At 52.3% G+C, this 56,469-nt stretch carries 59 protein-coding genes (1 of these 59 cut by a window edge); 48 read left to right on the top strand and 11 right to left on the bottom strand.

The window, feature by feature from the left end:
* Positions 1 to 125: 125 nt before the first annotated feature.
* The 22 genes from aroB (at position 126) to AC0YNW_RS14135 (ending at position 19,372) form a co-directional block, all read left to right on the top strand.
* Positions 126 to 1,229, top strand: coding sequence for a 3-dehydroquinate synthase (aroB, locus tag AC0YNW_RS14240; RefSeq protein WP_387473700.1), 1,104 nt, complete (start codon positions 126 to 128; stop codon positions 1,227 to 1,229).
* Positions 1,226 to 1,597, top strand: coding sequence for a chorismate mutase (gene aroH / locus AC0YNW_RS14235; protein ID WP_387473697.1), 372 nt, complete (start codon positions 1,226 to 1,228; stop codon positions 1,595 to 1,597). The genes aroB and aroH overlap by 4 nt, the downstream gene beginning before the upstream one ends.
* Positions 1,598 to 1,920: 323 nt before the next feature.
* On the top strand, positions 1,921 to 3,489 hold the full coding sequence (gene trpE, locus AC0YNW_RS14230; RefSeq protein ID WP_475832542.1) for an anthranilate synthase component I: 1,569 nt from the start codon (positions 1,921 to 1,923) through the stop codon (positions 3,487 to 3,489).
* A 2-nt stretch (positions 3,490 to 3,491) separates the two neighbouring features.
* On the top strand, positions 3,492 to 4,535 hold the full coding sequence (gene trpD, locus AC0YNW_RS14225) for an anthranilate phosphoribosyltransferase (protein WP_387473692.1): 1,044 nt from the start codon (positions 3,492 to 3,494) through the stop codon (positions 4,533 to 4,535).
* Positions 4,525 to 5,322 (top strand): indole-3-glycerol phosphate synthase TrpC, encoded by a 798-nt coding sequence (trpC, locus tag AC0YNW_RS14220; protein ID WP_475832541.1) that lies wholly within the window; start codon positions 4,525 to 4,527, stop codon positions 5,320 to 5,322. Before trpD ends, trpC begins: the two co-directional genes overlap by 11 nt.
* Entirely contained in the window at positions 5,319 to 6,002 is a 684-nt protein-coding gene (locus AC0YNW_RS14215) for a phosphoribosylanthranilate isomerase (RefSeq protein ID WP_475832540.1), read from the top strand. Before trpC ends, AC0YNW_RS14215 begins: the two co-directional genes overlap by 4 nt.
* Positions 5,999 to 7,192, top strand: a complete 1,194-nt coding sequence (gene trpB, locus AC0YNW_RS14210) for a tryptophan synthase subunit beta (RefSeq protein WP_119799561.1) — start codon at positions 5,999 to 6,001, stop codon at positions 7,190 to 7,192. Before AC0YNW_RS14215 ends, trpB begins: the two co-directional genes overlap by 4 nt.
* On the top strand, positions 7,192 to 7,998 hold the full coding sequence (trpA, locus tag AC0YNW_RS14205) for a tryptophan synthase subunit alpha (RefSeq protein WP_475832539.1): 807 nt from the start codon (positions 7,192 to 7,194) through the stop codon (positions 7,996 to 7,998). The genes trpB and trpA overlap by 1 nt, the downstream gene beginning before the upstream one ends.
* Before the next feature lie 144 nt (positions 7,999 to 8,142).
* A complete protein-coding gene (gene hisC / locus AC0YNW_RS14200; protein ID WP_475832538.1) occupies positions 8,143 to 9,234 on the top strand; it encodes a histidinol-phosphate transaminase in 1,092 nt (363 codons plus the stop codon).
* A 10-nt stretch (positions 9,235 to 9,244) separates the two neighbouring features.
* The gene (locus AC0YNW_RS14195; RefSeq protein WP_387473679.1) at positions 9,245 to 10,336 is read left to right on the top strand and encodes a prephenate dehydrogenase; all 1,092 of its coding nucleotides are present in this window, start codon (positions 9,245 to 9,247) and stop codon (positions 10,334 to 10,336) included.
* A 565-nt stretch (positions 10,337 to 10,901) separates the two neighbouring features.
* Complete coding sequence (locus AC0YNW_RS14190) at positions 10,902 to 11,495, top strand: RNA polymerase sigma factor (protein WP_387473677.1); 594 nt, start codon at positions 10,902 to 10,904, stop codon at positions 11,493 to 11,495.
* Positions 11,492 to 12,100 carry an anti-sigma factor family protein gene (locus AC0YNW_RS14185; protein ID WP_387473674.1) on the top strand — a complete coding sequence of 203 codons (609 nt, stop codon included), beginning with the start codon at positions 11,492 to 11,494 and terminating at the stop codon, positions 12,098 to 12,100. Before AC0YNW_RS14190 ends, AC0YNW_RS14185 begins: the two co-directional genes overlap by 4 nt.
* A 42-nt stretch (positions 12,101 to 12,142) precedes the next feature.
* Positions 12,143 to 12,730 (top strand): histidine phosphatase family protein, encoded by a 588-nt coding sequence (locus tag AC0YNW_RS14180; protein ID WP_475832537.1) that lies wholly within the window; start codon positions 12,143 to 12,145, stop codon positions 12,728 to 12,730.
* A 202-nt stretch (positions 12,731 to 12,932) separates the two neighbouring features.
* Positions 12,933 to 14,114 (top strand): hypothetical protein, encoded by a 1,182-nt coding sequence (locus AC0YNW_RS14175; protein ID WP_475832536.1) that lies wholly within the window; start codon positions 12,933 to 12,935, stop codon positions 14,112 to 14,114.
* A gap of 62 nt (positions 14,115 to 14,176) precedes the next feature.
* Positions 14,177 to 14,683 carry a gamma carbonic anhydrase family protein gene (locus AC0YNW_RS14170; RefSeq protein WP_387473667.1) on the top strand — a complete coding sequence of 169 codons (507 nt, stop codon included), beginning with the start codon at positions 14,177 to 14,179 and terminating at the stop codon, positions 14,681 to 14,683.
* Between the two features lie 23 nt (positions 14,684 to 14,706).
* Entirely contained in the window at positions 14,707 to 14,889 is a 183-nt protein-coding gene (locus AC0YNW_RS14165; protein ID WP_120113266.1) for an IDEAL domain-containing protein, read from the top strand.
* Between the two features lie 113 nt (positions 14,890 to 15,002).
* Positions 15,003 to 15,425, top strand: coding sequence for a DUF2487 family protein (locus AC0YNW_RS14160; protein ID WP_475832535.1), 423 nt, complete (start codon positions 15,003 to 15,005; stop codon positions 15,423 to 15,425).
* 240 nt (positions 15,426 to 15,665) lie between these two features.
* Positions 15,666 to 16,196: a Rieske (2Fe-2S) protein gene (locus AC0YNW_RS14155; RefSeq protein WP_387473662.1), complete on the top strand. Its 531-nt coding sequence runs from the start codon at positions 15,666 to 15,668 to the stop codon at positions 16,194 to 16,196.
* 16 nt (positions 16,197 to 16,212) lie between these two features.
* Positions 16,213 to 16,884 carry a menaquinol-cytochrome c reductase cytochrome b subunit gene (gene qcrB / locus AC0YNW_RS14150; protein ID WP_119799573.1) on the top strand — a complete coding sequence of 224 codons (672 nt, stop codon included), beginning with the start codon at positions 16,213 to 16,215 and terminating at the stop codon, positions 16,882 to 16,884.
* A 19-nt stretch (positions 16,885 to 16,903) separates the two neighbouring features.
* Positions 16,904 to 17,767 (top strand): c-type cytochrome, encoded by an 864-nt coding sequence (locus tag AC0YNW_RS14145; RefSeq protein ID WP_475832534.1) that lies wholly within the window; start codon positions 16,904 to 16,906, stop codon positions 17,765 to 17,767.
* 65 nt (positions 17,768 to 17,832) lie between these two features.
* On the top strand, positions 17,833 to 18,462 hold the full coding sequence (locus AC0YNW_RS14140) for a DUF1405 domain-containing protein (protein WP_475832533.1): 630 nt from the start codon (positions 17,833 to 17,835) through the stop codon (positions 18,460 to 18,462).
* Between the two features lie 46 nt (positions 18,463 to 18,508).
* Entirely contained in the window at positions 18,509 to 19,372 is an 864-nt protein-coding gene (locus AC0YNW_RS14135; protein WP_475832532.1) for a sporulation protein YpjB, read from the top strand.
* A gap of 33 nt (positions 19,373 to 19,405) precedes the next feature.
* Here AC0YNW_RS14135 and AC0YNW_RS14130 read toward each other — a convergent pair whose 3' ends face one another.
* The gene (locus AC0YNW_RS14130; RefSeq protein WP_475832531.1) at positions 19,406 to 20,269 is read right to left on the bottom strand and encodes a YitT family protein; all 864 of its coding nucleotides are present in this window, start codon (positions 20,267 to 20,269) and stop codon (positions 19,406 to 19,408) included.
* A 132-nt stretch (positions 20,270 to 20,401) separates the two neighbouring features.
* Here AC0YNW_RS14130 and AC0YNW_RS14125 point away from each other — a divergent pair, with 132 nt between their 5' ends.
* From AC0YNW_RS14125 to AC0YNW_RS14025, 21 genes are all read left to right on the top strand, one after another.
* The gene (locus AC0YNW_RS14125) at positions 20,402 to 20,737 is read left to right on the top strand and encodes a nucleotide pyrophosphohydrolase (RefSeq protein WP_475832530.1); all 336 of its coding nucleotides are present in this window, start codon (positions 20,402 to 20,404) and stop codon (positions 20,735 to 20,737) included.
* Between the two features lie 53 nt (positions 20,738 to 20,790).
* Entirely contained in the window at positions 20,791 to 21,324 is a 534-nt protein-coding gene (locus AC0YNW_RS14120) for a tetratricopeptide repeat protein (RefSeq protein ID WP_475832529.1), read from the top strand.
* 10 nt (positions 21,325 to 21,334) lie between these two features.
* Complete coding sequence (gene dapB, locus AC0YNW_RS14115; RefSeq protein WP_475832528.1) at positions 21,335 to 22,147, top strand: 4-hydroxy-tetrahydrodipicolinate reductase; 813 nt, start codon at positions 21,335 to 21,337, stop codon at positions 22,145 to 22,147.
* 39 nt (positions 22,148 to 22,186) lie between these two features.
* Positions 22,187 to 22,609: a methylglyoxal synthase gene (locus tag AC0YNW_RS14110; RefSeq protein ID WP_475832527.1), complete on the top strand. Its 423-nt coding sequence runs from the start codon at positions 22,187 to 22,189 to the stop codon at positions 22,607 to 22,609.
* Positions 22,609 to 23,301, top strand: coding sequence for a bacillithiol biosynthesis deacetylase BshB1 (bshB1, locus tag AC0YNW_RS14105; RefSeq protein WP_475832526.1), 693 nt, complete (start codon positions 22,609 to 22,611; stop codon positions 23,299 to 23,301). The genes AC0YNW_RS14110 and bshB1 overlap by 1 nt, the downstream gene beginning before the upstream one ends.
* A gap of 64 nt (positions 23,302 to 23,365) precedes the next feature.
* Positions 23,366 to 24,526 (top strand): N-acetyl-alpha-D-glucosaminyl L-malate synthase BshA, encoded by a 1,161-nt coding sequence (gene bshA, locus AC0YNW_RS14100; protein WP_387473636.1) that lies wholly within the window; start codon positions 23,366 to 23,368, stop codon positions 24,524 to 24,526.
* A gap of 51 nt (positions 24,527 to 24,577) precedes the next feature.
* Positions 24,578 to 25,861 (top strand): CCA tRNA nucleotidyltransferase, encoded by a 1,284-nt coding sequence (locus AC0YNW_RS14095; RefSeq protein WP_475832525.1) that lies wholly within the window; start codon positions 24,578 to 24,580, stop codon positions 25,859 to 25,861.
* Position 25,862: 1 nt separating this feature from the next.
* Positions 25,863 to 26,846, top strand: coding sequence for a biotin--[acetyl-CoA-carboxylase] ligase (locus AC0YNW_RS14090; RefSeq protein ID WP_475832524.1), 984 nt, complete (start codon positions 25,863 to 25,865; stop codon positions 26,844 to 26,846).
* A gap of 345 nt (positions 26,847 to 27,191) precedes the next feature.
* Positions 27,192 to 28,103, top strand: coding sequence for a 3-methyl-2-oxobutanoate hydroxymethyltransferase (gene panB / locus AC0YNW_RS14085; protein ID WP_475832523.1), 912 nt, complete (start codon positions 27,192 to 27,194; stop codon positions 28,101 to 28,103).
* Positions 28,100 to 28,978 carry a pantoate--beta-alanine ligase gene (gene panC / locus AC0YNW_RS14080; protein WP_475832522.1) on the top strand — a complete coding sequence of 293 codons (879 nt, stop codon included), beginning with the start codon at positions 28,100 to 28,102 and terminating at the stop codon, positions 28,976 to 28,978. The genes panB and panC overlap by 4 nt, the downstream gene beginning before the upstream one ends.
* Positions 28,979 to 28,980: 2 nt before the next feature.
* Positions 28,981 to 29,364, top strand: a complete 384-nt coding sequence (panD, locus tag AC0YNW_RS14075) for an aspartate 1-decarboxylase (protein WP_475832521.1) — start codon at positions 28,981 to 28,983, stop codon at positions 29,362 to 29,364.
* A gap of 117 nt (positions 29,365 to 29,481) precedes the next feature.
* A complete protein-coding gene (locus AC0YNW_RS14070) occupies positions 29,482 to 30,210 on the top strand; it encodes a tetratricopeptide repeat protein (protein ID WP_475832520.1) in 729 nt (242 codons plus the stop codon).
* Between the two features lie 16 nt (positions 30,211 to 30,226).
* A complete protein-coding gene (dinG, locus tag AC0YNW_RS14065) occupies positions 30,227 to 33,091 on the top strand; it encodes an ATP-dependent DNA helicase DinG (protein WP_475832519.1) in 2,865 nt (954 codons plus the stop codon).
* Between the two features lie 50 nt (positions 33,092 to 33,141).
* Positions 33,142 to 33,798, top strand: a complete 657-nt coding sequence (locus tag AC0YNW_RS14060) for a redox-sensing transcriptional repressor Rex (RefSeq protein ID WP_475832518.1) — start codon at positions 33,142 to 33,144, stop codon at positions 33,796 to 33,798.
* The gene (locus tag AC0YNW_RS14055; RefSeq protein WP_475832517.1) at positions 33,779 to 35,080 is read left to right on the top strand and encodes an amidohydrolase; all 1,302 of its coding nucleotides are present in this window, start codon (positions 33,779 to 33,781) and stop codon (positions 35,078 to 35,080) included. The genes AC0YNW_RS14060 and AC0YNW_RS14055 overlap by 20 nt, the downstream gene beginning before the upstream one ends.
* 32 nt (positions 35,081 to 35,112) lie before the next feature.
* Entirely contained in the window at positions 35,113 to 35,619 is a 507-nt protein-coding gene (locus AC0YNW_RS14050; protein WP_475832516.1) for a hypothetical protein, read from the top strand.
* A gap of 122 nt (positions 35,620 to 35,741) precedes the next feature.
* Entirely contained in the window at positions 35,742 to 36,281 is a 540-nt protein-coding gene (locus AC0YNW_RS14045) for a hypothetical protein (protein WP_387473609.1), read from the top strand.
* Positions 36,274 to 37,767 carry an AAA family ATPase gene (locus AC0YNW_RS14040; RefSeq protein ID WP_475832515.1) on the top strand — a complete coding sequence of 498 codons (1,494 nt, stop codon included), beginning with the start codon at positions 36,274 to 36,276 and terminating at the stop codon, positions 37,765 to 37,767. The genes AC0YNW_RS14045 and AC0YNW_RS14040 overlap by 8 nt, the downstream gene beginning before the upstream one ends.
* A gap of 116 nt (positions 37,768 to 37,883) precedes the next feature.
* Positions 37,884 to 38,753, top strand: coding sequence for a 3-hydroxyacyl-CoA dehydrogenase family protein (locus tag AC0YNW_RS14035; RefSeq protein ID WP_387473604.1), 870 nt, complete (start codon positions 37,884 to 37,886; stop codon positions 38,751 to 38,753).
* Complete coding sequence (locus AC0YNW_RS14030; RefSeq protein WP_387473601.1) at positions 38,753 to 39,979, top strand: acetate kinase; 1,227 nt, start codon at positions 38,753 to 38,755, stop codon at positions 39,977 to 39,979. Before AC0YNW_RS14035 ends, AC0YNW_RS14030 begins: the two co-directional genes overlap by 1 nt.
* A 52-nt stretch (positions 39,980 to 40,031) precedes the next feature.
* A complete protein-coding gene (locus AC0YNW_RS14025) occupies positions 40,032 to 40,715 on the top strand; it encodes a DnaD domain protein (RefSeq protein WP_387473598.1) in 684 nt (227 codons plus the stop codon).
* 113 nt (positions 40,716 to 40,828) lie between these two features.
* Here AC0YNW_RS14025 and AC0YNW_RS14020 read toward each other — a convergent pair whose 3' ends face one another.
* The 9 genes from AC0YNW_RS14020 to AC0YNW_RS13980 all read right to left on the bottom strand — a co-directional run bounded on the left by AC0YNW_RS14020 (position 40,829) and on the right by AC0YNW_RS13980 (position 50,057).
* Positions 40,829 to 41,872 carry a MerR family transcriptional regulator gene (locus AC0YNW_RS14020; RefSeq protein ID WP_475832514.1) on the bottom strand — a complete coding sequence of 348 codons (1,044 nt, stop codon included), beginning with the start codon at positions 41,870 to 41,872 and terminating at the stop codon, positions 40,829 to 40,831.
* A 158-nt stretch (positions 41,873 to 42,030) separates the two neighbouring features.
* Positions 42,031 to 42,681: a methylthioribulose 1-phosphate dehydratase gene (mtnB, locus tag AC0YNW_RS14015; protein ID WP_475832513.1), complete on the bottom strand. Its 651-nt coding sequence runs from the start codon at positions 42,679 to 42,681 to the stop codon at positions 42,031 to 42,033.
* Positions 42,678 to 43,361, bottom strand: a complete 684-nt coding sequence (locus AC0YNW_RS14010; RefSeq protein WP_475832512.1) for a 2-hydroxy-3-keto-5-methylthiopentenyl-1-phosphate phosphatase — start codon at positions 43,359 to 43,361, stop codon at positions 42,678 to 42,680. Before AC0YNW_RS14010 ends, mtnB begins: the two co-directional genes overlap by 4 nt.
* Positions 43,358 to 44,590, bottom strand: coding sequence for a 2,3-diketo-5-methylthiopentyl-1-phosphate enolase (locus AC0YNW_RS14005; protein ID WP_475832511.1), 1,233 nt, complete (start codon positions 44,588 to 44,590; stop codon positions 43,358 to 43,360). The genes AC0YNW_RS14010 and AC0YNW_RS14005 overlap by 4 nt, the downstream gene beginning before the upstream one ends.
* Positions 44,587 to 45,456, bottom strand: a complete 870-nt coding sequence (proC, locus tag AC0YNW_RS14000) for a pyrroline-5-carboxylate reductase (protein ID WP_475832510.1) — start codon at positions 45,454 to 45,456, stop codon at positions 44,587 to 44,589. The genes AC0YNW_RS14005 and proC overlap by 4 nt, the downstream gene beginning before the upstream one ends.
* Positions 45,457 to 45,511: 55 nt before the next feature.
* Positions 45,512 to 46,762, bottom strand: a complete 1,251-nt coding sequence (locus AC0YNW_RS13995) for a glutamate-5-semialdehyde dehydrogenase (protein WP_475832509.1) — start codon at positions 46,760 to 46,762, stop codon at positions 45,512 to 45,514.
* Positions 46,763 to 46,798: 36 nt separating this feature from the next.
* Positions 46,799 to 47,905 (bottom strand): glutamate 5-kinase, encoded by a 1,107-nt coding sequence (gene proB, locus AC0YNW_RS13990; protein WP_475832508.1) that lies wholly within the window; start codon positions 47,903 to 47,905, stop codon positions 46,799 to 46,801.
* A gap of 355 nt (positions 47,906 to 48,260) precedes the next feature.
* Positions 48,261 to 49,457, bottom strand: a complete 1,197-nt coding sequence (locus AC0YNW_RS13985) for an aminotransferase class I/II-fold pyridoxal phosphate-dependent enzyme (protein ID WP_475832507.1) — start codon at positions 49,455 to 49,457, stop codon at positions 48,261 to 48,263.
* A gap of 123 nt (positions 49,458 to 49,580) precedes the next feature.
* Positions 49,581 to 50,057 carry a hypothetical protein gene (locus tag AC0YNW_RS13980; protein WP_475832506.1) on the bottom strand — a complete coding sequence of 159 codons (477 nt, stop codon included), beginning with the start codon at positions 50,055 to 50,057 and terminating at the stop codon, positions 49,581 to 49,583.
* Positions 50,058 to 50,182: 125 nt separating this feature from the next.
* Here AC0YNW_RS13980 and AC0YNW_RS13975 point away from each other — a divergent pair, with 125 nt between their 5' ends.
* Positions 50,183 to 50,986, top strand: a complete 804-nt coding sequence (locus AC0YNW_RS13975; RefSeq protein WP_475832505.1) for a carbon-nitrogen family hydrolase — start codon at positions 50,183 to 50,185, stop codon at positions 50,984 to 50,986.
* A gap of 492 nt (positions 50,987 to 51,478) precedes the next feature.
* Here the strand turns inward: AC0YNW_RS13975 and AC0YNW_RS13970 are convergent, their stop codons facing one another.
* Positions 51,479 to 52,372, bottom strand: coding sequence for a LysR family transcriptional regulator (locus AC0YNW_RS13970; RefSeq protein ID WP_387473574.1), 894 nt, complete (start codon positions 52,370 to 52,372; stop codon positions 51,479 to 51,481).
* 179 nt (positions 52,373 to 52,551) lie between these two features.
* On the opposite strand from AC0YNW_RS13970, the gene leuC reads away from it, so the two are divergent.
* The 4 genes from leuC to AC0YNW_RS13950 all read left to right on the top strand — a co-directional run.
* Positions 52,552 to 53,967 carry a 3-isopropylmalate dehydratase large subunit gene (leuC, locus tag AC0YNW_RS13965; RefSeq protein WP_387473572.1) on the top strand — a complete coding sequence of 472 codons (1,416 nt, stop codon included), beginning with the start codon at positions 52,552 to 52,554 and terminating at the stop codon, positions 53,965 to 53,967.
* A gap of 31 nt (positions 53,968 to 53,998) precedes the next feature.
* Positions 53,999 to 54,598, top strand: a complete 600-nt coding sequence (leuD, locus tag AC0YNW_RS13960; RefSeq protein WP_387473570.1) for a 3-isopropylmalate dehydratase small subunit — start codon at positions 53,999 to 54,001, stop codon at positions 54,596 to 54,598.
* A gap of 154 nt (positions 54,599 to 54,752) precedes the next feature.
* Positions 54,753 to 56,174, top strand: coding sequence for an N-acetylmuramoyl-L-alanine amidase (locus AC0YNW_RS13955; protein ID WP_475832504.1), 1,422 nt, complete (start codon positions 54,753 to 54,755; stop codon positions 56,172 to 56,174).
* Between the two features lie 19 nt (positions 56,175 to 56,193).
* Positions 56,194 to 56,469 carry the start of a GerMN domain-containing protein gene (locus tag AC0YNW_RS13950; RefSeq protein ID WP_475832503.1) on the top strand. Its footprint extends 324 nt past the window's final position, so 276 of the gene's 600 nt are visible here — the first part of the coding sequence; the start codon lies at positions 56,194 to 56,196; its stop codon lies beyond the right edge, outside the window.

Raw genomic sequence — 56,469 nt, 5'->3', positions numbered from 1 at the left:
TGGGAGTGCGGCTTTGCGCTTAAGGAGGGACTTTGGCTTGCGTCTAAGCTAATTGACTGCGTGCTCACCCTCTAGTCCGAACGGGAAAGAACAAATATTTTAAGCAATTGGGGCGATAGCAGACTATGCGTGAACTTATGGTAGACCTTGGTGAACGTTCTTATCCTATCTATATTGGGGAAGGCCTCTTGAACGAGGCGGATACTTATTTTTCCAAGCACGGCATTAGCAAAAAATCTCCGTTGCTTATTATTACCGATACGAATATCGCGCCGCTGCATCTGGCTCTGCTTGAAGAGAGGTTGAACGGGGGCGGATATCAAGCAGCAAGCGCGGTCGTTCCAGCGGGAGAAGGTTCCAAGTCGCTCGCTATGCTGGAACAGCTGATCGCAAGCGCCCTCGATGCCGGTCTTGACCGCAAATCAACGATCGTGGCACTTGGCGGCGGCGTTGTCGGCGATTTGGCCGGCTATGTAGCAGCTTCCTTTATGCGCGGTGTCAAATTCGTGCAAATCCCGACTACGATACTTGCGCATGACAGCAGTGTAGGAGGTAAGGTGGCGGTCAACCATCCAAAGGCCAAAAACATTATCGGCGCATTTCATCAGCCTGAATTTGTATTGTATGATTTGAATCTGCTGCAGTCGTTGCCGGCGCGCGAGGTGCGGTCCGGATTGTCCGAAGTGGTCAAGCACGGACTGATCTGGGATGCCTCCTTCGTCCAGTGGTGCGAGGAGCATGCGGATAAGCTGCTTGCGCTTGATGCAGACAGCCTTGGCTACGCGCTTCACAACGGCTGCAGCGTAAAGGCGTCAGTCGTTTCGCAGGATGAGAGAGAGAATGGGCTGAGGGCTATTCTGAACCTGGGACATACAATCGGACATGCGATTGAAGCGGTTGGGGGCTACAACGGACTTCAGCACGGTGAAGCGATAGCGATCGGTATGGTTGGTTCGGCTAAGCTTGGCGTCCGCTATGGAGCGCCTGAGGACGTGTACACAACGACCAAACGCGTGCTGGCCAAGTGCGAATTGCCAATTGCGCTTCCGCAGCATTACGATGTGGATGCAATCATGGAAGCGATGATGCATGACAAGAAGTTTGCGGAAGGTACAATGGTATTTATCGTACCGACGGCGATCGGTGAAGTCGAGATCAAGTCGGATGTGCCGATCGCCTGGGTAAGAGAGATCGTGGAGGAATTGAAACTGGAGGTTGAACAGCAATGAGTGTACGCGGAATACGCGGTGCGATAACCGTAGATGCGAATGACGGACAACAAATTGCCAGCGCGACGCTGGAGATGATGAAGGATCTCGTAACTCAGAATGAACTAGACCCTGCTGACATTTGCAGTGTCTTGATTACAGTGACGAATGATCTGAACGAGACGTTCCCCGCCCAGTCGATCAGACAGCTCGAAGGATGGGAGCTGGTGCCTCTGATGTGTGCGCTGGAGGTTCCGGTGAAGGGAAGCTTGGAGCGCTGCATCCGCGTTATGGTATTGGCCAATACGGAGAAGACGCAAGCGGATATCCGCCATGTCTATTTGCGCGGCGCCCAGGCGCTTCGTCCGGATTTGTCAAAGTCAAAATAACGGGTTGACGCATCCGCTTCGGATGCTATATAGTTAATGCAATAGATGAGATGAGTCAAGTAGGTTTTTAGCTGAGTTGAGATGAGTAGAGCATTAGTGAGTTGCCGTAGGGCAAACCCCATAAGATCATGGTTGCTGGTCAAGTTGAGCATGGACCCGGTACATAATTTTGTATCCGCTGGCTGTTCTGCTTTACCGCATCGAAGTGATTGCAGGGGACCTATAGGGCACGCTATCATCGATACATTCTAAGCTCCTGCTGCGGCGGGAGCTTTTTTGATTATACGCTTCTCGCCGAAATTCCATTAATGGGGGTCGTAAGGATGACGAATGAATTGAAACGCGTAATAGGGCTTGCTGGAAGCTATAATCTGATACCGATTGTACGTTATGTAATGGCGGATACGGAGACGCCGATCCGGTTGTTCCAGCATTTTGCCGAAGAAGACCATGCTTTCTTGCTGGAGAGCGTGGAGGGCGGCGCCAAATGGGCGAGATATTCTTTCATCGGAACGGACCCATTCATGAAGCTGTACGGCAAGCATGGCGAGCTGGTGCTGGAGCATAAAGGGGAGAAGACGATTCTGCATGAGAAGCCGATCGAGCTGCTCAAGGCGAAGCTGCGGTCCTTCCACAGCCCTTCCTCCAGCGAATTGCCGCCATTCACAGGAGGCGCAATCGGATTTTTCGGATACGATCTGCTTCAGTATTACGAGAATCTGCCGGCGCATCGCATTGACGATTTGCAAATGAACGATATGCAATTCATGTTCTGCGATCAGGTTATCGTATTTGATCATTTCAAGCAGCAGCTGCAAATTATCGGCAATGTTCATATCGAATCCGGTGCGACGGACGGCGAAATCGAGCGGGCCTACAACGAAGCGGTTGCTAAAATCGATGCAACGATTGACCGTTTGAAGCAGCCGGTTCCGAGCAGCGTGTCTCCCACGTCCCCCATTCCGAATGATCCGGAGCTTGGAGATGTGCAGTCGAATTTAACCAAGGATCAATTTATAGCCAATGTCGACAAGGCGAAGGAATACATCAGAGCCGGGGACATCTTCCAGGTTGTGCTATCACAGCGCTTCAGCATTGATACCGACATTGATCCGCTACTAGTCTATCGCGTGCTTCGCACGATGAACCCTTCGCCATACATGTACTATTTGAAAATGGGCGAGGAAGTCATTGTAGGCACGTCGCCGGAAGCTTTGGTTAAAGTGGCGAACGATCGGGTCGAGACAAGACCTATTGCCGGCACAAGACCGAGAGGCGCGACACCGGAGCAGGATAAGGAGCTGGAGCTGGAGCTCCTGGCGGATGAGAAGGAGAGAGCGGAGCATCTTATGCTGGTCGATCTGGGCCGCAACGATATCGGCCGCGTATCGGAATTTGGTTCCGTCCGCTGTGATTCATTCATGGAAATTGAGCGGTACTCCCATGTGATGCATATCGTATCGAACGTATCAGGCAAGCTACGGCAGGACAAAGATTTCTTCGATGCTTTCATATCCTGCCTGCCGGCTGGAACGGTATCCGGCGCTCCGAAGCTGAGAGCGATGCAAATCATTGCGGAGCTGGAGAATGAGGCGCGTGGCGCATATGCCGGGGCGATCGGTTATCTGGGCTTCGGCGGATCGATGGATACCTGTATTACGATCCGGACCATTATCTTCAAGCACGGCAAGGCTTACGTTCAGAGCGGGGCAGGTATTGTGTGGGATTCTGTTCCGGAGAACGAATATATGGAGACGGTCAATAAAGCAAAAGGCATGCTAAAGGCGATCAGAGCGGCGGAAGCGAGCTTCCGGAAGCCGGAAGCCATGCAGGCGAGAAGCATGGCGATCAACACGGATTACGAAGTCCAGACGGGGAAGGGGCGCGGTTAACGATGAGCGGAATGATGACGATGCAAGCGGCGTTAAATAAGGTGATTGGCGGAGAGCATCTGACGAAGGAAGAAGCGGCGGCGGTGATGTCCGTCATAATGAGCGGAGAAGCGTCAGGCTCGCAGATCGGGGCTATCGCAACCGCGCTGCGCATGAAAGGCGAGAGCAAGGATGAAATTACAGGCTTTGCCCAGGTCATGCGTCAGTATGCCAGCCGAGTTCAGACAGAGCAAGAAGGGCTGCTGGATACATGCGGCACAGGCGGCTCCGGCATTCATAAGTTCAACATTTCCACAGCGTCTTCCATTATCGCATCCGCAGCAGGCATCCGCGTCGCCAAGCATGGCAATCGTGCTATGTCCGGCAAGACCGGCAGCGCTGACGTGCTGGAGGCGCTTGGCGTCCAGATTACGCTATCTCCTGAGCAGGCAGCAGCCTGCCTGAACGACATTGGCATCTGCTTTATGTTCGCGCAGCATTACCATCCGTCCTTGAAGCATTCGGCTGGCCCCCGCAAGGAACTCGGCATCCGCACCATATTCAATATGCTTGGCCCGCTGACGAATCCGGCAGGCGCCGATCGCCAGCTGCTTGGCCTGTATGACCGTTCGCGCACCGAGACAATAGCAGAGGTGCTGGGTGAGCTTGGGTTAAAGCGCGCGCTTGTCGTCAGCAGCCATGACGGGCTGGATGAGATCAGCATATCCGCTCCCACCCAAATCTCGGAGCTGAGAGAGGGCATCGTTACGACCTATCATATGGAGCCGGAGGACCTCGGCTTGACCCGGCATTCCATTGTTGATGTTCAAGGCGGAGAAGCGGCAGTCAATGCGGGACTTATTCGCTCCATCTTCCGTGGCGAAGAACGCGGCGCTTACCGGGATATCGTGCTCGCGAATGCGGGCGCATGCATCTATGTCGGCGGACTGACCGCCACGCACCGGGAGGGAGTCGCCTTGGCAGCAGAAGTCATTGATTCCGGGAAGGCGCAAGTCAAGCTGGAAGAGCTTATTCAAACGACAGGAGAGTTGGCACATGTTTCTTGATAAAATCGTTGCTACCAAACAAGCGGAAGTCGAGGCGTTGTCTGCAAGCTTCCACTTGTCCGAATACGAGGGCATCATCGACGAAATGCCGGCTTGCCGCGGCTTTGAATCGGCATTGCAGGAGAGTCGTCGCAAGCGCGTCATGGGCTTGATCGCAGAAGTGAAGAAGGCGTCCCCTTCCAAGGGACTAATCCGCGAGGATTTTGAGCCGGCAGCACTCGCTCGTGCCTATGAGTCCGCAGGCGCAGACTGCATCTCAGTGCTGACAGACCGTGACTACTTCCAAGGTTCGAATGATTATTTAAAGCTGGTCAAGCAATCGGTCGATATTCCTCTGCTTCGCAAAGACTTCATTATCGATTACCGGCAAATCTATGAGGCACGCATTATAGGGGCGGATGCAGTGCTGCTTATTGCAGCCATCTTGACGAAAGTCCAGTTGGAAGAGTTCCATGATTTGGCGAAGTCGCTTGGCATGGACGTGCTGGTCGAGGTTCATGACGCAGCAGAGCTCGAAACCGTGCTCGAGCTGGATAGGGCAACCTTAATCGGCATTAATAATCGCGATCTCAGATCCTTTGTCACCGATCTCGCCACGACAGAGAAGCTGATCGGCATGATCCCTCAGGATGTAACGATTATTAGTGAAAGCGGAATTGCTAGCCGCAAGGATATGGACTATTTGCAATCGGTCGGCTCGCATGGCGTGCTGATAGGCGAACACTTTATGCGTCAGCCGGATGTAAGCGATGCGGTGCGCGCGCTGATGGGCGAGATTCGTTCATGAATGTTCGTATCAAAATATGCGGCTTGCGGGATGAAGCGACCATTAAGGCCATGGACGGATTATCGCTAGACGAGATCGGCTTGGTATTCGCCCCCAGCAAACGCCAAGTGAGCAAAGAGGAAGCTGCTAAGCTAATTGAAGCGATTCATGGGATTCGCAATGACCGCAAAGCCCGTCCTCATGCGGTGGGCGTATTCGTGAATGAAAGCATGGAAGAATTGGCGAATATTCTGGCTGTTGCGCCTCTCGATGTTGTACAATTGCATGGACAAGAGTCACTGTCGTATTGTTCCGAGCTGAGAGAGAGATTTCCGGGGACGGCCGTTTGGCGAGTAGTCTCTATCCGGCGGGAGGCAGATGCGACAGCGGACGGGCAGATGGTTGATCCGAATGAACGATTGGCCCCGTATGCAGGGTTGGTGGACGCCATTCTGATCGATGCGCCGGGAGGCGGCACCGGTAAGCCCTTTAATTGGGATGTCATCGAGGCATACAAACAATCGGCAGCTTCGCTTGGTCTGCCCCTGTATGTGGCCGGCGGATTGCATGAGGGCAATGTCCAGGAGCTGCTGTACAAGCATAGTCCGGACGGGATAGATCTATCGGGCGGTGTTGAGACCGATGGGCGCAAAGATATCGAGAAAATCAGATCATTTGTCAGAAGGGTGAGAGAAGCATGATACAAGTACCTGACGTAAATGGCAGATTCGGCAAGTTCGGCGGCCGATATGTGCCGGAGACGCTAATGAACGCACTCCTCGAACTGGAGGAGGCCTATGCGCATTATTCCAAGGACCCCGACTTTCAAGCGGAAGTACGGGAACTGCTATATAAATATTCAGGCCGCCCGACTTCACTTTATTATGCAAAACGCTTAAGCGAGCATCTCGGCGGAGCGAAGGTATACCTGAAGCGTGAAGACCTCAATCATACCGGAGCGCATAAAATCAACAATACAATCGGCCAAGGCGTGCTTGCCAAGCGTATGGGCAAGACCAAAATTATCGCCGAGACGGGTGCAGGCCAGCATGGCGTTGCTTCGGCGACCATTGCCGCATTGCTGGGACTGGAATGCAAAGTATTCATGGGTGAAGAAGACATGAAGCGCCAGCAGTTGAACGTCTTCCGTATGAATCTGCTCGGCAGCGAGGTTGTTCCCGTCACTTCCGGCACACGCACGCTCAAGGATGCCTGTAACGAGACGCTGCGGTATTGGGTCAGCCATGTCAACGATACGTTCTACATTTTGGGTTCTGTGACAGGTCCGCATCCTTATCCGATGATGGTCCGCGACTTCCAGCGAATTATCGGAGACGAGGCGCGCGAGCAGATCTTGAAGGAAGAAGGCAGATTGCCTGACTATGTAGTCGCTGCTGTCGGCGGAGGAAGCAATGCAATGGGCATTTTCTATCCATTCGTCCAAGATGAAGGCGTACGCTTGCTCGGTGTTGAAGCCGCGGGCAGAGGCGTGGAGACGGAAGAGCATGCGGCTACGATGACGAAGGGACGCCATGGCGTATTCCAGGGCTCGCTCAGCTACGTCCTGCAGGATCAATTCGGACAGGTGCAGCCGGCGCATTCGATCTCAGCGGGGCTGGACTATCCCGGCATCGGGCCTGAGCATGCTTATTTGAAGGATTCCGGACGAGCGGACTATGTGCCGATTACCGATGCCGAGGCATTGGAGGCGCTCCAGCTGTTGTCCCGTACGGAAGGCATTATCCCGGCGCTGGAGTCGGCACATGCCATTGCGCAGACGCTTAAGCTTGCGCCTACGCTTGATAAGGATCAGATCGTCGTCGTCAGCTTGTCCGGGCGCGGAGATAAAGACGTCGAAGCTATCATGGGCTATCTGGGAGGTCAAAGCTAATGAATCTCATTGATCAATCATTCGCCAAGCTGAAGGCGGAAGGGCGCACTGCGCTAATTCCGTTCCTGACGGTAGGCGATCCCGATCTTCCTACCACGCTTGCCATCATCAAGCAGCTAGAACAATCCGGCGCAGATATGATCGAGCTTGGCGTTCCGTATTCCGATCCGCTGGCGGACGGTCCGGTGATCCAGCGCGCCTCAGAGCGGGCGCTTCGCAGCCAGATTACAATTCTGGACTGCATTGACTTAGCTGCGCAAGCTCGCGCGGAAGGCGTGAAGATCCCGCTGATTCTGTTCACTTATTATAACCCTGTTCTCCAATTCGGATTGGAGCCGTTCTTTGAGCTTGTGAAGAGCAAAGGCATTAGCGGACTTATTATCCCGGATTTGCCGATTGAGGAAGACGAGGAAGTACGAGCGCTATCGGAGGCGCATCAAATCCATCTTATCCCATTGGTCGCGCCAACCTCCAATGACAGAGTGGCACGTATCTCCCGCAAGGCTCGCGGCTTCGTATACTGTGTATCCTCATTAGGTGTTACCGGCGTTCGCTCGGACTTCCATACCGGCATCGATGACTTCCTGGCGACCGTAAGAGCCTCGACCGACTTGCCGATCGGAATCGGCTTCGGCATCTCCAGCCGTGAGCAAGTGGAGCGGTTCGAGCGGCAATGCGATGCGGTTATCGTCGGCAGTGCCATCGTGAGAAAGATTGAAGAGGCGCTCCCTCTGCTGGAGAAGGAAGAGACAAGAGCGCAAGGGCTTGCCGAAGTGGGTAAGTTCGTATCCTCGCTTAAAGGATAACCTTGTTTCCAAAAACCCGCCCCTTGAGCCTCATGAATGGCTCAAGGGGCGGGTTTTTCGTTTTTTCGAAAAAGCTTTAAAACAACATACAGATATGAGACAATGGGACAGTAACACTTCAATACATAGAAGAGGTGAAGAGTCATGCAGCCCAAATCCAATGTCGTCCATCTGTCTGCATACAATCCGGGCAAGCCGGTGGAAGACGTAAAAAGAGAACTTGGCTTGGATCGTGTGATCAAGCTGGCATCGAATGAAAATCCGTACGGTTTCTCGAGCGAAGCGAAAAACGCCATGCTCGCAGAGCTTACCAATAGCAGTATTTATCCTGATGGAGCAAGCGTCCTGCTTGCGGACGAGCTGGCAAGCAAGCTGGGGGTTCAGAAGAATCAGCTTATCTTTGGAGCGGGCTCCAGCGAAGTGATCGTGCTGGCAGCCAGAGCGTATCTTGCGCCTGGAGACGAGACGATTATGGCCAATGAGACCTTCTCCCAATACAAGCATAATGCCCAAATTGAGAATGCGCGCATCATTGAAGTGCCGCTGAAGGATGGCAAGCATGATTTGCCTGCGATGCTCGCTGGGATTACGAATCAGACCAAGATCGTCTGGATCTGCAATCCGAACAATCCGACAGGTACGATTGTGACCGATGCTGAGCTAAGAGCGTTCCTGAATAAAGTGCCGTCGCATGTGCTTGTTGTGCTGGACGAAGCTTATCGGGAGTTTGTCGATCAAGAACAATTCAGCGATGGCGTTGAGCTGCTGAAGAGTTATTCGAACTTGCTCGTGCTTAGAACATTCTCGAAAGTCTACGGCCTTGCGGCACACCGTATCGGATACGGAGTCGGCAGACCGGAAGTGATTCAATTCATGAATCAGATTCGCGAGCCGTTCAACACGACGCGTATCGCTCAAGCGGGCGCACTCAGTTCCCTGAAGGATGACGCGTTTGTTGCTGCGTGCAAAGAACACAATCTGGAAGGCATTCGCTATATGACGGAGCAGTTCGACCGACTTGGCCTGTCGTATTTCCCGGCGAACGGCAATTTTATTCTAGTAGATGCGAAGCGCCCTTCAGGGGAAGTATTCGACGCGCTGCTGCGCAAAGGTGTAATCGTGAAGGGACGCTGGGCTAACTACCCGACCTATATTCGCGTATCTATCGGAACGCCTGAGCAGAATGCGGCCTTTATCGAGGCGCTGGAGCAAGTTTTGCAGGAAGTGACGGTGTAAACTTAAATTTATGACGAATGTAGCGATTTTTGGAGTAGGTCTTATTGGGGGTTCGATTGCGCTTTGCCTGAAAGGCAAGCCGGGTATCCGGGTGATCGGATTCTCCAATCGGGAAAGCTCCGTTCAGAAATACCTTCAACGTGGCGTGGTTGATGTCGGCACGACATCGATCCAGGAAGCCGCGGAGCAAGCGGACTTTATCTTTCTATGCGTACCGGTTGGCAACCTGCAGGAGTATATGGAGAAGATCAGCGCCTTCCATTTGAAGAAAGGCTGTATCATCACGGATGTCGGCAGCACGAAGTCTTCGGTGGCGTCTTATGCGAGGTCCATTGATCTGGGACCAGCGACCTTTATCGGCGGTCATCCGATGGCAGGGTCTGAGCGCTCCGGCGTAGAGGCGGCCTCCTATCATTTGCTGGAAAATGCCTTCTATGTATTGACGCCAGAACCATCAACGCCGCCAGAGGCGGTGGAGCGATTGACGGAGCTGCTTTCGCATACGAGAGCGAATATTGTCAAGGTGGATGCTGACTCGCACGATGACATCGTGGGAGCGATCAGTCATTTGCCTCATATGATTGCTGTTGCGCTGGTGAATCAGGTGCGAGGCTATAATGAACGCAATGATCTGTATCAATCCTTGGCTGCCGGAGGCTTTCGGGACATTACGCGCATCGCCTCGGGAGATCCAAGCTTATGGCGGGATATTCTGCTTGATAACCGCCAGGTGCTCCTGCGGCTGATCCGCGACTGGAATGCCGGAATGGAATCATTCGCGCAAATGCTGGAGAAGCTGGACGGACCGGCCATTGAAGAAGCGTTCCGGACGGCTGGTGAATTCCGCAACCGCATGCCGGAGCGACGCAAGGGCATGATTCATTCGGTGTATGATTGTTATGTCGATGTGCCGGATCATCCCGGTATTATCGGCAAGATTGCCAGCGAGCTTGGCAACAACCGGATCAACCTTAGCAATCTGCAAATTATCGAGAGCAGGGAAGATGTGCCGGGCATTCTTCGGTTATCGTTCCGCAATCAGGAGTATTTGGATCAAGCGATTGCACTGCTTGAGAATAATGGCTATTCCGTTCATCAATAGATGGACGTTCCTGTGTTTTCATTTTCAAGATTTGTCACGAAAATGAAAACGCTTGTTGACAAAATGGAAGCGTATACATATAATAAAAGTACAGTATGGTTTCTCTCCACTCCTATCCAATAACTGCAGCGTTCATCATGAACGCAAACCACTCCACGGAGTGGTTTTTTTTTGTTTATTTCAGGCCACTAGCCTGAACATGAAGAACACTGGAGATCTGTGTGCAATAAGGGTGTGAATCACCCCTTGCGGCTTCCGGCTGCAAGGGGTGTTTTGTTTGGGAAGCTCCGAACATAGGTTATATAGGAGTAACAGATTAGAGTAACAGAAGCGAGTTAAGCCATTTTTCACCCTGATTCGTTTTATTAGGAAAATGAAGGTTTAAGAAGTAATGTCGAAACAGGCAGGATTTTGCCTGTCGGAATCGAATTGTTAAACTTACTCAATTGAATCTGCAGTTAAATCTGTATTTATTGAGATAATGACCGCAACTTTTTGTTTTCGGGCCGGTACAATGATACATAGGGTCCGGGAATAATCTGCAGGTGGAGGAGGTTCGCCTGTCATGACTGATTCCCAGTTAATACGAGAGATTAAGGATGGCAATGTCGAGCTGTACTCCGAACTGATGCGGCGTTATCAGCGCAAGATATTAGCCTTCATCTTTCATATGCTGAAAAGCGCGAAACTGGAATTGCTGGCTGAGGATTTATGTTCAGAGACATTTTATAAAGCTTACCGCAGCCTCCACTCCTTCCGGGAGATGGATGCTTCTTTCTCTACGTGGCTGTATACGATTGCGCGCAATACCGTTTTGAGTGAGCTAAGGAAAAGCAAAGCGAATAATGTATCGCTCGATGACGCAGGTTTCGAACCGATCGCATCGCATGAAGCCGCTCCCGAGCAGCAGCTTCTGCGCAATGAAAGAATGGCTATGGTTCGCGAGGCAATTAACAATTTGCCGGAGAAGCAACGGTCCGCGCTTATTCTAAGGGAATATGACCAACTGGATTACCAGGAGATTGCGAATATTCTTGGGCAGTCGGTCAGTTCCGTCAAATCATTGCTGTTCCGGGCAAGAGCCAGCGTGAAGACGCAGCTTGAGCCTTATTATGGAACAATGCCGTCGGCGGAGTCTTTCGAGAGGATGAATTCATGATGAAATGCGAGGACGTGCAGCTTAGGTTTTCCGACTACTGGGATATGTCCGAGGAGGATCAGGAGAGAATAGAACTGGAGGCTCATTTGCTGGATTGCGAGCATTGCTCCGCTCATTACGGCTTCTGGGAAGAGAGCGAGGATCTCGTTCGCATTTGCGCAGAGGAAACCGCCGCGATCGGTCCTTCAGAGCATGTGAACCGTGCCGTGATGGAGCGCATCTACCTGGACGAATCCTGGTACTTGCCGGTTCCAAGCAAAAGCTATCACTTCTCCAAATCATTCCGTCGAAATACGGCTATTCTTATTGCGGGCTGCATGGCAATGTTCGCTTGCGCGTTTTTTGTATTTGTGTTCGATTATAAGGATGCGACTACCGAGGCGCAGTTGCAAAAGATGACGGGACTGATTGAAGCGGCTAACGCTTCGACAGACAACGCATTTATGACTGCGGGTTTTTATGCAGAAGTGCCCGTAGCCAGCATAAGCGACCCGGTCGTACTGAAGGTTGTGCCGACGTTCCCGCAATATTATGTAGCGCTATCGCTGCTTGGGCTGGTTATGGCATTACTGATATTAAATTGGCTGTCCAGAACGCGACATTGATGTTCGGGTCAGGACCGGCAGACATCGAAAGGGGTAATCGGATTGCTTATCGGCTTGGTCCGGCATGGGAAGACAGATTGGAATGCGAAGGGCATCATACAAGGGCAGACGGACATTCCGCTTAATGAGGAAGGCATTGCGCAAGCGAGTGCGCTGGCATCCAGATTGAGCAAGGAACAGCGTATATGGGACGCAGTTATCTCTAGCGACCTGCTGCGGGCAAGAAGAACGGCAGCCATTATTGCCGAACGGCTGGCTATTCCTGTATTGGAGCCGGATATTCGGCTGCGTGAGCGTTATTTTGGCGAGATCGAAGGGACGACGGAGCAAGAACGTCTGGAGCGCTGGGGAGCGGACTGGCGTGAGCAAAGCCTTGGCATGGAATCGGATACAGCGGTGCGTGTCAGAGGCTCGGAAGCGATCTCGGACCTGATGAAGAGAGAGGAAGGCCAGAGCGTTCTGGTCGTCTCGCACGGAAGCTTCATCGCCCAGATGTTAAAGGAGCTATGTGCGGAGCTGGAGGATTCCCGCCTTGGCAACCTGTCCTACTCTATTCTGGAGCGGCAGAACGACGCATGGCAGCCCTTACTTCATAACTGTACCCGGCATTTGGAGGAGATCAACGTCTAGCCGTACAGCTTTAAATCAATAGTTAGAGCAAGCTTTCCGATTGGTTTTCGGAGAGCTTTTTTTGCGTTGGCAGTCTATTTACTTGGAGGCAACCGCAACTGATGGGTATGAAATGCGCGAATTGTCCAATAATGGTAGTAAAACCTTAGCTCTAGAAGCTGCAGCCTGCGAGGGAGCGGTACTCTGCAGAAAGGGGAGAGCCATGAATCTGTCAGACATGCTAAGTTATGCCGATATCGGTCAGCTCAGCAAGATTGCGGGCGTTTACCAGTGCGAGTGCAACGGGAACTCCAAAAACGAGCTGATCCAGTCCATTCTGTCGCAAGTGAATCGGCATGACGTATTCGAGAATCAAATCAGCTCTATGAAGCTGGAAGATTTGCGTTTCCTTAATTCTCTGCTATTCGAGTCCAGGCAGTCCTACAGTCTGGAAGATCTGGTCGCGAGGGTTCAACAGAGCCGCTTCGGTGAGAAGAAGGAACCGGTGGAAGAACCCGCCAAAAAAACGAAAAAAAGCAAGAAAAAAGCTGCTTTGCCGCCGGCGCCGCCTAGTCCAAGGGAAATCATCGTCCAGTTCAAGCATCAGGGCTGGCTCTTTAACGGATTCAGCGGTCCGGGGAGGTATCTGTTCCAGATTCCGAGCGATCTGAAGACCAGATTCCGCGAGACGCTCAGGCGCAGATTCGCCGAGCAGCTCCAATACACGGATGAACCGAATATGTACAGGGATGAACAGGGCTTAATGCAAGAAGACATCAAGCAATTGCTTCATTATGTATACCACAATGAAGTGCAGCTTATCCCGGACGGTTCCATGTACAAGCGGTCTCTTCAGCAAATGCTGGACCGGATGGGCGTGCGGGAGGACTTGCCAAGCAAGGGAGCCTGGCGATTCGGATATGGCCGCCACTTCAATTATTATCCGGACCGGTTCTCCCTACTCTATGATTACTGCTGCAGCGCCAAATATATCAGCGAACAGCCAGATGGATGGCTCATTGTAGAGGATGCGGGCAAGGAACGGCTGGAGAAGCCGGCTGAAGCAGATGAGCAAGAGCTGATCTATCGTTATTGGTTAAAGCTGTACAAGGGCCCTGTGGCCAATCTGCTGTCGCTGGTTCATTGGATTCATGCGCTTGCGCCCGATTGGGTGAGCGTGTCATCGCTCCGGGAAGTGCTCCTTCCTTTCATCAAGACCTATTACTACGACGATGCCAATGCCATCCTGGAAGCCAGGATTCTTAAAATGATGGTGCATCTTGGCCTGCTGCGCATAGGGGAACACCCGGAGCACGGAACGGTTGTGCGCATGACGAAAGCGGGCAATGCGGTCATCGATCGCATGGCTAGAGGGCCGGACGCAGCCGGACTTGCCTTGCATTGACATTCAGGAGCGGCCTTGGTAGAATCTCCCCAATTCAAGGTTGTCAAGGGAGATGAGGATAAATGTTGTTGCCGTATAACCAAATAATGCCCGCTGTACACGATAGCTGCTATATCGCAGAAGGTGCCAAGCTGATCGGCGATGTGTCGATTGGTCCCAAAAGCACTGTTTGGTTCAACGCCGTGCTTCGCGGCGATCTCGCTCCGATCCGAATCGGACATAGCTGCAACATCCAGGACGGTGTTGTAGGCCATGTGAATACCGATCAGCCGCTTGTACTGGCTGACGAAGTGTCGGTCGGCCATAGTGCGATTATTCACGGCTGCACGATAGGCAAAGGTACATTAATCGGAATGGGGGCAATCGTACTTAACGGCGCAGACGTTGGTGAATATGCTTTAATAGGAGCCGGTTCGATTGTGACAGAGAACAAGAAAATACCATCCTATACGCTTTCTATCGGAACGCCCGCCAAAGTCGTAAGAGAGTTGACAGAGGATGATTTGCTGCGCATGAGAAGGACAATGGAGAGCTACGTGACGAAAGGAATCGAATATAGGATCTCGTAAGCGCCGGTGTGGAGGTGTATCCTATGGACAAAATGAAAGAAACGTATGAAGCGATGCTCGGATTGGTCGCTGAGCTTGTACTGGACGAAGCAGTGCTGAAATTTCAGACCGAGAAGCTGAATCATGCAATAGACAAAGCGCTCGCGTCCGGCGACGAGGATACGTTCTACCGACTCGTCAAGCAACTCAATGAGCTAAAGCATTAACGATAAGGAGCTTCCATGTGCGGCCGGCTGTATGCCAGCTCTAGCGCACGGAGGCTTTCTTTTGTAGAATGGAAAAAGCAAGAGCAGAGACAACGGGGAAATGAGGAGAACGGATGAAATTCAGCGATATTACGGAAGAACAATGGGACGAGCTTAAGCCGTACCTGGATACCTGCCTGCTTCCCGTCACGGGGCTTGGCGGCGGGGAGTCGCCCTATGAGACGACAGTCCGGCTTGAGCGGCTGCGGGATATGATGGATCTGGTGGAGATTCCGTTCAAGGGCAGGGTGGTTACGTATCCGGCATGTCATTACATATCAGAAAGTGAAGCGTTCCATTCGATGCTCGGCGAATGGTGCAGCCGGCTGAAGCAAGCGGGGTTTAAATATGTGATCGTCATGACGGCGTTTGCCGCTCCTGGGCTGATGATTGAAGCTGCGGATCTGATCCTGCAGCCGGGACCGGACGGACAACTCCTGACCCCCGGCGAGGTGTCGTCACAAATTAGAGAGCTCTGGAGCCCCATTTCTCCTTAAATATGGATATCCTTCGTATAATTAGATCGAAATATGGGGAAAACAAATGCCAGAGCAGGTCAAATGTGACAAAATGATAACAAATTCTTGAACGGCATTTCCAGAATGACGCAAATATCGGGCCATATTCTTGACGCTCCCAAACACCTAGGCTATTATAAGTTATGTCCTAGTTCGTCATGTGTTTTTGCCGTGCGGCAAGACGCGAGATATGGTTGGCAAAGGGGGTTAGAACAGAAGATGAGTAATCATGAACAACACGAGACGGCGCATCGTCCGGTTCAGCGCAAAGAAATGTCCCGGCGTCAATTTTTGTCATATACGCTTGGCGGCACAACGGCCTTCATGATGGGCGGCGCGGTACTTCCGATGGTTCGGTTTGCGGTTGATCCGCTTCTTGCGAAGAAGGGCGAAGGCAATCTGGTTAAGGTTGTCGAGGAGAGCAAAGTTACCACGGAACCGCAAGAATTCAAGTTCAAGATTCATCAGATTGACGGTTGGTATGAGAGCGAGCCTGAACTCGTAGCTTGGATCTCGAGAGGCGCAGACGGCAAAGTATTTGCCCTGTCTCCGGTCTGCAAGCATTTGGGATGCACGATTTTCTGGAATACGAAAGGTCATAACGAATATGACTGTCCGTGCCATGACGCGAGATATTCCAAGGACGGCAAGAACTTGGCAGTAGCCAACTCGCCGCTCGACGAATATGAAGTCGTCGTTGACAACGGCATTGTCTATTTGGGACCACTCGTTCCGAACACAAGAAGCTAAGGAGGGCGTACTGCAGATGTTTAAAAATGTATACAACTGGATTGACGAACGTCTTGACATTACGCCGCTTTGGAGAGATGTAGCAGACCATGAGGTGCCCGAGCACGTTAACCCGGCGCATCATTTCTCTGCATTTGTCTACTGCTTCGGTGGCTTGACGTTTTTTATCACGGTTATCCAGATTTTGTCGGGGATGTTCTTGACCCTGTACTACGTGCCGGATATTATTAACGCTTACGCGAGCGTTGACTATCTGCAGCATCAGGTCGCATTCGGCCAGATCGTTCGCGGCATGCACCATTTCGGTGCGAGCTTGGTAATCGTAATGATGTTCCTACATACTCTTCGCGTATTTTTCACCGGCTCCTACAAGGCTCCGCGTGAGATGAACTGGGTAGTCGGAATGCTGATTTTCTTCATCATGCTTGGCCTTGGATTTACAGGTTACCTGCTTCCATGGGACAACAAAGCTTACTACGCAACTAAAGTAGGTGTAGAAATCGCGGCTTCCGTTCCTGTTATCGGATCCTACATTGCTGACTTCCTGTATGGCGGCGACATCGTAGGGGCGCAGACGCTGACTCGCTTCTTCGCGATTCACGTATTCTTCCTGCCAGGCGCTTTGATCGCCATGCTGGCGGCGCACTTCCTGATGATTCGGAAACAAGGCATTTCGGGACCACTTTAAGCGAAGGGAGGGCTTACACATGGCTCACGGTCATAAATCGAACGAGAAGGTCGTCTATGTGGGCGACTCGCGCGTCAAGAAAGCGGGCGGCTTCCAGACACCGCCAGACTACACGTCATTTCCGGGTAAATCGGAAGCCTTCATCCCTAACTTCCTTCTTAAGGAATGGATGGTTGGTTGCGTCGTACTGGTCGGTTTCCTGGTATGGGTTATCGCTGAGCCTGCACCGCTGGGCTATCCGGCTGACCCGACGAATGCATCGTTTATTCCGATGCCAGACTGGTACTTCTTGTTCCTGTATCAATTTTTGAAATATCCATATGTATCGCAGGAGTTCATCCTGCTGGGCACGCTCGGCATTCCTGGTATTCTGTTCGGCGGATTGCTGCTTGCTCCATTCCTGGATACCGGCAAGGAGCGCCGCTTCTACCGCCGTCCAATCGCTTCGTCGCTTATGCTTCTGACGCTGGCGGCTTGCGTATACTTGACGGTTGTATCTTGGGATCACTACCAGCACATGCTGGAGAAGAATGGACAAACTCCTGAGCATCACGTTCGCGAGGAAGAAGCGAGACTGGCTCATGAGAGAGGCTTGCCTCGTCCTAATCCGCTGAAGAAAGCGCCTGTTGCAGCTATCATTGAGCCTGAAGATCCGGCAATGTCGATCGTTCAATCTCAATGTATGGGCTGTCATGCGAATGACTTAGCCGGTGCCAACGGACCAGCATTGCTTGGCGTAGGTAATCGCCTGTCGAAGGAAGAGATCGTGGAGACGATTACACACGGCCGTAATGGCGGCGCGATGCCTCCATACGAAGGTACACTTTCTTCAGATGAGATTGATCAGCTGGCTGTATGGCTGACCAAGCAAACCCAAGAGTAGTTGAACCCTTAAAGGAAACCTGATCGAATTATTCGGTCAGGTTTTTTTTGGAAAGGAACAATAGCATGAATCTGAGTCTGTTCTGGAGCCGAAGCTTCCTGCTGAACCGCAATGTGCTTTGGCTTTTGTTTATCGTTAATCTGGTCGGTACGATATACGGTTATATCTGGTATGAAAACCAGCTCATTTGGACCATCGAGAACAAACCGGCATGGATGCTTCCTTTTGTGCCGGATTCGCCAACTTCAAGCTTGTTTTTCACCCTGTCGCTTCTATTTTTGATGTTCCCTCCACAGCGATCATCCAAACTCGGCGACATCGTGCGTGTTGTGATCGAGGCACTTGCTGTCGTTTGTTCGGTCAAATACGGCATATGGGCAGTTGCCATGATTGTCGGCGGAGCCGCACAAGGCGATGTGCTGAATTGGCAGCATTACATGCTGATCGCATCGCATCTGGGGATGGCCGCAGAGGCGCTATTGTATTTCAGATTCATGAAAGCTAGGACCGGTGCGCTTGTCGCAGGCCTGGGATGGCTGCTGCTGAATGATACCATCGATTATACGTATGGCATTAATCCATGGCTTCCGGCAGAGCTGGAGGACGATCTGGATGCCGTACGAACCTTCACGTACGCGCTGTCGCTTGCAAGCTTCCTAGCCGCATGGCTTGTCTTGCGTTTTCGAAAAAAATGAATAAAGACGGACATCCCCTCATAGATTGGTCTATGGGGGGATGTCCATGAAATCGCGTATTATCATTCCGTTCATCGTCTGTCTATGTATGGCGATGGGTACGGCTGGAGTGGTATGGGGCGGCGCGAGTCCAGTAGGAAGCTACGCATTCCTGTTCTCGTCAGGTCCGTACCATCAGCTTGAACGAATGGACGAGACAGCGACAGCTTTATATACGGCGGCTTATACGAATAATCGGCAAGCCGCATTCGCTGAGTTGCAAAGGTTGAATAAGCTGCTGGACAATAAGATGCTTCGCAGCTACGGCAGTGCTGACGGATGGTCGGCAATGGAGCATGATGCAGCTGCTGTCGAGCGGGCGCTCTCCAGTGGCGTGAAGCATTCGCTGTGGCTTGAGCATACCGTACGGCTGCGTATGGGCGCTGATGCGCTAATGAATGGCAAGGCAGCTCTGTGGCATCAATACAAAGCGCTGCTTACGCATGATGTGAACACGTTGAAGCAAGCATGGAAGAGACAAGCGGGGGACCCTGTAGCTGCTGCGCGCGCTACTCTGCAAGGATTAAGCGAGCATGCGGCCAGAATCGAGACGGCGGCGATGTTCGCAGGTGATCCCATCCGTATGAGAGAATTGATGGAACGTATTGCTTATGCGGGGAGATTGCTCGAAGGCAAGCAATCTACGGTGTCGAAGACGGAGGTCGATCAATCGCTCGATGCGATTCGGCTGGTGATCAACCGTATATTTTTAGAGGACAAGCAGGCGGCAGCCGTACCGGCCATAGCGCCGCCAGGCATCGGACAGCCGCTGAAGTGGGCGCTGCTGCTGGGTACGATTATATCAGGCGTGTTGACCTGGACAGGCTGGCGCAAATATAAGGCAAGGCCTTACGGCGTGAAGAAGCTGTAGTCGTAACGGAGACAAGCGAAGCGGGAAAGTCCGCTATTCTTCTTTGAAGCCTTCGCCCAGCACGTCGTGTACGTCATTGATTACAATGAAGGCTTGGGGATCGATATTGCGAATGATGGTTTTGAGGCGGCGGTTCTCCGCTCTTCCCACAACGCAATAGACGATCTCTTTTTCTTGTCCGGAGAAGGCTCCCTTTGCCGGCATCAAGGTGACGCCGCGCTCCAGCTCATGGGTAATCGTCGTCGCCATCTGCTCTCCGTGCTCGGTAATGATAGAGAAAGCCTTTGCGGCATAAGCCCCTTCCTGGAGAAAATCGATCATCTTCGAGGCGATAAAAACAACAACAAGCGTATAGAGCACCTTCTCCAGGGAGATGTAGAGAATGGAGATGCCAATGATGACGGCATCAAACGCCAGTATGACCTGACCCATGCTGAAGCTGCGCCAGCGAGTCAATATCCGCGCAATGATATCGATGCCTCCGGTCGTGCCGCCGAAACGAAAGACGATGCCTAGTCCGGTCCCAAGCGTTACCCCTGCGTATAACGCGGCAAGCATATAATCATTTGTACTATGGAATGGTACAAGCCATCCGGCCTGAATGAAATATTCAATAAGCGCGAGAAACAAGGAAAGCGACACCGTGCCAACGATGGTATAGAGCATTTGGAATTTGCCCAGAGCCTTCCAGCCCAGGAGGAATAGCGGAATATTGAGCAGCAGCGTCGTGACCGACAGTTTCCATCCGGCGGCATAATTCAGCAATACGGCAATGCCGGTTAATCCGCCTTCCATGAGCTGGTTCGGAATAACGAAAACATGCAGCCCAAAAGCATAAATGGCCGTTCCGACCAGTATGGGCAAGATCAGGCGCAGCTGATTCCATATTCTTTTCACGAAGACGCCTTCTTTCTATAGATTGCTTTATCTCTAGTATGGCGAATTGACCCGTGCGAAAAACATTGATTTTGAGCGGACCTATACGGTAACATAGTAACGTGCAGCTATACAGGAAAGGAAGCCGGAAAGATGTCTGAGAAGTCATTGTCTGAAGTACAGCGTGAGGTGGATGAGTACATCTCGCAATTCAAGGAAGGCTATTTCAGCCCGCTTGCCCTTATGGCAAGAATGACCGAAGAGGTCGGCGAGCTGGCACGTGAGATTAATCATTATTACGGAGAGAAGCCGAAGAAGGCGGATGAGGCGGAAAATACCGTCGAGATGGAACTTGGTGACATTTTGTTTCTATTATCCTGCTTCGCCAATTCGCTAGGCATCGATCTGACCGAGGCTCACGATAAGGTCATGCATAAGTTCAATACGCGTGACGCAAATCGCTGGACGAAGAAAAGCGACGAACTGTAAGCAAGCTCCATACATATGCTGTACCATCACCCCTGTACAAGGAGGATGGGCAGATGGATGGGGAGACCTGCATCAGGAAGGCGTATGAATATATTTTTCACAGCGATTTTGAAGAGGCGATCTATTGGTTTGAGCAAGCGATAGCTGCCGAACCGGATAACGCCGGATATTATCATAAATGCGCCGTATCCTGCGCGCGCAGCGGCAAGTGGCCGAAAGCGAAAATCTATGCAGATGTGGCCGAGAAGCTGGAGCCGGATAATGAGGAGTACCGGTATCATTCGCAAGTGATACAATCCCGTCTTCTGCTGGCGGAAGCGAATGTGCTGATAGACCGAGAGAATCCGGATATGAAGGAAGCCGCTGAGCTGCTCCGGCATGCGGTTATGCTGGACCCTTTGAGCTTTGATGCGTATTACACGCTTGCGATGGTATGCATGACAGACGGAGGATTAGATGAAGCCATAGAGTGCGCGAGGGAAGCTTTGAGACTCGATCCGAACCACTCGGCGGCTCGAAGATTATTCGCGGACATTAGCCGCAAACGGAGAATGGAACGCATCCGTTCCACGATGAGAAGACGATAAAGAAAAGGTGATGGGGATGACGATAGAACGGATTAGAGTTGCGGTTACTGGCGCTGGGGGAAGAATGGGCAGAGAGGTCGTTAAGATGGTACTGGAGGATGAGACGCTGCAGCTGGTAGCTGCCGTAGGTCCGTCCTCCGGGCCGGTCGATGCAGGCTTATACGCGGGCCATTCCAATACAGGCGTGATCGTAAGCGCAACATTGGACGAAGCGCTGAGCGGGGCGAAGGCTGACGTGCTTGTTGACTTTACAGTCCCGCAAGCCGCTTACGGCAACACGAAGAAGGCAATCGAGTATGGAGTCCGTCCTGTTATCGGGACAACAGGCTTTACGCCAGAGCAGATTGAAGAGCTGGACGAGCTGTGCAAAGGAAAAGGAATTGGCGGCTTAATCGCGCCTAACTTCTCGATCGGTGCTATTCTGATGATGAAATTTGCAGCAGAGGCTTCCAAATATTTGCCGAATGTGGAAATCATCGAATATCATGGCGACCAGAAGCTGGATGCGCCTTCGGGCACTTCCATCAAGACGGCCGAGCTGATCTCACAAGTGCGCCAGGAGCTGCGTCAAGGCAATCCGAAGGAAGAAGAAACAATTGAAGGAGCGCGCGGCGGGTATTATAATGGGTTCCGTATACATAGCGTCAGACTTCCGGGCGTGTTTGCGCAGCAGGAGGTTATCTTTGGAGGCTATGGCCAAACGCTTAAAATTCGTCATGATTCCTATGACCGTGCCGGCTATATGCCGGGTGTCAATGTAGCCGTGAAGAAGGTTATGACATACAGCGGTTTGATCTATGGTTTCGAGCATATTATGGACTAGCCGACAAGGCGCAAATTGACATCGGGAGAGGGGATTCACATGCTGAACATTGCATTTATCGCGCATGACCGCAAGAAGGACGAGATGGTGAATTTCGTCATCGCCTATGAACATGTGTTCACGCCCCACACGCTTTATTCCACCGGCACGACTGGTACTCGCATTATGGAACAGACTGATCTGTCCATTCATCGCTTCATGTCCGGCCCGCTGGGCGGAGACCAGCAGATCGGCGCGATGGTAGCCGAGAATGAGATGGATCTGATTATCTTCCTGCGCGATCCGCTGATGGCACAGCCGCATGAGCCGGATATTATCGCGCTGCTTCGTCTGTGCGATGTACAGGGTATTCCGGTCGCGACGAACATTGCGACAGCGGAAGTGCTGGTCAAAGCTGTTGAGCGCGGCGATTTTGCATGGCGCGAGCTGGTGCACAAATATAAGCCGGGAGCGGCCGAGTAATGGACAAGCTGGATATCCTCGTATTCGGAGCTCACGCGGATGACGCAGAGATCGGAATGGGCGGAACGATCGCCAAACATACGGCGGCGGGACAGCGGGTCGGCATTTGCGATTTGACCGAAGCAGAGATGTCCTCTAACGGCACCGTGGAGCTGAGGCGGCAAGAAGCCGCAACAGCCTCTGCGGTGCTTGGTTTATCTGCACGGACGAATTTGGGACTGCCCGACCGCGGCTTGCAGGGGGGCCGGGAACAAATCGATGCGATCGTTGCCGAAATTAGACGTTGGCAGCCACGTATCGTATTTGCGCCATATTGGGTTGACCGTCATCCGGATCATATCGCTTGCAGCAAGCTGATTGAAGAAGCTGTGTTCAATGCCAAGCTGCGCAATTATATGCCGCATCTGCCGCCTGTTCAGGTGGAGCAGCTTATTTATTATTATATTAATGATGTCGAGGCCGTATCGCTAATTGTGGATGTCACGTCTACTTACGATGTGAAGCGGGAAGCGCTGCGGGCATACCGCTCCCAATTTGACCGTTCGCATAGCGCAGATTCGGTAGCCACGCCGCTTACGAACGCTTATGTAGAGCGGGTCGAAGCGAGAGATTTCTTGCTTGGTCAAAGCAAGGGCTGGCAATATGCCGAAGGCTTCGCTATCAAGCGCCCGTTCGGCATTTCATTATTTTGACAAAACGTACAACCTATAGGGAATAGATATAGATATACCACATGAGTGGGGAGGTGCATCACGAATGGCTAAGAAGCTGAAAATCGGCATTACATGTTATCCGACACTTGGGGGATCGGGCGTCGTTGCTACGGAATTAGGGAAGCTGCTTGCCGAGCGTGGGCACGAAATTCATTTTATTACACATAGCATACCGTTTCGTTTAGGCAAATTTAATAAAAATATATTTTTCCACGAGGTTGAAGTTAACGATTATTATGTATTCCGTTATCCTCCTTACGATCTGTCGCTTGCCAGCAAGATGGCTCAAGTAGCCAAGATGCAGCAGCTTGATCTGCTGCATGTACATTATGCAGTGCCTCATGCTGTATGTGCTTATCTCGCCAAGCAGATGGTCGGCAACGGTCTTAAGACCGTTACGACGCTGCATGGCACCGATATAACCGTTCTGGCTCAGGATGAGTCATTAAAGGATCTGATCCGGCTTGCGATCCATCAGAGCGATGCCGTAACGGCGGTATCCAACGATCTGATCCAAGAGACGAGAAATCTGCTCGATATCCTGACGCCTATCGATCTGACCTACAACTTTGTCGATAAGCGCGTATATTATCCGCGTGAAGCCGCTTCCCTGCGCGCCGACTTTGCCGCGCCGGACGAGAAGATATTGATGCATATTTCAAACTTCCGCCCAGTGAAACGCGTGAGCGATGTGGTGGAGATTTTCGAGCGGGTGTCGAAGAGGGTAAGGGCGAAGCTTCTCCTGGTAGGCGAAGGACCGGAATTGACGAAGATTCAATGCAAAATTAAAAATATGGGGCTTGAGGACCGCGTTCATTTCCTTGGCAAGCAAGAAGACGTTGCCCAAGTCATCTCGATGGCGGACGTGTTATTGCTGCCCTCCGAGAAAGAAAGTTTTGGACTGGTATCGCTTGAAGCCATGGCATGCGGCGTGCCGACAATCGGCTCCAATGCCGGAGGCATTCCGGAGCTGGTTACGCATGGCGAAACGGGTTTCTTGTCGGATGTAGGCAACGTAGAGGAGATGGCGGAAGGCGCCATCAAGCTGCTTACGGACGATGCGCTTCATGCGAAGTTCAAGGAAGCTTGCTTGAAGCGTGCCAGACATGACTTCTGCAATGATTCGATTACAGAGCAATACGAATCCATCTACTACCGCGTGCTTGGCATTGATGCCGAGCTGCCGGTATCGGTCTGCGAGTAACGCTTGTTCCCGTGAAGAGGCAACGGCAGTCGTACGTAAGGAGGGGCGGTTTTGAAGCTAGAGCTTACGTCCGAGATGAGGGCAGCAATGCCATTGATTGAGCAACTGGAGGCGGAAGGCCACGAGGCTGTATTCGTCGGCGGAGCTGTGCGAGATGCCGTGCTGGGCCTTTCCGTTCATGATATCGATATTGCCACTTCGGCATTGCCGGAGCAGGTTATGGCTTTATTTCCGAAGTGCATCCCGACGGGATTGCAGCACGGAACGGTTACCGTTGTGCAGGAAGGCGAGACGTATGAGGTGACGACCTACCGGACAGAATCGGAATACGAGCAGTTCCGCAAACCTTCCTCCGTTGCGTATGTGCTGCAGCTGGACGAAGATCTGCTGCGCCGGGATTTCACGATGAACGCGATGGCAATCAGGCAAAGCGGGAGCGTATACGATCCCTATGACGGGTTGAGCGACCTGCGCGAGTTCCGGCTCCGGTGCGTCGGGAAAGCGGATGAGCGTCTCCAAGAGGATGCCTTGCGCATGCTGAGAGCGATTCGCTTTCTCGGTACGTATGGACTTCGGCCGGTTCCGTCCCTTTGGCGGGCATTGAAGGCATACAAGCCGTTGCTTCGCCATATAGCGATGGAGCGCGTGCAAGCAGAGCTGGATAAGATGTTGTCCGGCGATGTCCCTGAGAGAGCACTGGCTTGGCTTGGCGCCAGCGGGCTGTGGGCAGACTTCAAGGAAGCGGTACCGCCTGATTTGTTAGCGCGTATTCAAGAATCAGCGGAAGACGGCAGGGATGGAATGGCTTCACTAAGCTCGCTTGAACATTTGGACGAGCGTTGGGCAGCTATTTTATTGTCATTGCAAGCTGACGAGAAGGATGCGCAAGAGCTATTAGCCAGCCTTAGGCTTCCCAATAAGAGAACGAGTCTGATTATGACGGTATTACTGTTGCATTCAGAGCTGGCTGTGCGCGTGAATACGGGCGATGAGCCAGGCATTCGCGCTGCATGGCTGGCCAGCGTTATTCGCTTCGGCGAGGAAGCAGCCATGCATTGGCTGCATGTCGTACGTGTTTTGAAGCCGCAAGCGGGACAAGTATCGGAGGAAAGCGCGAATCGCTTATCCGTGATGCTCGAAGAGATGCCTGTCAAGTCGCTGAAGCAGTTGGCTGTGAGCGGGAATGACTTGCAGCAAGCTTTGTCACGCAAAGCCGGTCCGTGGATGAGCATCATGCTGAAGCGGCTGCTGATTGCGGCAGCTTCTGGAGAGGTCGCGAACGAGAGGGACAAGCTCCTTGCGGCGTCACTATTATGGAATGAAGAGGGTACATAGAATGAGCCATGATCATTTGCTGGATTTGCTGAAGCGTCATCCGGATCAATACGTATCCGGGGCGATGATGAGCCAGGAGCTTAAGGTGAGCCGTACGGCGGTCTGGAAACAGATTCGCAAGCTTGAAGCAGCGGGATACGAGATTGAAGCATCGACCAAGCTGGGTTACCGGCTGGTCTATTCTCCCGATAAGCTTAGCAGCGAAATGCTGACGGGGCCGGGAACTGCGGCGAGATTCGGACAGACTGTCCATTACTATGAACAGGTGAAATCTACTCAGGATTCGGCACGGGAGCTGGCGGAGTCAGGAGCGCCGGAAGGCACACTTGTGCTCGCGGAGGAGCAGACTGGCGGACGCGGAAGAATGGGCCGCGGCTGGGTATCTCCTCAAGGCAAAGGAATATGGATGAGCATGGTCATGCGTCCCCATGTTCCGATTCATTGCGCCCCGCAGCTCACGCTGCTGACAGCAGTTGCGCTATGCAGAAGCTTGAGGCGTCTGACACAATTGCCCATTGGCATCAAGTGGCCTAACGATTTGTTGATACATAGGAAAAAAATAAGCGGCATTCTGCTGGAATCTGCAGCGGAGGATGAGCGTCTCAAATATATTATCGCAGGCATCGGGATTAGCGTTAATTTGTCGGAGGGGGATTATCCGGAGGAATTGCTGGCGAAAGCAACATCGCTTCGCATTGAGGCTGGACAGCCATTCAACCGCCGTCAAATTGTCACGGAATTTTTGCAGGAGTGGGAGACGCTTTACGACCTGTTCTTGCAGGAAGGCTTCTCAGCGATTGCGGCACTGTGGGAGTCATTGTCGGTATCCATCGGCCAGAAGGTCCGTCTCGTTACGCCGCAAGGCGAGCTTGAAGGCACCCCGGTCGGGCTGGATGAGAGCGGAGCGATCCGCGTAGAGCGAGCCGACGGCTCGCTGGTTACGATCTTCTCGGCAGAGATGGGCGAGCCGCTTAGCCGGTCGTAGGACATGTGCAAGGCGGTTCATTTACGCCGTTTACGAACGGTATTTTTTTGTGGTACACTACATGTATCAGGCGGTATTCCAAGGAAGCTGCACTGGTAAGCCTCGCAGATTGAACCGTGTCAATGATTGGTGTTGCACACTCTGCTCTGAGCCGTAGGGACCGAGACAGAAGGAAGCACAACAAGCAACCGTTTCCTTTTTATGTCCGGAACCTTTTAAGCAATCGGCTAAAAGGTTTTTTTGTGTTTAAAATAGCACATAAGTGCGTGTTCAGATGCTGATGCTATCGCTTGGTTCAGCGGACATTCAGTCTCTCTGTTCGACAACGAAAAGGAGATGAAAGCGATGAGGAAACGACTGACGATCCACAGCCTGCTGAAGATGAAGCAGGAGCGCAATGCGATTTCCGTGCTGACGGCTTATGATTATCCGTCGGCGAAGCTTGCAGAAGAAGCGGGAATTGATGTCATACTGGTAGGGGATTCGCTCGGCAATGTCGTATTGGGCTACGAGACGACGATACCAGTGACAGTTGACGATATCGTGTATCATACAAGATCGGTGGCTAGAGCCGCCGGGAACACCTTCATTGTAGCGGATATGCCGTTCCTGTCCTATGGAGCCAGCCGGGAAGCCACGCTGCTTAACGCTGCGAAGATCATGCAGCAAGGCGGCGCGCAGGCGCTGAAGCTTGAAGGAGGCGCGGAAATCGCCTCTGATGTGGAAGCGCTGGTACAAGCCGGTATTCCTGTTATGGGCCACTTGGGGCTGACGCCACAGTCCGTGCATCAGCTTGGGGGCTACAAGGTGCAAGGGAAGACCGAGAAGGACGCTCAGAAGCTGATGGAGGATGCGCTCGCCTTGGAGAAGGCAGGAGCATTCAGCATCGTTCTGGAGCTTGTGACAGAGCCGGTAGCGGAAGCGATCAGTAAGGCGCTGACGATTCCGACGATCGGCATAGGCGCAGGCAGAGCTTGCGACGGACAGGTTCTGGTCTACCATGATATATTGCAATATTCTTCCCCCTATTTTGAAAAGAAATTTGTGAAGACATACGCCGACATTGGCTCGACGATCCGGGGAGCGATTGAATCCTTTGTCGATGAAGTGAAGACAAATCAGTTCCCTGCCGAGGAGCATGTGTTCCAGCCGGGATCTGCAGCCCCTGCAGCCTTGTACGGCGGGGGAACAGCCAAAGCTGAAGAGCCGCGCAACACAGCGAAAGAGAGCCAGCGAAAGGAAGTACCGCTCGCATGATTGTAGCCCGCACCATTACCGACCTGAAAGAGCACTTATACGCATTATCCGAGGGCGGGAGAAGATCGATCGGCTTTGTTCCGACAATGGGTTATCTGCATGAAGGGCATGCAAGCCTGATGCGGGAAGCGAAGGCGAAGAACGATATTGCGGTATTGAGCGTCTTTGTCAATCCGACGCAATTTGGACCGAATGAGGATCTTGACCGCTACCCTCGCGACGAAGAACGCGACTTGAAGCTCGCGGACGAATGCGGAATTGATGTTGTTTTTTTACCTACAGTACAACAAATGTATCCGAAGCCTTCCAAGACCAGCATCATCGTCATCGGATTGACTGACCGGCTCTGCGGCGCTTCGAGACCCGGACATTTTGACGGGGTAGGGCTGATCGTTAGCAAGCTGTTACATCTGATTAAGCCGGACAGGGTTTATTTCGGGATGAAGGATGCTCAGCAGGTTGCCGTCATCCAGCAAATGGTGGATGATCTGAACTTTGATACAGTTATTGTGCCTTGTCCAACCGTACGTGAGCCTGACGGACTTGCACTCAGCTCGCGCAACGTCTATCTGTCCGCCGAACACCGGGCGCAGGCTGTTATCCTGTCTCAATCCTTGGAGCAAGCGAGGGGATGGATACAGGAGGAGAGCATGACAGCAGGCTCGCTTCTGTCGCGTGTGAAGGAGCGAATCGGATCTGCTCCGGACGCGGTCATCGATTATGTGGAGCTGCTTCGGTATCCTTCGCTTGAGCCGCTAGACGAGCAAGAACTAACGCATAAGCTGGAATCGCCGGCATTGCTGGCTATGGCGGTCAAATTCGGAACGACACGCTTGATTGATAACAGCCTGTACCATCCGAGTGGAGGGGTTTAACGATGTTTAGAACGATGATGAAATCCAAGCTGCACCGTGCGACCGTGACGGAAGCGAATTTGAACTACGTTGGCAGCATTACCATTGACGAGGATTTGATGGATGCAGCGGATTTATTTGAGAATGAGAAGGTTCAAATTGTCAACAACAACAATGGCGCGAGGTTCGAGACGTACGTCATAACAGGCGCAAGAGGTTCCGGTGTTATTTGCTTGAACGGCGCTGCGGCGAGACTGGTGCAGCCAGGCGACAAAGTGATTATTATCTCGTATGGCATGATGACGAGCGAAGAAGCCAAGGCACACAAGCCGGTTATTACCATTTTGGATGACCAGAATAAGCCGCTTAAGGTGCTCACTGAGGAATTGCATGCCACGATTATCTAATTGCAGGATTACGCAACCTACCTGACTTATGTAACGGCTGGTACGCCGTATGAAAAGCAGGCTGTAAACAAAAAATGACCGTATCACTCCTTATTCTAAGCGAAGGCGGGATGCGGCATGTTTCAGCATATGTTCACGTCGATGAACGAAATGCTTGACGGTATTACCAAGCAGTACCCACAAGCAAGCGAACAGGAGCGAATGGCGTACCTTAAGCAAATCGCCGAATTGAAAAAAATGAGCGACAGCTTTATCGAGCAATGGCTGGATTTCGAAGAGAAGGTGTCCGACTTCCAGGAAGGCATCGCGGCTGCTCAGCCTGTTATGGTCACTACGTCTGTGATGGATGATGATCCTGTTGCAGCAGAAGGGCAAGCTTCGTCCTATTCGCCAGTGGAAACAACCACTTGCAATATGGCGGATCTTGCCATACCTGAAGAAGCGGAGCTGCTCATTAACAAAGGTCAAGGCTATTATAAATTATTTATGTTTTCTCACGCTGCCAGTTTATTTCAACATGCGATTGCCGTTGCGCCCGAATGCAATTTGGCCAGGCTATTCCTGGGTATGAGCCAGATGCATATGCAAAATTGGCAGGAGGCCCAGCGGCAATTTCAATTATTAATTGTGCTGTCGGACTTTCCGAAGTGGCTGGCTTTAGGCTATAATGCCCTTGGATGCATTCATGCGGTTCACATGAACATCGCCCAGGCGGAGAAGCTGTTCCGCAAGGCATATGAGGTGTATCCGAGCTTCACGGACTCATTAAACAATCTTAAGTCCTGCCAAGAAACGCCGGGACAATTATCGTTATATTTCGGTAGCACGGAGCTGTGCTGTATGTGAGAGGATCGGGGAATCAATGAATTATGCTGTACTGGATTTGGAAACGACCGGACATAGCGCGGAAGATGATATTTTGCAGGTTGGACTTGTTATCGTTTCCGATGAGCTGGACATTGTCAAAACCTATAGCTCGTTTGTTAAGCCGAGAATTCCCATTCCAGCTTTTATTACGGGGTTAACTGGCATTACGGAGGAAATGGTCAAAGATGCTCCAGAGCTGAATGAGGTGCTGCTTGAGCTTATTCCGTTATTGGACGACGCGGTGCTGGTTGCGCATAATGTCGGTTTTGACGCCGGTTTTTTGAATAATGCGCTGGATCGCTGCGGGTATATGCCCTTCACCGGGCGCAGACTGGATACGATCGAGCTGCTTCGCATCTTCTATCCAAGTATTACAACGTATCAGCTCGGCGCGGTCGCCGAGCAGTTCGGCATTGATAATCATCAGCATCATCAAGCCGACAGCGATGCGATGGCAACTGCCCTTATCTTTATGGAGACGGTCGAAAAATTGCGTTCCATGCCGCTGCTTACTGTGCAGCGGCTGTCTGCGTTAATCGACGAAAGCAAGGATCTTCATTGGTTCTTGAAGTGGAATGAAAAGCGGATAGAGCAGGATAGCGTATTCGATATGGGCGATTATGATTTCTATCGTCAGTTCGCGCTTAAAGCCAAGGAATGGAGCGAGGAGAAGCCGCCAAGGGAAGACGAGCCCTCGGGCGAAGGGGTATTGGATGGCCTATCGTTCGAGGATTATTTGTCCGAGGTCAAATCGCGGTTCCAGAACAAATTCGAGCGGTATGAAGAGCGGGAGTCTCAAGTTATCATGTTCCGCGAAGTGTATGAAGCGCTTTCGCAAGATAAGCATTTGCTGATTGAAGCAGGAACAGGTACAGGCAAATCGCTTGGATACTTGATTCCAGCGTTGTACTACAGTTTGCAAAGCAAGAGCAAAATCGTAGTCAGTACCCATACAATCAATTTGCAGGAGCAGCTGCGCCAGCGGGATTTGCCGTTGCTTGGCGAGGTTCTTCCGTTTCCGTTCAAAGCTTCCATATTCAAGGGCAGGGGCAATTATTTGTGCTTGCGGAAATTTGAAGGGAAACTGAACGCTCAAGATATGGTCGCACCCATAGAGGACCCCATAACGGCTGCCCAAATGGTCGTTTGGCTCGGGGAGACCGAGACCGGCGATCAGGAGGAGTTGAATTTCGGCAGCAGGGGCGCCGATTTCTGGTCAACAGTGGCGAGCGATGCCGACTCCTGCCTCAACAGGGCTTGCCCGTGGTTCAAGCGCTGCTATTATCACCGCGCGAAGCATGAATCGAGCCTGGCTGACGTATGCATTACGAACCATTCCATGCTGTTCACAGATGTGCAAGCCGATCATCGTCTTCTTCCTACCTACAACCATCTAATTATTGATGAGGCTCATCATGTTGAGGAAGTCGCCGGCAAGCATTTGGGCATGAATGTGCATTATTTCACGCTTGTTCAAGCTATCGTGCGGCTATACCGGGACAACCGTTCCGGCTTGCTGCCGACGTTGCGTCTGCGGCTTCAGCAAGAGGGTGACGATCATGTCACTGCCTGGACGGAGACCATTGATACGATTATTCCCGTTTTTCAAGAAATCAAGGAGCATTGGGACAAGCTGTTCGAGATGTTCTATGCCTTTGCCTCCACAGCATCGGACAGCGTGAGCGACAACGGCGCATTGGTGAAGCGGCTTAGCTCCGGCCAGCTCCCGGCTGGCTGGGAGGAGGTGCTGGCTGTCGAGAATAACGTACACGTCGAGCTGACTAGAGTGATCAAGACGGCTGAGAAGATGATGAACGATATTAAGGACAGAGCAGACGATTTATCCATACAAGCGTCTTTGACGGATCTGAATGGCGCGTTGCGGGATCTTGCAGGGGTGAAGGATGAACTTCGTCTCATCACAAAGCTGGAGGATGCGCAGTATGTCTACTGGCTGGAGGCGAGCACCGCATACCGTCATCGTTCGTTGCAGCTCTACGCAGCGCCGGTTGATGTCAGCAGTCAATTGCAGAAGTACTTCTTCGATGCAAAAGACAGCATCGTCATGACTTCCGCCACCTTGACGGTACAAAAAAGCTTCCAATACGCTGAAGAGCAGCTTGGCCTTGAGGGCTATGAGAAGCAAGGCAAGCTGAAAACGGTACTGCTCCCTTCTCCGTTCAATTACCGGGAGCAGGCGCTTGTGGTCATTCCGCGTGATTTTCCTGTGCTTAAGGGCGCTTCTGTTGACGACGCCTATCTCGACAAGCTGATTGGCTCGCTCGCCGATACCGCAGTGGAGACCAAAGGCAGGATGCTTGTTTTGTTCACATCCTACAAGATGCTGAAGCAAGTGTATGATCCGCTGAAGCTGAAGCTGGATGAAGCAGGTATCCAACTGCTGGGCCAAGGCATCGACAGCAGCAACCGGACGAAGCTGACCCGCAGGTTCCTGCAGCAGCCCGAATCAGTTTTGCTTGGCACCAGCAGCTTCTGGGAAGGGGTAGACATTCCCGGGGAAGGACTTGTGTGCCTGGCCATTGTCCGCCTGCCGTTCCAGCCGCCCAACCATCCGCTGGTGGAGGCCAAGTCCGAGCTGCTTCAGCGGCAGAAGCAGAATCCGTTCATGAAGCTGTCCATTCCGCAGGCGGTAATCCGCTTCAAGCAAGGCTTCGGGCGGTTAGTCCGCACAGCTCATGACAAAGGTATTGTCATCATTTATGATACGAGAGTCATTGACACCTACTATGGCAAGCACTTCCTGTATTCATTGCCGGGCCCCAAGATCGAGACGATGCATACGAACCAGATGGTTCCCCGCATGCAGCAATGGCTGGCCCATTCGGCAACAGGAGATTAAAAAACAGACGCTTAGCTTTTACAACCCCCGTTAAGAAGGAGTTGGTTCCCATGAAGTCCGCAAAAATATCGGAGGCGGTCGTTAGACGCCTTCCGATTTATCTGCAAGTGCTCAATGAGCTGCATCTCCGGGAGATCCAAACGGTCTCCTCGCAGGAGCTGGGGGTCAAGCTTGACTTGAACCCGGCTCAAATTCGGAAGGATCTGGCTTATTTTGGAGAATTCGGACGCAAAGGCATCGGGTATGACGTCATGTATCTCATTGAGAAGATCAGACAGATCTTGAAGCTGAATCAAACGATTAAAGTCGCATTGGTCGGAGCGGGCAATCTGGGGCATGCCTTATGCAATTACAACAAGTATTCCAAGGATAATATGCAGATTACAGCCGTATTTGATGTGCATCCCGAAAAGATCGGCTCCAATATTAACAATTTGGTCGTAGAACCGATGATCGAGCTGGAGCGGGTCGTTGCCGAACAAAAGATACGAATTGGCATTATTACCGTGCCCGCGCATGAAGCGCAGAATGTCGCCAATCAATTTATTGCCGCAGGTGTAGAGGGAATCTTGAACTTTGCTCCTGCCATTCTTCGGGTGCCGGATGATGTGCGTATTCATAATGCCGATTTCACAAGGGAATTGTTAAGTCTGGCTTATTATTTGAATCATGAAGGAGACGTAAGCGATGACACAGCTTTGGATTAAAGATGGCCTATTCGTTACGATGGATGATGCTGCAAAAACAGTAAAGGGACATATGGTTGTGACAGACGGTGTAATTACATACGTTGGCGCTGAACCGCCAGTCGGCCTGTTGCCCGATGCAGAGAAGCTTGACGGCAGCAAGCTGGCGTTCATGCCGGGTCTGGTCAATACACACGGCCACGCGGCTATGACGCTGCTGCGGGGCTATTCCGACGATCAGAAGCTGCAGGTATGGCTGGAGCAGAAGATGTGGCCGATGGAAGCCAAATATGTGGATGCCGACACAAGAGCCGGAAGCGCGCTCGCGATTATAGAGATGCTGCGTACGGGCACAACTGCGTTTGTCGATATGTACGATCGTATGGATCAGGTTGCGACTATGACTGAGCAAGCAGGCATTCGCGGCATATTGACACGCGGTGTTATCGGTCTGTGCTCTGAAGAAGAACAGAAGGCCAAGCTGAATGATGCGATTGCCTTCGCCAAGACATGGCACGGCAAAGCAGACGGCAGAATCTCGACGATGCTGTCGCCGCATGCGCCATACACTTGTCCTCCCGCCTATATTGAGAAATTCGTGGAGGCTGCACATGAGCTGGACTTGCCGCTTCATACCCACATGTCAGAGACGATTGCGGAAGTGGAGCAGAATGTCCGCGATTACGGCGCACGTCCAGTCGAGCATCTGGATCGACTCGGATTTTTCTCGCGTCCGTCGCTCGTAGCGCATGCTGTCCATCTGACCGATGAAGAGATTGCTTTGCTGGCAGAGCGCGGCGTATCCGTCTCGCATAATCCTGTCAGCAACCTGAAGCTGGCTTCCGGCGTTGCACGGCTTCCGGAGCTGATGAGAGCCGGTGTGAAGGTGTCGCTCGGTACGGATAGCGTCGCGAGCAACAACAACCTGGATTTGTTTGAAGAAATTCGTTTCTCCGCTTTGCTTCACAAGGGAGTATCCGGCGATCCGACAGCAATCCCGGCCTGGGAGGCTCTTAAGCTTGGCACTACGTACGGAGCGAATGCCATCTGGCAGGGAGATTCCATCGGTCAGCTGAAAGCCGGCTACAAAGCTGATTTTATTGCAATCGATTTGGATCAGCCGCATTTCTACCCTCTTACGGATATCGTATCGCATCTTGTTTATGCCGGATCGGGCCGAGACGTCAAGCATGTATGGGTGGATGGGCGTCAGGTGGTACAGAACGGCGTCTGCACATTAATGGATGAAGAGAAGATCAAATATGAGGCAGCCGCAAGCTTCGAGCGGTTACTGAACGGCTAATGAGAGCGGTCGAAAAGAAAAGGCCGCCATTTATGACGCCAAAGCGCTGGCTGTTCGCTATCATCGCTTGCCTGATTGCGTTAGGGGTTTGGTTCGGCTTTTATTTCCGTGATGTGCAAATGCCGAAGTGGTCGGAGGAAAGCAGCATGCGAGAAGCCGTGTTCGCGACAGGCGAAATGGCGAATATCGAAAAGCTGTACAAGCATGTCTGGGAAGCGACGACATGGGTTGCTTATGGAACGACGGAAGCAGAATCAGAGCTATTCGTTTTCCTGAATGAAGAAGGAGCTTTGCAGCATCGTGTGATGGCAGATCAAGTTTTGCCGGAAGACCAATTTCGAACAAAATGGCTAAACGACCATGCCGGCGCTTCCATCATTCGTGTGACACCGGGATTATTCCGGGAGCACCCCGTGTGGGAAGTGTATTATAAGGAGCCGGAAGGCAGCAAGGAACGTTTCAAATATCAATTTTACAGCTTCGATCAGCAAGCGACACTGATTGAAACCTATACATTGCCGACAAAAACGGGACCGTAATGGTCCCGTTTCCTGTTTTTACAGAACGCATTATGTATATAATTGTGATATACTAACGTATAGCAAATGTGATAGATCATTTACGACATTTTATATATACTCAGTACTGGAGGGATATAGTTATGAGAAAGCCTCGAATGATGCCGATCGCCATAACCGTCGTGATATCCGCTGCAGCACTTTTTGGCGGCTGGATGTTGTACAAGCAGGTCGCGGTAGCTTCACCATTAACAGATGCCGTTGCCAATGTACCGGGTATCGCCAATGCGGATAAACCGGTCATTGAGCAGGATAAAGTAAGCGTATCAGTCGAGCTGTCCGATGAGGCAAGCTTGAAGGATGTCTACACATCCGTAACGGAGCAAGGCAAAGCATTGGCAGGGAAACGCAAGCTGGATATTGTCATTCAGAACGAAGAAGACGCATCGCTTAATGCGATCTGGCAGGAAGCGATGTTCGATATAGCACAGGCGATGGAGACAAAAACCTATTCCGATATTCCAAAAACGATGGAACGTGTCGCATCTGGACATGACGGTGTTGAGACGGTAACGGATATGGACGGAACCAATGTATATGTAACGATCAAAAACGCAGGAGGCGCCAAATATATCGTCTTGCCAAGAACGCCAAACCAAATGGGGGTGTGGCCTAATGCGTAAGTATGGATTGGAGCTGGCGATTGGATTTGTTCCTGTTCTCATCGTATTTTTGCTTTTTATGGGGGTTAACGTATTGCCGTTTTTGTTTTTGGCGGCGGTCGGTGGAGCCCTGTTTTTTATGGCAAGGGGCCGTGGCAAGCTCACGGCGCTTTCGAATGGCAAGTCTAGAAGTGAAGTAAAGTCGCCTTCCTTTACCTTTGAGCAGATTGGCGGACAAGAACGCGCAAAAGGCGAGTTGATTGAAGCACTCGATTTTCTGGTGAAGAAGGAACAGATTGCCAAGCTGGGCATTCGTCCCTTGAAAGGTATTCTTATGTCCGGTCCTCCGGGTACAGGCAAGACGCTGCTGGCCAAAGCAGCGGCCCAATATACGGATTCGATCTACCTGGCGGCTTCGGGCAGCGAGTTTGTCGAGATGTATGTTGGCGTAGGGGCGGGACGCATCCGCGACCTGTTCAAGGAAGCACGCACGAAAGCGAAAAAGGAAGGCAAAAGCAGCGCTGTTATTTTTATCGATGAGATCGAGGTCATTGGCGGCAAGCGTGATGGCGGACAGCAGCGCGAGTATGACCAGACGTTGAACCAGCTATTGACGGAGATGGATGGTATTCACGCGAACGAATCACCGCGTATCCTGATGATAGCGGCGACGAACCGCAAGGAGATGCTGGACAGCGCCTTGCTGCGTCCGGGCCGCTTCGACCGTCATATTGGCGTAGAGCTGCCGGACAAGAAGGGCAGGCTTCATATTCTGAACATTCATGCAGCGAATAAGCCGCTGGAAGAGAATGTGAACATGGATAGCATTGCGGAGCAGACATACAGCTTCTCCGGCGCGCAGCTGGAAGCGGTGATGAATGAAGCCGCAATCTATGCGATGCGCGAAGACCACGCTACTGTCGAAGAGCGCCATCTTACGATGGCGATCGACAAGGTCATGCTGGGCGAGAAGACTGACCGCGAGACATCGAAGGAAGAGCGCGAGCGCGTAGCGCTTCATGAGCTTGGGCATGCCATTATGGCGGAGCTTGTCCGTCCGGGAAGTGTGTCCCAGGTTGCGCTGTCCCCGCGCGGCGGCGCTCTCGGTTATGTGCGCCATCAGCCGCAGAAGGAGCAATATCTGTACACGACCCCATTCCTGCATGGACAAATTATGATCACGCTAGGCGGAGCGGCTGCGGAAGAAATGTTTTATGGCGAGCGCAGCACAGGCTCGCGCGGTGACTTTGATCAGGCGGTAAGTATTGTCAAGACGCTTGTAGAGTCCGGACTGACGCCGCTTGGCATCATTGACGCCTCCATGATGACGCCCGACAAGTGGGCCGATGTAACCAAAAGCACCCTGGACGAGCTGATGGCGAAAACCAAAAAACTGCTGGAGGAACGCCGTCAAGTGTTCACGGATTCCCTGGAGACGCTGTTGCGGGAAGAGACGCTCGATGGCGAGGCGTTCCGCGCATTATTGTCGAGTTCGACAGCCGCATAAGTTCACAAAATTGTCTACAATATTACAAATTTAAGACGGACTCCCTGTCCGTCTTCTTTTTTAGTCGAATTACGTTATAATAAGGGGGAAACTATCAAGAGGGAGAAATTGCATCAATGATTAAAAAGGTTGGAGTAATCGGCTTAGGCACGATGGGTCAGGGCATCGCGGAGATGTTGGCCGCGAAAGGACTCGACGTTATCGTCATCGAGCGCACCAAAGAACGCCTCGCCTATGGATTACACATGATTGAGATCAGCTTGGATAAGCAAATCGAGAAATGGGCTCTGACAGGAGCGGAGAAGAAGCTTGTCCTATCCAGGATTCAATCGGCATTGTCCTTTGAGGAGCTTGCGGGCTGCGAGCTTGTCATCGAGACGATATCGGAGGATTTGGATGCCAAAAAAGAAGTATTCCAGAAGCTCGACGCCATCTGCGAAGAGAAAGCAATTCTGGCAAGCAACACGTCTACACTCAGCTTGACAGAGCTGGCCAGCGTGACGAAAGTGCCGAACCGCGTGATCGGCCTTCATTTTATATACCCTGTTTTAAAAATCGATCTGGTGGAGATCGTTCTGGGTCTGAAGACATCGGATGACACGTATAACCGCACGAAGCATTTTGTCGAAGAAGTCCTTCAGAAGAAAGGCATCATGGTATTCGAGTCGCCAGGCTTCGTGACATCCCGTCTGATCTGCCTGTTCATCAATGAGGCTCTGCATGTGCTGGAGGAAGGCGTGGCGTCTGCAGAGGACATCGACAATGCCATGCGTGTCGGCTATTCGTTCCAGCATGGACCATTCGAGATGGCGGACCGTTTCGGTCTGGATTCCGTTTTGGCTGCGCTTGAACGCATGTTCCGCGAGTATGGGGAGTTGAAATACCGCCCATCCATCGTGCTTAAGAAGATGGTACGCGCCGGACATCTTGGAGCCAAGACTGGCGTCGGCTTCTTCAACTACGATATGGATGGAGATCGGATCTAATGAAGGTATTGGTTATTAACGCTGGCAGTTCTTCGCTGAAGTACCAGCTTTACGAAATGTTGAATGAAACGGTGCTTGCGAGCGGTCGCGTAGAGCGCATCGGCATGGATTCGTCTATCGTCACCCATGAGCCAACGGGGAAGCCGGAAGTACGGGACGTTAGTGAGATTCTGGACCATGTGACAGCGGTCAAACGAGTCATCGATATGATTACGCACAAGGAACATGGCGTCATCAGCGCAATGTCCGAGATTGACGCGGTCGGCCACCGGATTGTGCATGGAGGAGAGGTGTTCAAGGGCTCCGTGCTTGTTACACAGGAAGTGAAGCTGGAGATTCGCCGCTTGTTCGATCTTGCTCCGCTTCATAACCCTGCACACATGATGGGCATTACGGCAGTAGAGGCGGTTATGCCGGAAGTGCCGCAGGTTGTCGTATTCGATACGGCCTTCCACCAGACCATGCCGCAAACGTCTTATCTGTACCCGATTCCTACCGTTCTGTACCGCAGACATAAGATTCGCAGATATGGCTTCCACGGCACATCGCATGCCTATGTAAGCGACAAGGCGGCCCGTTTCTTGAACAAACCGCTTGAATCGCTGAAAATGGTATCCTGCCATATCGGCAACGGTGCAAGCTGTACGGCAATACTGGACGGAAAGTCGTTCGATACGAGTATGGGCATGACGCCGCTTGAAGGCTTGATGATGGGAACGCGCAGCGGCGACATCGACCCTGCGATCGTGCCGTTTGTCATGAATAAGGAAGAGCTGACGCTGAACGAAGCGAACTCCATGCTGAACAAGCATAGCGGTATGCTTGCTATATCGGGCATCAGCAGCGATATGCGCGAAGTGACGGAAGCGATGCATGAGGGCGACAAAAACGCGAAGCTGGCCTTTGATATGTATACGTACAGGCTTCGCAAGTATATCGGCGCTTACGCGGCGGCGATGAACGGCATTGACGTGCTTGTCTTCACGGCGGGAGTAGGGGAGAATGCCCCGGATGTTCGGGAGGCGGTGTGCGAAGGCATAACGTTCCTTGGCATTGAGCTCGACAAGGAGAAAAACCGCGTTCGCAGCAAGGAAGCGAGAGAAATCTCGACACCAAACTCGCGAGTGAAGGTGCTTGTCGTGCCAACAAACGAGGAGCTGCTTATCGCACGCGATACGAACGCGATAGTGAAAGGGCTAAATAACAGCAATCATACGGTACAATAAGATTAAGATAGTATGATTATCATCAACGACTACTAGAGAGGAGAGGCTGGGCTTGAACGACGAACTATGGAAAGCCTACACGCACGGCATTGCTGCTGCAATTGGCGAAGGGGGAGTCCATATCCCTAGCCTCCTCCTTCAAAGTTACAGCCGAATTGGGTTGTCCGATTCTGAAGCCATGCTGCTGATGCAGATTATGCTGTATGGACAAGCAGAGCGGAATGATTTCCCCACACCGGAAGAGCTGGCGGATCGAATGGGCGTTCATGTCCGGGAGATCGGCGCTTTGCTTGGCCGCTTGATGAAGGATGGTTTTTTATCTATTGACGATTATATCGACGATGTTACGGGCCTCCGCAGCGAGCGCTACAACTGGAGCGGATGGCTGATGAAGGCGTCCGAATGGCGGGCAACGTCGAAGCGCCAATCAAAGAAGACGGACAAGCAGCCGATCGTGCTGGAGAAGAGCGCGCCCGCATCCAATCTATTTTCGGTGTTTGAGCAGGAATTCGGCAGATTGTTGTCTCCCATGGAATGCGAGACGATCGTCAGCTGGCTGGACCAGGACCGCTATTCCGAAGAAATTGTTTTGTTTGCCCTGAAGGAAGCTGTATTTGCAGGCAAGCTTAGCCTAAGATACATAGACCGTATTCTGATTGAATGGAGCCGCAATCGGGTTACGAATGCGGATGAGGCGAGAGCCCATGCGGGCAAGTTCCACGGCGGCAGAGCCTGATTACGTAAAGCAGCCTCGCATTAAATCTTTAATCTCAATAAACCATGCCTGTCGGCATGGTTTATTTTTGTATAAGGGGAGAAAGCTCCGTTTTTAAATACGAGATGAAGCCGTTATGGCTTTACCGCATACAGAATGGTGATCTCTTCATCGAGTTCTTCTGTTACGACGGAATAGAATCGCTGCTCCAGCCACTGAACAAGCTCTGGCAGCCGTGACGGCAGCAGTCCGGCAAGATGTACGGTTTCCGTATCATAACTATGGGCCTGCTGACTGGTGGAGGCTTGCTCGTCACCCATTTCATGCGTCATCAAGCCTGTAATGACCATTCTGCCCCCTGGCTTCAAGGTTCGATCCATCTCTCCTAACGCAAGCAGCTGACCGGAGGCGACCAAATGCTGAAGGGCGAAGCTGCAGGTAACAAAGTCGAAGGTTTGCGTTAGCGGGAGCGACAGCAAGTTGCCTTGTCTCGTATCTACTTGCGGCAGCCGTTCTCTTAGCAGGCTGATCATCTCGCGGGATTGCTCGACGACCGTCATATGCGCTCCAGCCGTGCATAGCAGCGAGGTCAGATTGCCGCTGCCTGCGCCGGTTTCCAGACCGGATTCATGCGGGGCCGGATCGATCCATTCCAGCGTCCTGCGAATAGCTTGTTCATATTGCTGCGGCTGAAGGATGCCCGACAGCGCAATAAGGGGAGCCTCATAGCCGTATTGCTGAGCGAGACGGTCATAATTCCACTCATCGCTCCAGGATGTTCGCAGCATTCGGTTATGGCGGATACGCGCGGCTGCCCGTTCTGCATCTTCCAATACGGGCATGCCTTCACGCTGCCAGCCGGATATCGTCTCATCGAACGCACGCAGCGCATCAAGCGCGGCGGTCAGCTCTTCATGAAGCCGGGCTCTGGCTTGATCCACCTTCCGAATAAGCGGGTCCGACTCCCCGATTAACGGAATCGTCTCGGCAATCTGGGCCACAGACAGGCCCAGCTCCCGCAAGGAAATAATCCAGCGCAGCCGTGTAATATCCTCTTTCGAATAGCTGCGGTAGCCGTTTTCATAGGTCTTTTGGGGCGTGACCAGCCCTTTTTCCTCATAAAATCGAAGCGTTCTTGGTGTAACGCCTACGATGCGCGCTGCTTCATGAACCATCATTGCGGGATGTGCCTCCTATACCCGAACCTAATAACTCCTATTATGAAGGTTGACGTAACGTTAAAGTCAAGCGATGTTTTTTGAGAGCAAGTCAGCAAAAAAAGCCGCTTGCAGATTGACCTGCGGGCGGCTTTCTGTATGGTGAACACATATACCCGTTATACGCCGCGCTTCAGCAGCTCCAGACGATAGACGTATTCAAAAATGAACTCGAATGCTTCCAGATGGCGCTTGGCTTCGAAGGCATTGGCTCCCCAGGCATAAATGCCGTGCTTCCGAAGCAGGATGCCCGGAATTTCGCGATCGATCCGCTCTGTAATCTCCGGAACGATGGAGGGGATATGGGCGAAGTTCGAGACAATCGGAATATCGATATGCTTTTCTTCCTCCCATAGATTAAAGCCCTTAATCAGCTCCACACCGTCTACCGGCACGGACTTCCGGTCCCAGAAGTGTTCGGAGATGACGTTATTGAACACGGAGTGGATATGGAAGATGGCTCCTGCTCCAGTCAGACGATAGATCTCGCAATGAATTAGCGTCTCGGCAGAAGGCTTAAGCGATGTCGCTTCGCAGGCTTTGCCATTCTGGTCGACGAAGAGGTAGTCCTCCGGCGTGTGGACCGTCTTGTCCTTGCCGCTCGCGGTGATGGCGAATTGGAACTGCTCCGGCGCATAATCGCCTACACGGACAGACAGATTGCCGCTTGTGCCAGGGAACCAGCCTCTGGATGCGAACAGTTCCTTCACCTCGCGCAGCTCGCCTAGAGCGCGCTGCTTGTCCTCCGTACGGATCTGATTAAAACTCATAATGATGACTTCCTTTCTTCGTTCATGGCAGCGATGATGTCATGAAAGGTATCGAATTCGGTATGTGCCAATCCGAGCTCCTTGCACTTCGTTGTCAGATGGGAGCGGGAGTAGACGGTATCCGCAAGCTTAGCTCCCTCGAAGTCGGTTACGCTGTCACCGATAATGATCCGCTCATAGTCATCAGTCGGAAATTGGCGCATAATAGTCGTTTTGCACATACCGCATTTATTGGTGCAATGCCCGTCGCAAGGATGCGGCCACAGAATCTCGATGCCCTCGCCCGAGAAATCGCTGCCATTGCAATAGATATGATCCAGCGGAATATCGAATTGCGACAGCACAGGATAAACGAAAAAGTCGATCCCGCCGCTCGTCACATAAAAATCAATGTTCTGCTCCTTGCAATAGGCGATGAATTCAGCAAAGTCATCTCTTATACGCACATTGTTAATGCCGAAGGAGACGACTTCTTCCTTCATGGAAGCAGGCAGGAGGCGGAATAGTGCGCCTACGCCTTCCTTGATCGACAGCTCTGTCGAGATGGTACGTTCGGCAATGCTTTCCCAGCCTTCAGGATTGAAATGCTTAATAATTGCAATGATGTTGTCGTTAATGGTGATGGTGCCGTCGAAATCGCAAAATACGATGCGTTTCTTGGATGTCTCAGATTTCGTCATGCTTCTTTAATCCCCCATGCTTGTATTGCGGCTTGAAGTGCTTCATTGCCGCTTGCCTCAGCAGCTTCGCGCAGCGAAATACCGCTTGTTGCGGCCATGATTGCCTGGCGGAACGCTTGCCCGCCTGCAGCGGTACCCATTGGATGTCCGTGGATGCCTCCACCGGCGTTCACGACAACATCGGTGCCGAAGTCCTTCAGGATGAGCGGCACTAGTCCCGGATGAATGCCCGCGGAAGGGACAGGGAAGCTGGTCTTAAGCCCGTGGAGCGGGCTAAGCAGGGCGTCCTTGACGGCCAGATTCTCTTCCTTCGGCATCACTACGGAGCCGTAAGGAGACGGGAAGAGCACAAGATCCGCTCCGGCGAGCCGCATCAGCTTGCCGAGCAGCAGGGAAGCCCCGATGCCGTAATGCGGCGAAGGATAGAACGCTCCAGCGAGAGCGGGATGCGCTGCTATCGGAACATTAATTTTGGGATCTTTGCTAAGCTCATGCAAGACGTCGTAGCCGTAGGACAAGACGTTGAACAGCAGCGCATTCGCGCCAGCCGCAACAGCCTTGCGGGCATTCGCTGCCAGCTGAGAGGTAGGTCCGGTCAGATTGACCGCGTAAAGCAGCTTCTGTCCCGTCTCATCCTGAGCCTTGCGGGCGGCTTCCATACATGCCTCAACCCGTTTATCCAGAGGCGTTAGCGGGTTCTCGAACAGGATTTCATCATCCTTGATCAAGTCTACACCGCCAAGCGCCTGCTTGTAGAACTGCTCCTGAAGATTGGCCAGATCATGTCCGACGACAGATTTGAAAATGCTCATTAGAAGCGGGCGGTCATGGACGCCCAGCAAATCGCGTACGCCGCCGAGGCCGAAGCGCGGCCCAGGGAAAGCCGAGGCAAAATCTTGGGATACATCCAGATCGATCAGCTTAATACGGCCATCCATCGACAGCTTGCCGAATACGGTAACGAGCAGGGCAGGGATATCGCGGCTGAAGTTAATGTCGGGATATGCGATGCGAATATCCGCATAGCGCTCGCCGGCCGCACCATTCACTGGCTCATGTACGTCAACGGACAGCACCTTGCCCAGATGCTTCTCCATCTCCGCCTTTTTGGCTTCTGGCAGCTCCGTCCAGCTGCCTACGGTCAATCCTACGGCAATGGATAATGCTTTTTTATCAAAATCGGCTTTATCGTCATAGGAACGATAAGTCGCAATACATACTTGACTCATTCCGCAATACTCCTTCCAATTACAGCTCCGATCTCGGCAGCGCGCTCGGAGGAGCGCTTCATGCCTTTCACAATCGCTTCCGGCAGTCCGGCTTCTGTCATCGTCTCAATCGCGGCTTGCGTCGTGCCGTTCGGAGATGTGACTTTGCGCCGCAAGTCCTCCGGACTTTCTCCGGTTTGCTTCACCATCTGAGCCGCGCCGAGCACGGTCTGAACGACCAGATCCTTCGCCATATCCGGCTCAAGGCCAAGCTCTTTTGCCGCCTTCAGCATCGCTTCCATCACAAAGTAGACATAAGCGGGACCGCTGCCGGACACGCCTGTGACAGAGTCTTGGAGCGACTCTTCGACGACTGCGTTAATGCCGATCGATTGGAACATCGCTTCGCTAATCAGACGCTGCTGAGGAGTCACCTTCGATGAATAGCTGATGCCGGTTGCGCCAAGTCCGATAGTGCTCGATGTATTCGGCATCGTGCGTACAATCGGCTGATCTGCGCCGAGCAGCTTCTCCATGGAAGCAATGGAGAGACCTGCAATGACAGACACAACCAGTTGCTTGGAGTGAAGAAGGGGAGCGATAGCCGAGATCGCTTCCGCCGCATCCTTCGGCTTCATAGCTAGAAATATAATATCCGCTTCCTGCAAATACGTATCGTTGGACGAGCCTTGCAGGACAGTTTGAACGCCGTAGCGCTCATGAAGCTCCGCTAGCCGCTCCTCATTGCTGCGGTTCAGCATCGAGATTTTGGCTGGATCGACGAGCTTCTCGTGAATCAAGCCGCGGGCAATCGCTTCTGCCATAGAACCCGCGCCATAGAAGCAGATCCGCATCGTTGCGATGCCGGTCTCCGTAAGTATAGTCATGGTTGGTCTCCTCCTCTTTAAATTTTTGTTAGAAAACTAGCTTTCCTAACGGGGTTTAACCTCTAATTTGGCCGTTACCCGTAATTCGATATTTCGTTGAAGTCAGGGCTGGAAGCCCCATTGGACCGCGCGCATGCAGCTTCTGCGTGCTGATTCCGATCTCTGCGCCGAAGCCGAACTCGAAACCATCGGTAAAGCGGGTGGATACATTATGGTAGACAGCCGCCGCATCTACTTCCTGGAGGAAACGGTCGGCATGCTCGCCAGTCTCCGTCACGATGCATTCGGAATGCTTCGTTCCGTGGCGGCGGATATGGCCGAGCGCATCATCAAGCCCGTCTACTACTTTAACATTTATAATATAATCGTTGTACTCCGTGCTGAAATCTTCATCGGTTGCCATCCGGATATCACCCAGTATAGCCTTGGAGCGGTCACAGCCTCTCAGCTCTACATTTCCTTTGAGCATCGGCTCGACTAGGGCTGTCAAATGCGCCTCTGCGATATCTTGATGCACAAGCAGCGTCTCGATGGAGTTGCACACGGAAGGGCGTTGTACTTTTGCATTAAAAGCAATGTCAGCAGCCATGGCAATATTGGCCGTATCGTCTACAAACACATGGCAGATGCCTGCGCCCGTTTCAATAACCGGTACCGTGGCGTTCTCCACTACATTGCGGATGAGTGCGGCGCCGCCGCGTGGGATGACGACGTCGAGCAAGCCATTCAGCTTCAGCATTTCGTTGACGGAAGCGCGGTTGCTGTCTTCAATTAATTGAATCGCATCAACCGGCAGGGCGGTCGATTTCATCGCATCCTTCAATATCTCAATGATTTTACGATTGGAGGACAGGGCAGCGGAGCCTCCGCGCAATACGACGCAGTTGCCGGTTTTGAGGCACAAGCCTGCGGCATCTACCGTTACGTTCGGACGCGCTTCGTAGATCATGCCGATAACGCCAAGCGGAACGCGGCGTTTCTCCACCTTCATGCCGTTCGGGCGCTGGAACGATTCCAGCAGCTCGCCGACCGGATCCGGCAGATCCACGATCTGACGCAGCCCTTCGGATATTCCTGCGATGCGCTCGCTGTTCAAGGCCAGACGGTCGAGCAGGGAGGTGCTCGTGCCGTTGTCCCGGCCGCGCTGCAAATCCTCGGCATTCGCTGCGATAATTTCCACTTCTCTTGCGATCAAGGCGTCCGCCATCGCGGACAATGCGGCGTTTTTCTGCTCAGTCGTCAGCTTGTTCATCGCTGCTGCCGCTTCTTGCGCCAGTGTTGCTTTTGTTCTCACTTCACTTATCATTCCAGTTCCCCTCCTGGTTCATTTATCGTTCGGTATTTATATAAGCGTGATCCATTCATCCCGGTGGATGACTTCAATGCGGGTAACGTCGACCCTGCGGGAGACCTCTTCCGAGCCAAGCCCGGCGGCAGCCTGCAGCTGCCATGCGGCGTAATTGACGACGCCTCGGCCCAGCACTTCGTTCTGGCGATTCACGACCTCAACCACATCCCCGGGATGGAAGTCACCGTCGCTAGCCGTTACGCCAGCGGGGAGGAGGCTCTTGCCTCCAATGAGAAGAGCGGCTACCGCGCCGTCATCGACTGTTATTCGTCCCTGAGGCATGGAGTGGAATCCAAGCCATTGCTTCTTCATCGGCAGACTATGAAGCTTCGTATCGAAATACGTGCCTCTGCCGGTGCCTTCCACAGCCCTGGTCAGATCGCCTTCCAATTGAACCTTCCCGATAAAGGCGCCTACACCGCCGCGCATGGCAACCCTTGCCGCTTCAATCTTGGAGCGCATGCCGCCCGTTCCGACGGAAGAGCCGGCGCCGCCTGCGAGCTTCAATATATCCTCCGATATTTGCTCCACGCGTTCTATCTTGGTTGCTTGCGGGTTTTTGCGCGGGTCCTCGGTGTAGAGGCCGTCCATATCGGTAATAATGACAAGCTTGGCGGCTTTGGTCATCGCTGCGACAAGCGCGGACAAATTGTCGTTATCGCCGAATTTGAGCACCAGCTCATCGGTTGCCACGGTATCATTTTCATTAATAATAGGAATAATGCCTTGCTTCAGCAACTCTTCAATCGTCATTAGCGCATTCTGAATGCGGCGGCGATTGGAGAAGTCTGCCCGTGTCAGCAAAATTTGCGCTGCGACGATGCCGTAACGGGAGAGGGCCTCCTGATAGGCTTGCATCAGCAGAGCCTGCCCGACTGCAGCGGCCGCTTGTTTCTCGTGTACAATTTTTGGTCTGGACGTGTAACCGATTTGGCGGAAACCCGCAGCAACCGCGCCCGAGGTTACCAGCATGACTGCATCTCCCTGGCGATAACGCGAGGCGAGCTCTGACGCGAAGAAGGCTATGCTTTCCCGGTTCAATCCGCCTTCCTCTGATGTAAGCGAGCTGCTGCCGATTTTCACGACGATTCTCTCCGACATGTTCATCCCATCCTATACTGTTTTGTGACAGCAAAAAAGACTTTCGTCCTCTAAAGGACGAAAGTCTTCACTTCCGCGGTACCACCTTCGTTGACGATGCTGCTGCCGCAAGGCATAACCATCGTCCATCTTGAAGCCTCGTAACAGGAGGCGCTGTCCGGCTTATCGCCGGCCGTTCGGAGGTAGGTTTCGGCAGTGGGCCTAAGGTAAATTCTTGCAGCCGGTGGAATTTACTCTCTGGGCAAGGCCTTGGTCTGCTTACTGGTCCCGTCATCACGTTTCTGGTTTCAACTAAATTAAGGATAACATGATCTTATGCCTCTGTAAAGAAAGGCATCCCACCATAATCGCATCGTTACGGGGTGAAAAGTCCAAGCTTCCCAATCCGCTCGACAGCTTCGACCAGGCGCTCTTCGCTGGACAATAAGCCCAGGCGCACATAGCCTTCGCCATGCGATCCGAACCCGACGCCCGGAGCAACGACGACATCGGCTTCCAGCAGCAGCTTATCCGCGAACGTCTCTGATGTATAGCCTATCGGCACTGGCAGCCAGCAGAAGAAAGAGCCTCCTGGCTTTGCCGCTTTCCAGCCGATGCGATCCAGCGCTTCGAACAAGGCGTTTCTTCTGCTCTCGTACATGGCCGTCAGCGACGTCACGCAATCCTGAGGACCTGTAAGCGCAAGTGCAGCCGCTTCCTGGATACCGCCGAACAGACTGCAGTAGTAATGGTCCTGAATCAGATTGATCATGGATACGACATCGGTGTTGCCAAGCGCGAAGCCTACGCGCCAGCCGGCCATGTTGTAAGTCTTCGACAGCGTATAGAATTCTACGCCGACTTCCTTCGCGCCAGGCGTCTGCAAGAAGCTGATCGGCTTGCCGCCGTCAAAGCCGATTGCTCCGTACGCGAAGTCGCTCGCAACGACCACATCATGGGCTTCCGCATACTTCACTACATCAGCGTAAAATTCCGGCGTGGCAACAGCGCCCGTCGGATTGTTGGGATAGTTCATGAACATGAGCCGAGCGCGCTCGGCTTTGTCTGGTGCAATCGCGCTGAGATCGGGCAAGTACCCGTTCTCCTCAAGCAGGGGCATAAAGGACATTTCCGCTCCTGCCAGCGCAACGCCCGACCAATAGTCGGGGTAACCGGGATCGGGAACGAGACAGACATCTCCCGGATTGAGCAGGCATTGGCTAATTTCCACAAGCCCTGTTTTGCCTCCGAACAAAATGGCCACTTCCGTATCGGGATCAAGCTCTACGCCGTAATCCTCCTTGTAGCGCTTCGCGACCGCTTGCTTGAGGAAAGGAAATCCGCTGAACGGCGGGTATTTATGATACAGCGGATTGGTTGCGGCTTCTTGCAGCTTGGCTACAATATGCGGGGGAGTGGGCTGATCGGGATTGCCTTGCCCCAAATTAATGACATCTTTGCCCTTGGCGATCTGCGCATTCGCCTTGCCTACCAGCTTGGCGAAAAACTGCGTCGGCAGACCCTCCATGCGAGCAGCGGGCCGAATCCGCCGTTTTTCTACTCCTGCTTCCATTTCATCACACTCCGAAATTGCTTGCTAAAGCGATTTGTCAGTCGTTGCCGAGAAGACATTAGCAATAATGTAGCATGAATGAACGGAGAATTGAAGCAGGGAGCGCAGCCGACGCCATATTTTTTATGATGCTGGCAGGCCTACTTTTTTGATAAACGGCCCGATGTCTTCTTTGAATAGAAAGAGATAAGGCTTGCGACGCTCGTCGAAGACAAGCAGCATAGGCGCTTCATCCTTGCAGTAAAACAGAAATAGATCGCTTGTGCTGATTTTGATATCGCCGGATGCGACAGTTGCAGGTTTGGCAAGAGGCACGCGATAGACATAGCTGCAATTTTGGCCTGCCGTCATTTGCGGTGCGAGTCCTGTAATCGATTCGGTCCAGGAAAGAGCCATCTTTTGAAACTTCTTATCGTTAGGCAGGGTGCTGACGACACGGCCAGCGGCAACGTCGAACACTTGGATCGGACGGAGCTCGGCTTCGGGGCTGGTTGCGATACGGGAGCTTGCAGCCGCGGAAGCAGCGGGAGCGGCAAAGGTGAGCAGAATGATGGCGGCGAGCGCCATGAGCAGCAATCGTGGATAACGAACAAGCAACATATTAGAAAAACTCCTTTGTGATGTAGTTTCTTGAATTAAGCTTCTTCGTTACGATGCCCATCTTGACAGAGAACCATGAGAAGGTATCATTAGTGAAAAAGAACATGACTGGGAGGCTTCACCTTATGACGAAGAAATTGCGGCTTGCTTTGCTGCAAATGAATATAGAAGCGGGATTTCCTGACCAAAACCTGGCTAAGCTCAAGAGCTTGCTGGAGGAAGCGGTACGTGCGGAAGTGAAGCCGGATGTTGTGATGTTTCCGGAGATGTGGAATACGGGTTATGCCTTGACGGAGATCGAACAGTTGGCGGATACGAACGGGGAGGCGACGATCGCGTTCCTGTCCGCGTTCAGCAAGCAGCATGGGATCTATATCGTTGGCGGCTCTATTGCAGAAGCCAAGGCGGACGGCGTCTATAATACGATGTATGCTTTTGACAGAGAGGGCAACCAAATTGGCGATTATTCCAAAATCCATTTGTTCCGCCTGATGGAGGAAGAGAAGTACTTGCAAGCCGGGGAGAAGCCGGGGCGTCTTGTCATTGAAGGGGAACAGGCAGGCATGATGATCTGCTATGACATCCGGTTCCCGGAGCTGGCGCGCACGCTGGCGCTGGACGGAGCCAAGCTGTTGTTCGTACCAGCCGAGTGGCCGAATCCGCGTCTGCACCATTGGCGCACGCTGCTGACAGCGAGAGCGATTGAGAATCAAATGTACGTGATTGCGTGCAACCGGATGGGGACTAGCGGGGAGACGACCTTCTTCGGCCACTCGCTTGTCATCGACCCATGGGGAGAGATTATAGCAGAAGCTGGCGAGGATGAGACGATTCTGTGGGCGGACATCGATCTGGATCTTGTGAGCGAAGTGCGCAGCCGCATTCCGGTCTTTGAAGACCGGCGGCCTCAGCTTTACTTTAAAGGTTAGATTGCGGGGGAGGGCCTGCAAGCCGAGAAACTCGGCTTAGAAGCGCACTCTCATACGTTATACATGTACAACTTAAAAATCGCATTCCATACAAGCTGATCTGCAGCTCAACGGAATGCGATTTTTTGATGGACAAATTTCGGTATTGTTCAGTTCATGGGTAGGGGGAGAACTGCTCGACAAGTCCTATATAATAAGTGTTAATTGAGTGTTGAGTTAATTTAGGTGTTTTGAGAATAGGCCTGGTCAAGCTCATGCGATCATCAAGTTCAGCAAAGTTCCAGTCTCATCAAGATGATGTGTTTATTAATGTATAATGGGCGCTTATCCAAGCATTTTCTGTCCTTTTTACTTCGAAGATACTGATCCGCTCACACATATACTAACTAACCTTAATCGAAAATGCGCCGCGCACCACTCAAATGAACTGACTTAAGCTAAACACCGTCACACTCATAAGAATCGTAACACACCCTACTGCAACGACCATCGCTACCCTTGATACACGCTAATCGTTTCGTTCAAAGTGGAGATAAACGCTTGGGCGGCTTTGGACAAGTAGCGGCCTTTGCGGCTGGCGACGACAAGCGTGCGGGTAGGGCGGGATTGCAGCTTCAAGTATACCGGGGCAAAGTCTCCGCCCGTTCTGGTCAGCATGCGCGGAACAAAGGCAATGCCCATGCCGCCAGCCACTAGCGACTGTACCGTTTCGATATTGCTGCTTTCGAATACGATTTGGGGAGTGAATCCGACCGCCTCGCACAGCTCGACTGTAATTTGGCGGAATCCTTGACCGCGCTTCAGCCCGATGAATGGCTCCGCGCTCAGCTCGCTGATCTCGATCGGCTCTTGCCGGGATGCAAGCCTATGCTGCGGGGGAACGGCGAGCCATATCTCTTCCTCCAGATAGGGCTCATAGGATAATGAGCTGTCAATGAGAGGCAAGGACAGTAAGCTCAGGTCGGTGCCGCCGCTGGCGGTCAACTGCTCCAGCTTGGCTGTTGTTTCTTCAACCAGCACAACCTCAATCTGAGGATATTGCGCGCCGAAGGCAGGAAGTACAAGCGGCAGGACGTGTGAACCTGTAATGGGAAGAGTGCCAACCACAAGGCGCCCTCTGCGCATTTGCGCCATATCGTCCATTTCCTGCTTCAACTGCTCGACCGTATCCAGAATCGTCTGCGACTTCTCCACGAATACCTTGCCTGCCTGAGTGAGCTCAACTGAGTTGGTGGTTCGCCGGAACAATAATACCCCGAGCTCCTGCTCCAGCTTGGACAACTGCTGGCTTAGCGAAGGCTGGGCAATATGCAGCTTGTCCGCGGCTCGGGAAAAGTTTTTTTCATTGGCGATCTGGATGACGTAATTTAATTGACGCAGTTCCATCCGGCTAAACCTCCCTTTAAATTCGATCTATACAAATAAGATAACGCGAGTTATAGTTAATAACTATAGTCCTTATAGATATTATATCTTAGATCAATGAAGAAAGACATGGTATGATGGCAGTAATTAATAAAGCAGATTATTGCAGCAAGCAATAATGAATTCATGGGGTGAGCATAATGGCGAAAAAGACAATGTTTGAGAAAATTTGGGACAATCACGTCATTCATCAAGAAGAAGGCAAACCAAGCGTTATTTACATCGATTTGCAGCTTGTTCATGAAGTAACGTCTCCGCAAGCGTTCGAAGGCTTGCGCCTGTCGGGCCGCAAGGTTCGTCGTCCGGACCTGACGTTTGCAACAATGGACCACAACGTACCGACGAAGGATCGCTTCAACATCTCCGATCCGATCTCCAAGCAGCAAGTGGATACGCTGACTCAAAACTGTAAGGATTTCGGCGTTAAGCTGTTCGACCTGGACAGTGTGGACCAAGGCGTCGTTCACGTTATGGGACCTGAGCTTGGCCTGACACATCCGGGCAAAACAATCGTTTGCGGTGACAGCCATACTTCCACGCACGGTGCGTTCGGCGCGCTGGCATTCGGTATCGGCACATCTGAGGTTGAGCATGTAATGGCGACTCAATGTCTGCAGCAATCCAAAGCCAAAACGATGGAAGTTCGCTTCATCGGCAACCGCAAACCGGGCGTAACGGCAAAGGACATGATCCTCGGCGTTATCGCGAAGTACGGCACAGACTTCGCAACTGGCTATGTTATTGAATATACAGGCGAGTCGATTCGTTCCCTGACGATGGAAGAGCGTATGACGGTCTGCAATATGTCCATCGAAGGCGGCGCTCGCGCCGGCTTGATCGCACCAGACGAGACAACGTTCAACTACCTTCGCGGCCGCGAGTATGCACCTGCTAACTTCGATGAAGCGGTAGCGGCATGGTCGCAGCTTACAACGGACGAAGGCGCAGCTTACGATACAGTAGTAGATTTCGATGTAGATTCCCTGATTCCGCAAGTAACCTGGGGAACTAGCCCGGGCATGGGTACGGACATCACGTCCAAAGTACCTTTTCCGGCTGATCTTCCGACGGAGAACGAGCGCAAAGCAGCTGAGAAAGCATTGGAATACATGGATCTGAAGCCAGGTACGCCAATGTCCGAAATCGAAATAGATTATGTATTTATCGGCTCCTGCACGAACGGCCGTATCGAGGATCTTCGCGCTGCTGCCGAGATCGCTAGAGGCTACAAAGTCAGCGACCGCGTAACGGCGATCGTCGTTCCAGGCTCCGGCCGCGTTAAGATTCAAGCGGAGAAGGAAGGACTGGATAAAGTCTTCACAGAAGCAGGCTTTGAATGGCGTGATGCCGGATGCTCCATGTGTCTTGCGATGAACCCGGACGTTCTGAAGCCAGGCGAGCGCTGCGCATCGACTTCCAACCGTAACTTCGAGGGCCGTCAAGGCCGCGGCGGCAGAACGCATCTCGTATCGCCTGCAATGGCAGTAGCTGCAGCGGTCAATGGCCGTTTCACTGACGTTCGCGATTGGGAAATCAAGACGGAAGTGCTGAACTAAGCGCATAACGCAGGAGAGGGGATTATCATCCATGGAACCATTTAAACAATTAACAGGCATCGTTGCTCCGGTTGACCGGGTCAATGTAGATACAGACGCAATTATTCCAAAACAATTTTTGAAACGCATCGAGCGCAGCGGCTTCGGCCAGTTTCTGTTCTTCGAATGGCGTTTCCACGAGAGCGGCGAAGTGAACGCCGATTTCGAACCGAACAAGCCGCGCTACCAAGGCGCTTCCGTTCTGATCTCCAGAGCGAACTTCGGCTGCGGCTCATCCCGTGAGCATGCGCCATGGGCGATTCTGGACTATGGCTTCAAGGTAGTTATCGCACCTTCTTACGCGGATATCTTCTATAATAACTGCTTCAAAAACGGCATTCTTCCGATCAAGCTGAGCGAAGAGCAAGTAGAGGATTTGTTCCAGCGCACAGCGAAGCATGAAGGCTACAAGCTGAATGTCGATCTGGAGAACAAGAAGCTGACTGACGAATACGGTCTCGACCTTTCTTTCGAGCTTGACGAGCACCGCCGCCAGTTCCTGCTGCAAGGTCTGGACGATATCGGTCTGACGCTTCAGCACGAAGACAAAATCTCAGCATACGAGCAAAAGCACGCTGCTCGCTTAGGCTAATAGACATCAGCAAAGAGGACATACCGACTGATAAGGAGGTTGTCCTCTTTTTTCCTCTATACGCAACTTTTTCTGACACTGTGCGTCTATACAGTTGTCCTTGTATGTCGAATGATCACATTCGATGAAGGAAATTCAGTCATCGAGGTGGGAAATGAAAAAGTCTGTATCCATTATGTTGTTGATGTCGTTGTTGTTCACGATGTTCGCGTCCGTCGGACATGCTGCCAGCGTGCCTCCGAAGTTGTTCCTGGAGGGCAAGCAGTTAGTGTCTGATGTGGATCCGAAGATCGAGAATGGTTCGACGCTCGTTCCGCTGGCCATTTTGTCCGAGGGGCTTGGCTATGAAGTGGAATGGGAACCCGTCATGAAGAAAGTGACCATCAAGAACGACAGCACTGTCATCGAGCTGATTATCGGCGAAGCAATGGTGAAGGTAAACGACGTCATAATGGACATAGCCGCCAAGCCGCAGCTGATGAATCAAAGGACGATGGTACCGGTGAGAGCAGTAGGCGAACTGCTTGGACTGGAATTTGAGTGGAAGGGCCCCGAGCGGGAAGTGCATATGTTCCGCATTCAGCCGGAGCAGCCTGCTGAGCCTGAACCGGCAGAGCCAGAGCAGCCGTTGCCGACAGGGTACATAACAGGCGTTTCGATGGACGAGCAGTCCGTCATTACGCTCATCCACACGGATGTCCAGAAGCCAGGCAAACCCCTTGTGCTAGACAACCCTAAGCGTCTTGCTTTTGATTTCAAAAACACGACGTTTGAGCCTTACTTCAATGGGGAGACAAGAGTGGAAGTGGCTGATAACCCATTGCTCACGGGTTACAAGTACGCTCAATTCCAGTTGAACCCGCTTACAGCGAGATTGGTCATCAACATTGGCGATGATACGGGATACGTGGTGACGGAGTCGGAGAACGCGATTCATATTGCGCTGATGCCAACTGCAGATATTCCGAAGGAGCCAGAAACGCCAGTTGAACCAGAAACGCCGGTGACAACGCCGCCGGATGGCAACAATGGCGCGCAATTCACCGTTGTGCTCGATGCGGGTCACGGCGCTAAGGACCCGGGCGCTTACAGCAAGTCCATGACTCGCTGGGAGAAGGAATTCAACCTGAGTGCTGCGCTGAAGCTGAAGGCCGAACTGGAGAAGGACAAGCGTATCAATGTGTTGATGACTCGTTCAGACGATACGTTTATTGAACTGGCTGACCGCATCAAGTTTGCACAGGATCATAAGGCCGATCTGTTTATCTCCATTCATGCCAACAGCTATGACAAAACAAGCGTAAACGGCTCGGAGACTTACTATTATCGCGAAAACAGCAAGGCGTTAGCGGATTTTCTACATCCATATGTACTTGCCGGAACCGGGTTGAATAACCGCGGTGTGAAGAAAGCGGCATTCAAGGTCATCAAGGAGACGACGATGCCAGCCGTTCTGATCGAAGCCGGATATCTATCCAATGATGGCGATGCGAAAGCCCTATTTACAGATTCCGTTCAGAACAAGTTCGGAGCAGAAGTAGCTAAGGGAATTAAAGCATATTTGAAATTGAAATAGAGAGCGGAGGTTCTGGCTGATGCATAAAACCGGACAAGCCTTTCGAGTGTTGATCGCTTCATTTGTTGTTATAGCCGCGCTTTCGGGTTGCGGTGCTCAAGAGAAGACTAACGTGGACACGCAAGGCGGCGTCGGGGCATCCCCTACAGCTAATGAATCGAACGGCGGGCAGGATAACGAACCGGAGGAAAGCGCGAATGAGCCGTCTCCGGTTCCTTCCAGCGCACCTGCGGATCAAATGGAAATTACCATCTACGCGACAGACGCCGAGCTGGAGAAAACGTTGGAGAGAAAA

It is taken from the genome of Paenibacillus sp. J31R120, assembly GCF_056269225.1.
The sequence above is the reverse complement of the archived record's forward strand: the minus strand, read 5'-3'. Positions and strand labels throughout refer to the sequence as shown.

Bases quoted from the DNA above. Each gene is read 5' to 3' on its own strand.
- aroB (WP_387473700.1), top strand. From the start codon at position 126: ATGCGTGAACTTATGGTAGACCTTGGTGAACGTTCTTATCCTATCTAT.
- aroH (WP_387473697.1), top strand. From the start codon at position 1,226: ATGAGTGTACGCGGAATACGCGGTGCGATAACCGTAGATGCGAATGAC.
- trpE (WP_475832542.1), top strand. From the start codon at position 1,921: ATGACGAATGAATTGAAACGCGTAATAGGGCTTGCTGGAAGCTATAAT.
- trpD (WP_387473692.1), top strand. From the start codon at position 3,492: ATGAGCGGAATGATGACGATGCAAGCGGCGTTAAATAAGGTGATTGGC.
- trpC (WP_475832541.1), top strand. From the start codon at position 4,525: ATGTTTCTTGATAAAATCGTTGCTACCAAACAAGCGGAAGTCGAGGCG.
- AC0YNW_RS14215 (WP_475832540.1), top strand. From the start codon at position 5,319: ATGAATGTTCGTATCAAAATATGCGGCTTGCGGGATGAAGCGACCATT.
- trpB (WP_119799561.1), top strand. From the start codon at position 5,999: ATGATACAAGTACCTGACGTAAATGGCAGATTCGGCAAGTTCGGCGGC.
- trpA (WP_475832539.1), top strand. From the start codon at position 7,192: ATGAATCTCATTGATCAATCATTCGCCAAGCTGAAGGCGGAAGGGCGC.
- hisC (WP_475832538.1), top strand. From the start codon at position 8,143: ATGCAGCCCAAATCCAATGTCGTCCATCTGTCTGCATACAATCCGGGC.
- AC0YNW_RS14195 (WP_387473679.1), top strand. From the start codon at position 9,245: ATGACGAATGTAGCGATTTTTGGAGTAGGTCTTATTGGGGGTTCGATT.
- AC0YNW_RS14190 (WP_387473677.1), top strand. From the start codon at position 10,902: ATGACTGATTCCCAGTTAATACGAGAGATTAAGGATGGCAATGTCGAG.
- AC0YNW_RS14185 (WP_387473674.1), top strand. From the start codon at position 11,492: ATGATGAAATGCGAGGACGTGCAGCTTAGGTTTTCCGACTACTGGGAT.
- AC0YNW_RS14175 (WP_475832536.1), top strand. From the start codon at position 12,933: ATGAATCTGTCAGACATGCTAAGTTATGCCGATATCGGTCAGCTCAGC.
- AC0YNW_RS14170 (WP_387473667.1), top strand. From the start codon at position 14,177: ATGTTGTTGCCGTATAACCAAATAATGCCCGCTGTACACGATAGCTGC.
- AC0YNW_RS14165 (WP_120113266.1), top strand. From the start codon at position 14,707: ATGGACAAAATGAAAGAAACGTATGAAGCGATGCTCGGATTGGTCGCT.
- AC0YNW_RS14160 (WP_475832535.1), top strand. From the start codon at position 15,003: ATGAAATTCAGCGATATTACGGAAGAACAATGGGACGAGCTTAAGCCG.
- AC0YNW_RS14155 (WP_387473662.1), top strand. From the start codon at position 15,666: ATGAGTAATCATGAACAACACGAGACGGCGCATCGTCCGGTTCAGCGC.
- qcrB (WP_119799573.1), top strand. From the start codon at position 16,213: ATGTTTAAAAATGTATACAACTGGATTGACGAACGTCTTGACATTACG.
- AC0YNW_RS14145 (WP_475832534.1), top strand. From the start codon at position 16,904: ATGGCTCACGGTCATAAATCGAACGAGAAGGTCGTCTATGTGGGCGAC.
- AC0YNW_RS14140 (WP_475832533.1), top strand. From the start codon at position 17,833: ATGAATCTGAGTCTGTTCTGGAGCCGAAGCTTCCTGCTGAACCGCAAT.
- AC0YNW_RS14135 (WP_475832532.1), top strand. From the start codon at position 18,509: ATGAAATCGCGTATTATCATTCCGTTCATCGTCTGTCTATGTATGGCG.
- AC0YNW_RS14125 (WP_475832530.1), top strand. From the start codon at position 20,402: ATGTCTGAGAAGTCATTGTCTGAAGTACAGCGTGAGGTGGATGAGTAC.
- AC0YNW_RS14120 (WP_475832529.1), top strand. From the start codon at position 20,791: ATGGATGGGGAGACCTGCATCAGGAAGGCGTATGAATATATTTTTCAC.
- dapB (WP_475832528.1), top strand. From the start codon at position 21,335: ATGGGGATGACGATAGAACGGATTAGAGTTGCGGTTACTGGCGCTGGG.
- AC0YNW_RS14110 (WP_475832527.1), top strand. From the start codon at position 22,187: ATGCTGAACATTGCATTTATCGCGCATGACCGCAAGAAGGACGAGATG.
- bshB1 (WP_475832526.1), top strand. From the start codon at position 22,609: ATGGACAAGCTGGATATCCTCGTATTCGGAGCTCACGCGGATGACGCA.
- bshA (WP_387473636.1), top strand. From the start codon at position 23,366: ATGGCTAAGAAGCTGAAAATCGGCATTACATGTTATCCGACACTTGGG.
- AC0YNW_RS14090 (WP_475832524.1), top strand. From the start codon at position 25,863: ATGAGCCATGATCATTTGCTGGATTTGCTGAAGCGTCATCCGGATCAA.
- panB (WP_475832523.1), top strand. From the start codon at position 27,192: ATGAGGAAACGACTGACGATCCACAGCCTGCTGAAGATGAAGCAGGAG.
- panC (WP_475832522.1), top strand. From the start codon at position 28,100: ATGATTGTAGCCCGCACCATTACCGACCTGAAAGAGCACTTATACGCA.
- panD (WP_475832521.1), top strand. From the start codon at position 28,981: ATGTTTAGAACGATGATGAAATCCAAGCTGCACCGTGCGACCGTGACG.
- AC0YNW_RS14070 (WP_475832520.1), top strand. From the start codon at position 29,482: ATGTTTCAGCATATGTTCACGTCGATGAACGAAATGCTTGACGGTATT.
- dinG (WP_475832519.1), top strand. From the start codon at position 30,227: ATGAATTATGCTGTACTGGATTTGGAAACGACCGGACATAGCGCGGAA.
- AC0YNW_RS14060 (WP_475832518.1), top strand. From the start codon at position 33,142: ATGAAGTCCGCAAAAATATCGGAGGCGGTCGTTAGACGCCTTCCGATT.
- AC0YNW_RS14055 (WP_475832517.1), top strand. From the start codon at position 33,779: ATGACACAGCTTTGGATTAAAGATGGCCTATTCGTTACGATGGATGAT.
- AC0YNW_RS14050 (WP_475832516.1), top strand. From the start codon at position 35,113: ATGACGCCAAAGCGCTGGCTGTTCGCTATCATCGCTTGCCTGATTGCG.
- AC0YNW_RS14045 (WP_387473609.1), top strand. From the start codon at position 35,742: ATGAGAAAGCCTCGAATGATGCCGATCGCCATAACCGTCGTGATATCC.
- AC0YNW_RS14040 (WP_475832515.1), top strand. From the start codon at position 36,274: ATGCGTAAGTATGGATTGGAGCTGGCGATTGGATTTGTTCCTGTTCTC.
- AC0YNW_RS14035 (WP_387473604.1), top strand. From the start codon at position 37,884: ATGATTAAAAAGGTTGGAGTAATCGGCTTAGGCACGATGGGTCAGGGC.
- AC0YNW_RS14030 (WP_387473601.1), top strand. From the start codon at position 38,753: ATGAAGGTATTGGTTATTAACGCTGGCAGTTCTTCGCTGAAGTACCAG.
- AC0YNW_RS14020 (WP_475832514.1), bottom strand. From the start codon at position 41,872: ATGATGGTTCATGAAGCAGCGCGCATCGTAGGCGTTACACCAAGAACG.
- mtnB (WP_475832513.1), bottom strand. From the start codon at position 42,681: ATGAGTTTTAATCAGATCCGTACGGAGGACAAGCAGCGCGCTCTAGGC.
- AC0YNW_RS14010 (WP_475832512.1), bottom strand. From the start codon at position 43,361: ATGACGAAATCTGAGACATCCAAGAAACGCATCGTATTTTGCGATTTC.
- AC0YNW_RS14005 (WP_475832511.1), bottom strand. From the start codon at position 44,590: ATGAGTCAAGTATGTATTGCGACTTATCGTTCCTATGACGATAAAGCC.
- proC (WP_475832510.1), bottom strand. From the start codon at position 45,456: ATGACTATACTTACGGAGACCGGCATCGCAACGATGCGGATCTGCTTC.
- AC0YNW_RS13995 (WP_475832509.1), bottom strand. From the start codon at position 46,762: ATGATAAGTGAAGTGAGAACAAAAGCAACACTGGCGCAAGAAGCGGCA.
- proB (WP_475832508.1), bottom strand. From the start codon at position 47,905: ATGTCGGAGAGAATCGTCGTGAAAATCGGCAGCAGCTCGCTTACATCA.
- AC0YNW_RS13985 (WP_475832507.1), bottom strand. From the start codon at position 49,457: ATGGAAGCAGGAGTAGAAAAACGGCGGATTCGGCCCGCTGCTCGCATG.
- AC0YNW_RS13980 (WP_475832506.1), bottom strand. From the start codon at position 50,057: ATGTTGCTTGTTCGTTATCCACGATTGCTGCTCATGGCGCTCGCCGCC.
- AC0YNW_RS13975 (WP_475832505.1), top strand. From the start codon at position 50,183: ATGACGAAGAAATTGCGGCTTGCTTTGCTGCAAATGAATATAGAAGCG.
- AC0YNW_RS13970 (WP_387473574.1), bottom strand. From the start codon at position 52,372: ATGGAACTGCGTCAATTAAATTACGTCATCCAGATCGCCAATGAAAAA.
- leuC (WP_387473572.1), top strand. From the start codon at position 52,552: ATGGCGAAAAAGACAATGTTTGAGAAAATTTGGGACAATCACGTCATT.
- leuD (WP_387473570.1), top strand. From the start codon at position 53,999: ATGGAACCATTTAAACAATTAACAGGCATCGTTGCTCCGGTTGACCGG.
- AC0YNW_RS13955 (WP_475832504.1), top strand. From the start codon at position 54,753: ATGAAAAAGTCTGTATCCATTATGTTGTTGATGTCGTTGTTGTTCACG.